Here is a 57,671-nt window from a genome sequence, read left to right as displayed (position 1 = left end):
CGGCGGGGAGCGAAGAGCAGCGCGGCCAGGGCGAGCAGTCCGGCGACGGCGGCGCCGTAGTAGACGTGCTCGACGGTGACGTCGACGGCGCGGCGCAGGTGGTCGGCGACGCGCTCGGTGAGCGTGCCGGCGTGTTCCAGCGCCCTGGAGACGGCGTCCAGGCCGTCCGGCAGCCCGGCGCGGATGCCGGCGGGCGCGTCGGCCAGCTGCCCGGCCAAGGTGGCGTTGGCGACGGCTCCGAAGAGCGCGGCCCCGACGGACTGGCCGACCTGGCGGCAGAAGAGGATCGAGGCGGTGGCGGTCCCGCGTTCGGCGTATCCGACGGAGGACTGCACACCGATGATCAGCGGCAGCTGGAACAGTCCGAGCGCCGCTCCCAGCGCGAGCATCAGCAGGGCCGGCTGCCAGGCCGCACCGGGGTACGGCAGCTGCGGGAAGGCCAGCAGCACCAGCGTGGCCGCGCTCATGCCGAGCAGCGCGCAGGTGCGGATGCCGAAGCGGTTGTAGACGTGGCTGCTGAGCGCGGCCGCTATCGGCCAGCTCAGCGTCATGGTGGACAGCACGAAGCCGGCCGCGATCGGGCCGAGGCCCAGCACGGCCTGGGCGTACGTGGGCAGGAAGACCGTCGGGGCGACCATCAGCAGGCCGAGGGCGCCGAGCGCCAGGTTGACGGCGGAGATGGTGCGGCGGCGCCAGACCCAGCCCGGGATGATCGGTTCGGCGGCGCGGCGTTCGATCAGTACGGTGACGGCCGCGCACAGGGCGCTGCCGCCCAGCAGGAGCAGCGAGGGCGTGGAGAACCAGGGCCAGGCCACGCCGCCCTGGACGAGTGCGGTGAGCAGCAGCCCGCCGCAGACGAAGACGGCGAGCGCGCCCGGCCAGTCGATGACCGGCCGGCCCGTACGGGAGCGGTGCACGGCGTCCTCGACGTCTCTCTTGCCCTCGACGTCTCTCTTGCCCTCGACTCCCCTCCTGTCTTCGAAGCCCCTCTTGTCTTCGAAGAAGTGGCGCAGCACGAGCCAGAGGGCGAGCGCGCCGACCGGCAGGTTGACGAGGAAGATCCAGCGCCAGTCCGCGTACGCGGCGAGGAGGCCGCCGAGCGCGGGCCCGGCCACGGAGGAGGTGGCCCAGACGGTGGAGAGCCTGGCCTGGATGCGCGGCCGCTCCTTCATCGGGTACAGGTCGGCGGCGATGGTCTGCACGGTGCCCTGGAGCGCGCCGCCGCCGAGGCCCTGGAGGATGCGGAAGGCGATCAGCGAGGCCATGTTCCAGGCGCCCGCGCACAGCAGCGAGCCGACGACGAAGATCACGATGCCGGTGACGAGGACGGGCTTGCGGCCGAAGGTGTCGGAGAGCTTGCCGTACACGGGCAGGGTGACGGTGACGGCCAGCAGGTAGCCGGAGAAGAGCCAGGAGAAGACCGAGAAGCCGCCGAGGTCGCCGACGATCTGCGGGACGGCGGTGGCGATGATCGTGGAGTCCAGCGCGGCCAGCGCCATGCAGAGCATGAGGGCGGCGACCACGGGGCCGCGGCGGGTGGCCGCGGCAGCGGGCCCGCCCGGGGCGTCCGGGGCCGCCAGTGCCTCCGGCGCCTCCGGAACCGGCCCTTCCGGTGCCTCCGGCGCTGCTCCCGCCGCCCGCTCCGGGCCCGTACGCCCGCCGGTCCCGCTCACCGCGCCGCCTCCGCCGGTCCCGCCCACCGTGCCCCCTCCGCCGTATTCGTGTACCGGACACCATTCCATGCGGGCCCAGGTTGCGGAACGGGTCGTCTCGTGGAACGGGACAGCCGCGCACCGGAGCGGGCGAGGGCGGACCGGCGCGGGCCAGGGCGGACGGGTGCCGGAGGCCGGTACGGCCGGTGGCTGTCGGCGGTCGGGCGTACCCTGGGAAACCCCGGCCCGCTCACCGCGCACCGGCTGCCGGCGTCACGTACGCCCCGTGCGTCGCGCCCAGCCCGCGGTGAAGAAGCGGCCGGTGGTTCGCGTTGTCCGACTCCCTGGGACGGAAGCCTTTTCATGAGCCTGACAGGACTGCTCGACGCCGTCGTACGGGACCCGGCGCTGGCCGAAGCGGTGCAGGCCGCGACCGACGGGCACCGCCCCCACGTGGACCTGGTCGGCCCGCCGGCCGCCCGCCCCTTCGCCGTCGCGAGTCTGGCCCGGGACGCCCAGCGCCCGGTGCTGGCGGTCACCGCGACCGGCCGGGAGGCCGAGGACCTGGCGGCCGCGCTGCGCTCGCTGCTGCCCGCCGACAGCGTCGTGGAGTACCCGTCCTGGGAGACCCTGCCGCACGAACGCCTCTCGCCCCGCTCCGACACCGTCGGCCGCCGCCTCGCCGTGCTGCGCCGGCTCACCCATCCCAGCAAGGACGACCCCGCCGCCGGTCCCGTCTCCGTCGTCGTCGCGCCGGTGCGTTCCGTGCTCCAGCCGCAGGTCAAGGGCCTCGGCGAGCTGGAGCCCGTCGCCCTGCGCACGGGACAGACCGCGGACCTCGGTGACATCGTGGACGGCCTGGCGGCCGCCGCGTACGCCCGCGTCGAACTGGTCGAGAAGCGCGGCGAGTTCGCCGTGCGCGGCGGCATCCTGGACGTCTTCCCGCCCACCGAGGAGCACCCGCTGCGGGTCGAGTTCTGGGGCGACGACGTCGAGGAGATCCGGTACTTCAAGGTCGCCGACCAGCGCTCCCTGGAGATCGCCGAGCACGGCCTGTGGGCACCGCCCTGCCGCGAGCTGCTGCTCACCGATTCCGTCCGGGAGCGGGCGGCGGCGCTCGCCGAGAACCACCCCGAGCTGGGCGAACTCCTCGGAAAGATCGCCGAGGGCATCGCCGTCGAGGGCATGGAGTCCCTCGCCCCCGTCCTCGTGGACGACATGGAGCTGCTGCTCGACGTCCTCCCGGCCGGCTCCATGACCGTGGTCTGCGACCCCGAGCGGGTCCGCACCCGCGCCGCCGACCTGGTCGCCACCAGCCAGGAATTCCTCCAGGCCTCCTGGGCCGCCACCGCCGGCGGCGGCGAAGCCCCCATCGACGTGGGCGCGGCCTCCCTGTGGGGCATCGCCGACGTCCGGGACCACGCCCGCGAGCTGGGCATGATGTGGTGGTCGGTCTCCCAGTTCGCCGCCGACGAAGCGGGCGAGGACGACGGGGACACCCTCAAGCTCGGCATGCACGCGCCGGAGACGTACAGAGGCGACACCCAGCGCGCGCTCGCCGACACCAAGCAGTGGCTGGCCGACGGCTGGCGCACGGTGTACCTCACCGAGGGCCACGGCCCCGCGGCCCGTACGGTCGAGGTGCTCGGCGGCGAGGGCATCGCAGCCCGCCTGGACCCGGAGCTGACGGAGATCTCCCCGTCCGTCGTGCACGTCTCCTGCGGCTCGATCGACAACGGCTTCGTCGACCCGCAGCTCAAGCTGGCGGTGCTCACCGAGACCGACCTCTCGGGCCAGAAGGCCGCCGGCAAGGACGCCACGCGGATGCCGGCCCGCCGCCGCAAGACCATCGACCCGCTCACCCTCGAAGCGGGCGACTACATCGTCCACGAGCAGCACGGCGTGGGCCGGTACATCGAAATGGTGCAGCGCACGGTCCAGGGCGCCACCCGCGAGTACCTCCTCGTGGAGTACGCGCCCGCCAAGCGCGGCCAGCCCGGCGACCGTCTCTACATCCCCACCGACCAGCTGGAGCAGGTCACCAAGTACGTCGGCGGCGAGGCCCCGACGCTGCACCGCCTCGGCGGCGCCGACTGGACCAAGACCAAGGCGCGCGCGAAGAAGGCCGTCAAGGAGATCGCCGCCGACCTGATCAAGCTCTACTCGGCGCGGATGGCGGCGCCCGGCCACGCCTTCGGCCCGGACACCCCCTGGCAGCGCGAGCTGGAGGACGCGTTCCCGTACGCGGAGACGCCCGACCAGCTCACCACCATCGCCGAGGTCAAGGAGGACATGGAGAAGACGGTCCCGATGGACCGCCTGATCTGCGGTGACGTCGGCTACGGCAAGACCGAGATCGCGGTGCGCGCCGCCTTCAAGGCCGTCCAGGACGGCAAGCAGGTCGCCGTCCTCGTGCCGACCACGCTGCTCGTGCAGCAGCACTTCGGTACCTTCACCGAGCGCTACGGCCAGTTCCCCGTCAAGGTCCGCGCCCTCTCCCGCTTCCAGACGGAGACCGAGTCCAGGGCCACCCTCGAAGGCCTCCAGGACGGCTCGGTCGACATCGTCATCGGCACCCACCGCCTGTTCTCCTCCGAGACCAAGTTCAAGGACCTGGGCCTGGTCATCGTCGACGAGGAGCAGCGCTTCGGTGTCGAGCACAAGGAGCAGCTGAAGAAGCTGCGCGCCAACGTCGACGTGCTGACCATGTCCGCGACGCCGATTCCCCGGACGCTGGAGATGGCGGTGACGGGCATCCGCGAGATGTCCACCATCACCACCCCGCCCGAGGAGCGGCACCCGGTCCTCACCTTCGTCGGGCCGTACGAGGAGAAGCAGATCGGCGCCGCCATCCGCCGCGAACTGCTCCGCGAGGGCCAGGTCTTCTACATCCACAACCGTGTGGAGTCCATCGACCGCGCGGCCGCCCGGCTCCGCGAGATCGTCCCCGAGGCGCGCATCACCACCGCGCACGGCCAGATGTCGGAATCGGCCCTCGAACAGGTCGTGGTCGACTTCTGGGAGAAGAAGTCCGACGTGCTGGTCGCCACGACCATCGTGGAGTCCGGCATCGACATCTCCAACGCCAACACCCTGATCGTCGAGCGTGGCGACAACTTCGGCCTCTCCCAGCTCCATCAGCTGCGCGGCCGGGTCGGCCGGGGCCGCGAGCGCGGCTACGCCTACTTCCTCTACCCGCCCGAGAAGCCCCTGACGGAGACCGCGCACGAACGCCTGGCCACCATCGCCCAGCACACGGAGATGGGCGCCGGCATGTACGTCGCGATGAAGGACCTGGAGATCCGCGGCGCGGGCAACCTCCTCGGCGGCGAACAGTCGGGCCACATCGCGGGCGTCGGCTTCGACCTGTACGTCCGCATGGTCGGCGAGGCCGTGGCGGACTACCGCGCCTCCCTGGAGGGCGGCGCGGAGGAGGAGCCGCCGGCGGAGGTCAAGATCGAGCTGCCGGTCGACGCGCACGTCCCGCACGACTACGCGCCCGGCGAGCGCCTCCGTCTCCAGGCCTACCGCGCGATCGCCTCCGCCAGTACCGAGGAGGACATCGCCTCCGTACGCGAGGAGCTGACCGACCGTTACGGCAAGCTGCCGGAGCCGGTGGAGAACCTCCTGCTCGTCGCGGGCCTGCGCATGCTCGCCCGCTCCTGCGGCGTCACCGACATCACCCTGCAGGGCTCCAACATCCGCTTCGGCCCGGTAGAGCTGCGCGAGTCCCAGGAGCTGCGCCTGAAGCGGCTGTACCCGCGTACGGTCATCAAGCCGGCCACCCACCAGGTCCTGGTGCCCCGCCCGGCCACCGGCAAGATCGGCGGCAAGCCCCTGGTCGGCCGCGAACTGCTGGCGTGGGTCGGGGAGTTCCTGACGTCGATCCTGGGGTCGTAACGGGACGCGGCGGCGGGGCCCCGGGACCCCGCCGCGCCTCAGTCCTTCGTGGTGCGCTTGAGGAGCGTCAGGCCGCCCGCCTCGCCGTCCGGTACGTACACCTCGCCCGGGTGGCGCTCCTCGGCCTCCGTGACGGCCTGCGGCGTGGTCCGTCCGTCGCGCAGCTGGACGGCGATGTAGTCCGGGTCGATGCCGCGGGTGTCGCCTATCCAGTACACCGTCGTCCGGCCGGTGAGCCGGCTGATGGGCCGGACGTCGGCCTCGACCGTCGCGCCGTCGGGCACGCGGTCGAGCAGCGCCTCGGCCTGCGGGACGGAGGCCGGCGTGCGGTAGGTGGCCGCTTCGGTGAGCCGCGCCAGCGGGAGCGTCGTCGTCAGCGCGAGGGCAACGGCCAGCGCGGCGGCCGGCACGTGCGCGGCGTAGCTGCGCAGCCAGGGGCGGGCGCTCGTACGGAACCGGGGCAGCGCGTCGATCAGGGCGAGGAAGGCCACCGGCATCAGGACGGCGCTGTAGTGCCAGTCGGTGCCCCAGTAGTGGTCGTCGTGCGAGACGAAACGCCAGCCGACGGTCGGTACGGCGGCGAGCAGCAGCGGTGAGCGCAACGCGAGCAGACCGGTCGTGGGCAGCAGGATCCACAGCAGTGTGCGGACGGCCGTGTCCAGGGGGATGACCGGGGCCGGGCCGCCGTCACCGCTGAGCTTGGTCCAGTAGTCGTACGAGCCGGCGCCGTTGAAGGCCGGAATGATCACGGCGAGGGTGAGGGCGGTGGCGGCGAGCCCGAAGACGGTGAGCGCGACGGCCGCGGGCACCGCCCGGCGCGCCCGGATCACGATGACCACGCCGATGGCCGCAGCGGTCACCCCCAGGTCCTCCTTGACCAGGACCAGCGGGGCGGCCCAGCACACCGCGGCGGTCCAGCGCCGGCGCACCACCGCCTCCAGTGAGAAGGCGATCATCGGCAGCGCGAACGCGATCTCGTGGAAGTCGAAGTCGACGGCGCGCTGGAGCCCCCAGGACAGGCCGTACGCCGCGCCGAGCGCGAGCCCGGCGCGGCGGCCGAACAGCCTGCCGGCGCACCGGGTGACGGGCACGGCGGACAGCGCGAAGAGCGCGGCCTGTGCCGTGAGCAGCGTGACGGGGGACGGGATCAGCCGGTAGAGCGGCGCGAGCAGGGCGAGGACCGGGCTGAAGTGGTCGCCGAGGATGTTCGCGCCCGGCCCCTTGAGGTCGGCGACGGGCGCCTGGAGATGCGCGTAGGAGCGGACGACCTGCTCGAATATCCCGAGGTCCCAGGAGACCGTGCCCATGGTGCGGTAACGCTGCACGGACAGCGTGGTGAAGAGGACGAAGAAGACGGCGGCCGTCCAGTACGGGTCCAGGCGCGGGGCGCGGAGCGCGGCGGCGGCGCCGCGGAGGCCGCCGGGGCCGCGCCGGGGGCGGCCGTCGGCCGCGGCCGGAGTCCGGGCGCCGGCGTCGCCCGCCGCGGTGGCTGCGGCCGATTCCATGTGGATCCTTACTCTGTCGACTTCCGAAAAGGTACTCGAAACCTGTGCCTCGGACGGCCCGTCATTCAAGGTGGGCGACGAGACGTACGGTCACCCGGGCCGGCCGGCTCGCGCCGCCGCGCCCGGCCGCCCGCCCTGCCGCAACCGACGATTGGATGTCCCCCTTGATACGGTCCGCTTCCCCCCTGCGCCGCGCCGCGCTCCCCGCTGCCGCCCTGGCCGCGTCGCTCGCCCTGGCCGGCTGCATCCCGTCGGGCGGCGGCACTCAGGGAGACGGCCGGGGAAGCCCGGACGTTCCCACGGCGACGGGGGAGCCGGGCAGCGCGCTGGCGGCGCTCGGCTCGCTGACGGTCAAGGGCCGCGCCCCGAAGACCGGCTACGAGCGGGAGCGGTTCGGGACCGCCTGGGCCGACACGGACAGCAACGGCTGCCCGACCCGGGAGGACATCCTGAAGCGCGATCTGACCCGGGTGCGCTTCCAGGACGGGCACTGCAAGGTGGCTTCGGGAGAGCTGACGAAGGATCCGTACACGGGGCAGCGGGTGTTCTTCCGGCGCGGTGACAGCCTGGTCGACATCGACCATGTGGTGGCGCTGTCGGACGCCTGGCAGAAGGGCGCCGGCCAGTGGCCGGCCGCCAAGCGGATCGCGCTGGCCAACGACCCGCTGAACCTCATCGCCGTCGGCGCCTCCGCCAACCGGCAGAAGAGCGACGGCGACGCGGCCACCTGGCTGCCGGCCGAGAAGAGCTACCGCTGCGACTACGTCGCCCATCAGGTCGCGGTGAAGAAGAAGTACGGCCTGTGGGTGACGCGGGCGGAGAAGGCCGCGATGGCGAAGGTCCTGGACACCTGCCCGGCCGAGAAGCTCCCCACCGGCGGCAACCCGACAGCGGCCCCGCCCCGCTTCCACGCGAAGTGACTGCCAGGCGGAGAAGACGTAGGGGGAAGAGGCGACGGGGCCCGGCCGTGGTGGCCGGGCCCCGAGCGGAACAGCTGCGGTCCTACAGCTTCAGCTCCCACTGGGACGCCTCGTGCTCCAGGCCCGGCGACACGTCGATGTCGAGGTTCTTCGCGTCGGCGGGGGCGTCGAAGGCGAAGTCCACGGTCGCCGTCTTGCCCGGCAGGATCTTGCCCGTGAAGCCCTCGCCGACCGTGCCGTCGAATATCTGCTCGGCGCTCTTGCCGTCCTCGCCGGCGCGCGCCTCGACCAGGGTCAGCGTGCTGTCGAAGCTCTTCTTGCCCTTGTTCTCCACCTTCACGGTGATCTTGTAGGCCTTGTTGCTCTTCTTGTGGCCGACGGCGAACTCGTCGACGGTGTACGGCGAGGCCTCGGACACCGTGACGCTCAGACCCGTGTCGTACTCAGCGGTGTCGCCGGCGTGCAGCGCCTCGCCCGCACCGCCCTCGGAGCCGGCCGCGTCCTCGCCCTTCGCCCCGTCCTTGGGCTGCACCTTGGACGTCTCCAGCGACTTGTTGATCTCGTCCACCGCGCCCTTGACCGCGGTGAAGGTGATGACCGCGCCGATCACCGACGCCACCAGCGCCGCGATGCCGAGCAGCACACCGGCCAGCGCGACGCCCTTGTTGGTGGCCTGACCGCGCTTGGCGCGGCCGCGGCCGATCAGACCGAATATCAGGGCCAGCAGGCCGAGCAGACCGGCGAGCCAGAAGAAGAACGGGATCAGGCCGGACAGCACGCCGATCACACCGAGCACGAGGGCCGTGACGCCCAGGCCGTTGCGCGCGGCCTGCGGAGCCGGGGCGCCCATCGGAACCGGGGGACCGGGCGGGAACTGCATCTGCTGGGACATGGCTGTGGGTCCCTTCCGGGAGTCTCGATCGGTTCTGACGAAGCGACCTGGAGAACTGAGAGGTGAAAAAAGAGGAGAGATGAGGAGAAAGCCGAGATAGCCGAGAAGTGCGTGAAAGATGGAGCAGGTGGCGCGATGGCTCAATAACAGCAGAGGCTGTGAACCGAGTCAACACGATTCACGGGAAAGTGTGTATTCACGGCCGTGAAGGGGTTGGTGGCGAAGTCGTGGGTATGCTCGCTGACACAGGCGACACTGCACGCGACGGAGCGATCGGACGGGAGCCAGTCAGGTGCCGGAGAACGCAACACCGGAGATCCCGGCGGAGACCCCGCTGGAGGCCGCGGTCGCGGCGGAGGTGACCGCTGCGGGCATCGCGCGCCTGGCCGGCGTGGGCCGGGCCGCGGTCAGCAACTGGCGCCGTCGGCACGCCGACTTCCCCAAGCCCGTGGGCGGCACGGAAGCCAGCCCCGCCTTCGACCTGACCGCCGTCGAGCGGTGGCTGCGCGACCAGGGCAAGCTCGCCGAGGTCCCGCTGCGCGAGCGCGTGTGGCAGCAGGTCATGGGCCACCCGGCCGGTGCCGCCGTCGCCCTGCGGCACGTCGGCGCCGTCCTCCTCCTCGTCCGCGACCGCCCCGCCGTCTGGCGCGGACTCGCCCGGGCCGGCGACGACGCCGAGCTGACCGGCCTGCTGCCGCCCGCCCTGGACACGGTCCTCACCGCCCGGCTCGGCCCCGCCCACCCCGTCACCGGCCTCACCCGCGAGGCGCTCGCCCCGTCCAGCGCACTCGTGCGGGCGGCCGCCGAGCTCGCCGAGGACGCCGAAGGCGCTCCGCAGGCCTATGAATTCCTGCTCGGCCGCCACCTGGACGCCAACCCCCGGCAGTACACCCTCACCCCGCCCGGCCTCGCCGCCCTCATGGCCGAACTGGCCGGCCCCGCCACGACCGTCCTCGACCCGGCCGCCGGCACGGGCACCCTGCTGCAGCCCCCGCGCGACCCGGCCGCCGGCGACGGCACGTACGAAGCCGCCGGCGACGGCACGTGCGAAGGGGCCGGGGACGGGGCGTACGAAGAGGCCGGGGGCGGCGCGTACGAAAGGGCCGCTCCGGGTGTCTCGGACAGGGGTGCGGCGGGCTCCGCGGGCGAGTCCCGGGGCGGGCCCGGGGGTTCGGGCGGCGGCGGGGCGCCGTTGGGGCCCGCCGCGCTGTACGGGCAGGAGGCCGACGCCGACCTCGCCGCGCTCACCGCCCTGCGCCTGGCGCTGCGGTCGCCGCAGACGCAGGTCCGGGTCCAGGCCGCCGACACGCTGCGCGCCGACGCCTTCCCCGACCTGGCGGTCGACGCCGTCCTCACGCACCCGCCGTTCAACGAGCGCAACTGGGGCCACGACACCCTGGCCTACGACCCCCGCTGGGAGTACGGCTTCCCCGCCCGCACGGAATCGGAGCTCGCCTGGGTCCAGCACGCCCTCGCCCGTCTCAAGGTCGGCGGTACGGCCGTCCTGCTCATGCCGCCCGCCGCCGCCTCCCGCCGCTCCGGCCGCCGTATCCGCGCCGACCTGCTGCGCCGCGGCGCGCTGCGGGCCGTCATCGCCCTGCCCGCCGGTGCGGCCCCGCCGTACGGCATTCCGCTGCACCTCTGGGTGCTGCACCGGCCGGACAGCGCCCCGCCGCCCGCCCCCCACCTCCTCGTCGTCGACACCGCCGAACTGGCCCCGGGCGGCCGGGACAAGCTCGACTGGCAGACCGTGCGCGCCACGGTCCTGGACGCCTGGCGGGCCTTCGACCACGAAGGCGGCATCGAGGAACGGCCGGGGGTGCGGCGTGCGCTGGCCGCCATCGACCTGCTGGACGACGATGTCGACCTCGCCCCCGCCCGGCATCTCCCGCCACCCGCAGCGGCCGGTGGCCCCGCCGAACTGGCCCGCGCGCACGAGGAACTGACCGCCGCCCTCGACCGTACGGCCGAGCTCGCCCCGCCCCCCGTTCCCGCCGGGAAGGCCGCGCCCGCCCGCTGGCCGCTGACCACGGTCGGCGAACTGGCCCGGGCCGGAGCGCTGCTGCTGCGGGCCGGCGGCCCCGGCACCGCCGCCGTCGGAGAGGGGCCCGTCCAGCTGACCGAGCACGACGTCATCGGCGGCATGCCGCCTTCCGGCACCCTTCCCGAGCCGGCCGCCGGTGACGCCCCGGAGGACCCCGTCCTGCTGCGGGCGGGCGACGTCGTCGTGCCCGTGCTGGGCGGCGGGGCCATCGCCCGGGTCGTCGACCCCGACACCGAAGGCGCGGCCCTCGGCCGGAACCTCTTCCTGCTGCGGCCCGAGCCCGCCGCGCTGGACCCGTGGTTCCTGGCCGGTTTCCTGCGCGGTACGGCCAACAACCGCCAGGCCAGCAGCTACGCCTCCACCGCCACCCGGCTCGACGTCCGCCGCCTCCAACTGCCCCGGCTGCCCCCCGCCGAGCAGCGCGCGTACGGCGAGCGCTTCCGGGCTCTCGCCGCCTTCGAGGCAGCCCTGCGGGACTCGGCCCGGCTCGGCGAGCGGCTGACCCAGGGCCTGTACGACGGCCTGACGGACGGCTCCATACCCCCGGACTGAGCCCGCACCCGGTTGGTTACGGGCCCGGGACCGCGGACCCGGGCCGGGACGCGATCGCAGTCCGGGGAAGGCGGGCAGGGGAGTGCGTGAACGGCGCTCGGCCTCTTCCCGTTCCCTGGGGCGGAGTTGTGACCGGACCGCGATGCGGTTCCGTACAACCCCGGCGGCATTGTCGGTGTCGGTATATACGCTCGAAAAAACCCGCCACGACGGCCATACCGACCAGGAGCAGCGATGCACGGCCCTGCCATGGCTCCGCCACCGACCCGTCCCCTCAAGCCGGGGACGGTCGTGCTGCTGCGAGTGGTCTTCGTGGCGATCGCGGTGCTCAGCATCGGCATGCTCGCCTGGGTGACGTTGCTGCGCGCCGCGCTGGTGCACCGGCGGCCGATCGCCTGGTGGATCTTCGGCGTGGCCGCGGTACTGACCATCCCGTTGATGGCCGTGGTCGGTTCGGTGCCCGAGAGCGACTGGCGCAGTGATGCTGCGCTGGTCCTGATCCTCCTTCAGATGGCCGGTGCCGTCGCGTACTACCTCGTCGTCGACATCCGCGCCCGCGCCCGCTCGCTCGCGGCCTACCCGGCCGACCACAACCGGACCACCGTCCCGGCGCACGGAGTCGGCGGATACGGAGTGCCTGCCTACGGGGCCACCGCCTACGGGATCCCGGCCTACGGGGACCCTTCGTACAGGGCGCCTACGGACAGGGCACCTTCGTACGGAGCTCCGGGGGCGGCGTACCCGGCGGCCGGGTACGCCGCCCCCGTACGGCCCCAGCCGCAACCCCAGTTCCAGCCCCGAGCCGAACCGCAGCCCCAGCCCCAGCCCCAGCCCCAGCCTCAGCCCCCGCCACGTCCGCAGTCGCAGCCGCAGCGGATCGAGCAGGTGCGGGCCGAGCTGGACGAGCTCAGCGACTACCTCCGCCGGAGCGACGGGGAACGGCGCCGTGAGGAGGACGGGCGGTGAACGGCAGAGTCATCGCCGAGCGGTACGAACTCTCCGCGCTGCTCGGACAGGGCGGCATGGGGCAGGTGTGGATCGCGTACGACCGCCGTCTGGACCGCCGTGTCGGCGTCAAGCTCCTCCGGCCCGACCGGATGGCCGGCGCCCCGGACGCGGAGGAGCTGCGCCACCGCTTCGCGCGCGAGTGCCGGGTGACCGCACAGGTCGACCACCCCGGCCTGGTCACCGTGCACGACGCGGGCAGCGACGGGGACGATCTCTTCCTGGTCATGCAGTACGTCGAGGGGGCCGACCTGGCCGACCACCTCGCCGAGCACGACCCGTACCCCTGGACCTGGGCGGTGTGCGTGGCGGCCCAGCTGTGCGCGGTGCTGGCGTCCGTGCACGCGGTACCGATCGTGCACCGCGACCTCAAGCCACGGAATGTCATGGTCAAGGCGGACGGCACGGTCACCGTCCTGGACCTCGGCATCGCCTCGGCGCTGGACACCGACACCACCCGTCTCACCCACACCGGTTCGCCCATCGGCAGCCCTGCCTACATGGCGCCCGAGCAGGCCATGGGCGGCACGGTCGGCCCGTACACCGACCTGTACGCGCTCGGAGTGCTGCTGCACGAACTGCTCAGCGGGTCCGTGCCGTTCGCCGGATCCACCGCGCTGGGCGTACTGCACCGGCATCTGTACGAGCAGCCGGTGCCGGTGCGGCAGTTGCGGGCCGATGTGCCGGAGGAGCTGGAGGCGCTGGTGCTGCGGCTGCTGGCCAAGGACCCCGAACACCGGCCGGCCGACGCGCAGGAGGTGTACCAGGCACTGGCGCCCCTCCTTCCCACAGCGGGAGCGGGGCGGCAGGGCACGAGGACGGAAGCGGGAGCGGAAGCGGGTGCCCGGGCGTGGGGGGAGGGGCCGGTCGCGCCGATGGACCCGACCCGGCCCTTCCTGCTGCCGCACGCGCCGTGGCCGGGACGGGCAGCCCGGCCGGCCGCCGCCGGGCCCGCGGCCGCCGCGAACGGCGTGGGCGCCGGAGGCGGCGCGGGTGCCGCCTCGGTCCCGGCGTATCCGCTCGCCCCGCCTGTCCCCGCTACGTCCGTCCCCGCTACGTCCGCCTCCGCCGTGGCCGCATCCGTTGCGCCCGCCTCCGCCGTGGCCGCGCCTGCTGCCTCCGTCGCGTCCGTACCCGCCGTCTCCGCGCCCGTCCCCGCCGCCGCGCTCGCTTCCACCGCGTCCGCCCCCGCCCCGCACGTCTCCCGGTCCCCGGCCCCGGTACCTGCCCCGCCCGTCGCCGTGTCGTTCGCCCCGGCTGCCGCTGTCCCCCGTACACCGGCGTCGGCCGGGACCGGCGGCACGGACCCCCGGATGCCGCCGTCGGCCGGCGGTGCGGCTCCCCGCACCCCGGCCCCCGGCCCCTCCGGCAGCGGCGCGGCCCCCGGCCCCGCCGGCAGCGTGGACGTCGCCGCTGCCGTCGACGAGGTCAAGCGGCTGCTGGACCATGGGCGGATCACCCAGGCCGTCGACATACTCGGCGGCATCCTGCCGGCGGCGGCCGCACGGCACGGGGAGCATTCACCGGTCGTCCGGACGCTGCGCAAGCAGTACGCCGCCACGCTCATGGACGACGGGCAGTACCGCAGGGCGCTGCCGGAACTGCGTCTGCTGGCCGAGGAGTTCGTGCGGGACGCCGGTCCGCGCGCGGCACGCCAGGCGCTGCAGTTCCGCTTCGAGGCGGCCCAGTGCCTGGAGCAGCTGGGCGAGGCCGCGGCCGCACTGGAGGAGTACCGCACGCTGCTGCCGCACTTCGAAGCGGTGCCCGACGACCCCGTACGCCCGCTGGAGATACGCCGTTCCATAGGTCACCTGCTGCTCGCGCTCGGCGAGCGCGGCGCGGCGCAGGAGACGCTCGCCCGGCTGCTGTACGACGCGGAGCGGGTGCACGGTGCGCACCATGTCTTCCCGGCGGAGGTGCGCCGGACCCTGGAGTGGCTGGCCCGCGTCCGCTGAACCGCTGAACCGCTGAACCGCAGGATCCGGTCGGACCTGCGGGTGGCCGTACCACCAGGTGGAGCGGACGTGCGGACGGCCGCACCACCCGGGCTGGTAGGGCCGTACCGCCGCGGAGCAGCGGCCGTACCGTCCGGCGGCGGGACCGTACCGCCGCGGAGCAACGGCCCGCCGCAAGGGTACGAAACACAAAAGTGCCGCAATCGTTGGTCGAATTGCTGGTCCGCGCCGCGCGGACTTCATACCATCGATCAACGCCAGGACTGAGACGCCCGCGAGGTGCTGAAGGCCCCCGCTGTCGTTCATGATCTTCGCCGGGAGGCCGAATGCTCCGCCGTAGGACTGCGCTCTCCGTTTCCGCCGCCGCTGTCGTGGCGGCCCCGCTCCTGTCCGCCTGCGGCAGCGACGCGCACCCCGGTGCCGCGGCCGTCGTGGGCGGGGAGCGGATCACCGTGGCGCAGCTCCAGGCGCGGGTGAAGAACGTCCGTACGGCCCAGGAGGGCGCCCCGCAGGGCGCACAGATGATCCAGAACACCGGCCGGCTCAGCGTGACCATGCTCAACAGCATGATCTTCGACAGGGTGCTGGCGCGTAACGCGCAGGACGCCGGCGTCGAGGCCAGCCGGTCCGACGTGCAGAAGTGGCGGAACACCGCCGAGCGGCGGGCCGGCGGCGCCGAGCGGCTGAAGGCGATGTCGCTCCAGCAGGCCATCGCGCCGAGCGAGATCGACGGCATGGCCCGTAACCAGATCCTGATGGACGGCATCGCGAAGAAGCTGGGCGTGAACCGGCAGACGCCGCAGGGCCAGCAGAAGCTGGCCCAGGCGCTGGCCAAGACCTCGCGTGACCTCGGTATCGATGTGAACCCGCGCTTCGGCGAGTGGAACGACAGCCAGGTCATGCTCGGCGAGGCGAAGACTCCGTGGGTGCGTACGGAGCAGAAGCAGCAGGTGTGACACCGGGGCGGCCGGACGGCAGATCCGACGGACGGCAGATCCGACGGACGGCCGGGCACCAGGCACGGCGTGCGCCCGGCCTGCCGCCCGGCCGTCCGCTCCCGTGCGTTACGTTCGACGGGTGAACGCTTCCGCCACCGGCCGCCTGGTCCTGCTCACCACCAGCCACCGGGTCGCGCCCGGCCTGCTGTCCTGGCCCGCGTGGCAGACGCTGCGCGCCGCCGACCGCGTGCTGTGCGCCGACCCCGACCACCCGCAGCTGCCGTACCTCGCCGAGGCGGGCATCACGGCCGAGACCGCCGAGCCCACCGCCCGTGAGCTGGTCGACTACTGCGTGGCGGGCGGCCGTACGGCCGTGGTGCTGACGTCGGCCGCCGGGGAGAGCGCGCTGACCGACGGGCTCGCCCGGCTCGCCGGGTCGGGCCGCGAGGCGATGCCCGACCTGGAGCTGCTGCCCGGTTCGTACGACCTGCCCGGTGCCCGGCTGCTGGACCTCGTACAGGTCATGGACCAGATCCGGGCCGCCTGCCCGTGGAGCGGCGTGCGGACCCACGAGGATCTGGCGAAGTACGGCCTGGAGGAGATGTACGAGCTGGTCGAGGCGATCGAGGAGGGCGACCGGGAGGCGCTGGCCGAGGAGCTGGGCGACGTACTGCTCCAGGTCGTCTTCCACTCGCGGATCGCGCAGGACGACCCGGACGAGCCGTTCTCCGTCGACGACGTCGCGGGCATCATCGTCGACAAGCTGATCCACCGGCACCCGCACGTCTTCGGTGACGAGGAGGCCGCGACGCCGGAGGACGTCAGGGCGCACTGGCTGCGCACCAAGGCCGCCGAGAAGCAGCGCGAGTCCGTGACGGAGGGCGTGCCGCTGGGGCAGCCGGCCCTGGCGCTGGCCGCGAAGCTGGCCTCCCGGGCCCGCACCGCCGGCCTCGACGTGCCGGTGGCCGGCGAGGGCATCGGGTACGAGCTGCTGGCGCTGGCCGCGCGGGCCCAGGAGGAGGGCACCGACCCGGAGACCGCGCTGCGGGCGGCGGCCCGTACGTACCGGGACGCGATCGTGGCGGCGGAACGGGCGGGCTAGGGGCTTCTCAGGAGGGCCCCGCGGCCGACCGGTTACGGTCGGAGGGTGCACGACACCACCGCTTCCGCCTGCCCTGAACTCTTCACCTGGGAGTTCGCCGCCGATCCGTATCCCGCGTACGCCTGGCTCCGGGAGCACGCGCCGGTGCGCAGGACGGAGCTGCCCAGCGGGGTCGAGGCGTGGCTGGTCACCCGGTACGCGGACGCGCGCGAGGCGCTGGCCGACCCCCGGCTGTCGAAGAACCCGCAGCACCACAGTGAGGCCGCGCACGGTAAGGGCAAGGTCGGCATCCCCGGCGAGCGCAGCGCCAACCTGATGACGCACCTGCTCAACATCGACCCGCCGGACCACACCCGGCTGCGCCGCCTCGTCTCCAAGGCGTTCACGCCGCGTACGGTGGCGCGCTTCGCGCCGCGCGTACAGGAGCTGACCGACCAGCTGATCGACGGCTTCGCGGCGCGCGGCGAGGCCGACCTCATCCATGAGTTCGCGTTCCCGCTCCCCATCTACGCCATCTGCGACCTGCTGGGCGTGCCGCGCGAGGACCAGGACGACTTCCGGGACTGGGCCGGGATGATGATCCGGCACGGCGGGGGACCGCGTGGCGGGGTCGCCCGGTCCGTGAAGAAGATGCGTGCGTATCTGGCCGACTTGATCCACCGCAAGCGGGAGTCGCTGGCGGCGGAGGAGACCGGGGACGAGGACCTGATCTCGGCCCTCATCCGGGCCTCGGACCACGGCGAGCACCTCACCGAGAACGAAGCGGCGGCGATGGCGTTCATCCTGCTGTTCGCCGGGTTCGAGACGACCGTCAACCTGATCGGGAACGGTACGTACGCGCTGCTGCGCAACCCGGAACAGCGGGCGCGGCTGCAGGCGGCGCTGGCCGCGGGCGACGAGGAACTGCTCGCGACCGGGATCGAGGAACTGCTGCGTTACGACGGGCCGGTGGAGCTGGCGACCTGGCGGTTCGCGACGGAGGAGCTGGCCATCGGCGGGCAGGTGATCGCCGCCGGCGAGCCCGTACTGGTGGTGCTGGCGGCCGCCGACCGGGACCCGGCGCGGTTCGCGTCACCGGACACCCTGGACCTCGGGCGCCGTGACAACCAGCACCTCGGATACGGGCACGGCATCCACTACTGCCTGGGCGCGCCGCTCGCCCGCCTCGAAGGCCGTACGGCGCTGGCGACCCTGCTGACCCGGCTGCCCGATCTCGAACTGGCCGCCGATCCGGACGAGCTGCGCTGGCGCGGCGGTCTCATCATGCGCGGACTGCGGGCGCTGCCGGTGCGTTTCACGCCGGAAGGCGCGCCGGACGAGGAGCGGGACGCGCCAGGTGGCGAGTAGTCCGGAGGGGCTTCGGACGCCCCGTCAGAACGGGCATTTCCGCAGGTAACGGGGTGCGGCAAGGGGGTCGGCGCCGGGCAGAACTGACCCGGCGTCAGCGGCGTGATCTACACGTGATCTCCGCTACACCGGCTTGAGACCGGACCAGGCCCCCGCTACTTTGCCTGCGACAACTCAAGCCGCCGCTCGAAAGGCACCCGCATGCGCTCCGGCAACGGTAGACACCGCCGCCCCCGCCAGGCCCCCGCCCTCCTGGTGGCGGCCTCCGTCACGGGCGCAGGGCTGGCCCTGCCGCTGCTGGCGGCGGGTGGCGCGCAGGCCGCCGACACCGCCACGTGGGACCGCGTCGCGATGTGCGAGAGCGGCGGCATGTGGAGCGCCAACTCCGGCAACGGCTTCTACGGCGGGCTGCAGCTGACCCTGGAGATGTGGAAGGACTACGGCGGCGAGTCCTACGCCGAGCGTCCGGACCTCGCCAGCCGCTCCCAGCAGATCGCGGTCGCCGAGGCGATCCTGAACGACCGCGGCCCGGACGCCTGGCCCAGCTGCGCCGTCAACGCCGGCCTCGACGTGGACGGCCTGATACCCGACGTGGACCCGGGCGGTTCGGAGACGCCGGTGCCGCAGCCCTCGGAGCCGGGCGACGACGCCTCCGGCAGCCCGTCCGGCAGCCCGTCCACCGGCACGGGCGACGACGGCGGTGACAACGCGGGACAGCCGTCCGACAGCGCCACATCTCAGCCCTCCGGGGATGCCACGTCCGAGCCTTCCGGCGGCGCCACCAACTCGCCGTCCGGCGACGCCACCGCCACGCCGTCCGGCGGCGGCGCGGACCAGGGCGGCGGGGATGCCGAGGGCTCCGGCGAGGACACCGCCGGGCCGCGCGCGGGCGACCCCGCCGACCGGCCCTCCGGCGACGCCTCGGCCCCCGGTACCGGCCGCCACCGCGGTGACGCGGACGACGGCAAGGGCGGCGAGGGAGAGGACGGGCGTCCGGCCGGGCGGCACGCGTCGCGCGGCGGTGAGGCGCACCGCGGTACCCCGGCAGATGACGGCATGTACACGGTGCGGCCGGGCGACAGCCTGTCCGCGATCGCCGACGCGCAGGGGCTGACCGAGGGGTGGACGGGTCTGTACGACGCCAACGAGGGCGTCATAGGGGCCGACCCGGACCTCATCCACCCTGGTCAGCGACTCGACCTGAAGCAGTGACGGGCGGCCCGCAAGGGCCCCGCAAGGGCTAAGTGCGGGCCGGTTGTGCCCAATTGGGGAAAGTGAGACATGGGTCTCGTCCCGGGGTGTTTCCGGCCGCCGTGTCCGTTGTTTCCATACCGTGTTCGACCTGCGCAAACGGGCGGTTTCGAGGCTCGAAACCGGTCAACTGTCCTACGAATGGGTGGTTTGAACCGCTGAGGGGTGTGTGTTTACGTTCTTCACCGCTCGCACCAAGTGAGCCCGCCGATCATTCGCCGAATCCTGCCGGTGATCGGTCGGACAACCGTCGCGCAAGCGCCGTAGGCAGGAGCGGGGGACCCAAGGTAAGTGCCGTACCGCCGCGGAAACGCAGCGGCCGGCTTGGGGTGAAGCCGGGTGTGCGGACAGCGCATCCGGCCGGGCCACTCACAGCCCGAACCCGACAGCTCACCTCGCAGGCGTCGGTGAGGAAGAACAACATGCTCAAGGGCAAGCACCGCCGCCCCTCGAAGGCCGTCCGTGCCGTCACGCTCGCCGGTGTCGCCGGCGCGGCCGTGGCCGTCCCGCTGATGACCGCCGGTTCCGCCAACGCGGCCTCGGTCGCCACCTGGGACAAGGTCGCCCAGTGCGAGTCCGGCGGCAACTGGTCGATCAACACCGGTAACGGCTACTACGGTGGCCTGCAGTTCTCGAACTCCTCCTGGGCCGCCGCCGGCGGTACCAAGTACGCGCCGCGTGCCGACCTGGCCACCAAGGACCAGCAGATCGCCACCGCCGAGAAGCTGCTCGCCATGCAGGGCCCGGGTGCCTGGGGCTGCGCCGGTGCCGGCGGCCTGACCGCCGGTGGCCCGGCCGCGCAGGTGAACACCGGTGGCTCCGGCCAGGCCCAGCAGCAGGCTCCGCAGCAGGAGGCCCCCAAGCAGCAGGCCGCCCCGCAGCAGGAGGCGCCGAAGCAGCAGGCCGCCCCGAAGCCGCAGACGACGCAGCCCCAGGCCGCGCCGAAGCCGGCCGCCGGTCACGGCAACTACACCGTGAAGTCCGGCGACACCCTCGGCAAGATCGCCAAGGCGCACGGCGAGAACTGGAAGACCGTCTACGAGAACAACAAGTCGACCGTCGGCGGCAACCCCGACCTGATCTTCCCGGGCCAGAAGCTCGAGGTCTGATCCCGTCGGCCTGCCGGCCGCCCGTGAGACCGCCCCGCCGCGACGCGAACGCCCCCGAGCGCGTCACGGCGGGGCTTCACGTTTGCGTGAGCGGGGCCATCCGGGCGGCAGGCCGCTCAGATGCGTAGTGCCGGTTTTGCCGGATACGTCCGCGACAAAAAGTGGTTCTTACCTCCCGGATTGCGGGCCTTTGGGGCCTTTTTCGTCTCACGCACGGGGCTAGGGGCAGGCGGACGGCGCGAAGGCCGTTAGGCTCGTGCTGCAGAACTCCAGAAACCCACGAAGGAGACAACGTGCCGTCGATCGACGTCGTCGTAGCTCGCGAGATCCTCGACTCGCGAGGCAACCCCACGGTCGAGGTCGAGGTCGGCCTCGACGACGGCAGCACCGGCCGCGCGGCCGTGCCGTCGGGCGCCTCCACCGGCGCCTTCGAGGCCATCGAGCTGCGTGACGGCGACCCGAACCGTTACCTCGGCAAGGGCGTCGAGAAGGCCGTGCTGGCCGTCATCGAGCAGATCGGCCCCGAGCTGGTCGGCTACGACGCCACCGAGCAGCGCCTCATCGACCAGGCGATGTTCGACCTGGACGCCACCGACAACAAGGGCTCCCTGGGCGCCAACGCGATCCTGGGCGTCTCCCTGGCCGTCGCGCACGCCGCGTCCGAGGCCAGCGACCTGCCGCTGTTCCGCTACCTCGGCGGCCCGAACGCGCACGTGCTGCCCGTTCCGATGATGAACATCCTCAACGGTGGGTCGCACGCCGACTCCAACGTGGACATCCAGGAGTTCATGATCGCCCCGATCGGCGCGGAGTCCTTCTCCGAGGCGCTGCGCTGGGGTGCCGAGGTCTACCACACCCTCAAGAAGGTCCTGAAGAGCAAGGGCCTGGCCACCGGCCTGGGCGACGAGGGCGGCTTCGCCCCGAACCTCGGCTCCAACCGTGAGGCTCTCGACCTCATCCTGGAGGCCATCAAGGAGGCCGGTTACACCCCCGGCCAGGACATCGCGCTGGCGCTCGACGTCGCCGCCTCCGAGTTCTACAAGGACGGCGCGTACGAGTTCGAGGGCAAGTCCCGCTCGGCCGCCGAGATGACCGAGTACTACGAGGAGCTCGTCGCCTCGTACCCGCTGGTCTCCATCGAGGACCCGCTGTTCGAGGACGACTGGGACGGCTGGAAGACCATCACCGAGAAGATCGGCTCCAAGGTCCAGCTGGTCGGCGACGACCTGTTCGTGACCAACCCCGAGCGCCTGGCCCGCGGCATCGAGGAGGGCTCCGCCAACGCCCTGCTGGTCAAGGTCAACCAGATCGGTTCGCTGACCGAGACCCTGGACGCCGTCGAGCTGGCCCAGCGCAACGGCTTCAAGTGCATGATGTCGCACCGCTCCGGCGAGACCGAGGACGTCACCATCGCCGACCTGGCCGTCGCCACCAACTGCGGCCAGATCAAGACCGGCGCCCCGGCCCGCTCCGAGCGCGTCGCCAAGTACAACCAGCTGCTGCGCATCGAGGAGATCCTCGACGACGCGGCGGTCTACGCGGGCCGCAGCGCGTTCCCGCGGTTCCGCTCTGCTGACCAGTAAGCACAGCAAGGGCTGAGCCCCGCGCCTGAGGGCTGAGCGGCCCGAAGGTCCCGGCGGCCTGAAGGCCTCGGCTTCCGTACGTCCCCGGCAGCGGTCCCGTACCGTTGCCGGGGACGTATGTACGAGGCGAGGCAGGGGAGGTCACATTGTCCGGTGAACGGTTCTCGACCGCGACCCGGCTCAAGGCGCTCGGCGAGCAAGCCGCCGCCCGGGTCTACCGTGCCCGCTCCCCGCGGCGCAGCCGGCTCACCGGCCGCGCCGCGCTGCTCGCGCTCGTACTGTGCTCGCTGGTCGTGGCCCTCGCGTACCCGATAAGGGCCTACGTCTCCCAGCGCTCGGACATCGCCGAGCAGCGCCGCGAGGCCGAGACGGCCCGGGAGGCGGTGCAGCGGCTCCGCCAGGAGAAGGCGCGCTGGCAGGACCCGGCGTACGTACGCCAGCAGGCCCGCCGCCACCTGCACTACGTCCTGCCCGGCGAGACCGGCTACACCGTCGTGGACGGCACCGGCGCCGGCCGGCCGCGCGCCGCCACGGGCGCGGTGCAGCGCCCGTGGTACGAAGCCATCTGGTCCGGCCTGGACTCCGCCGACGCGCGAGGGCGTGCCGCCGGGGGATGATGGGGCGGCCGACCGTACAACCCTGACGACAAGAGAAGCCTGCATGGACACGCCGCCTCCCCAGACCGAGCCCACCGAGCCCACCGACGCGGACGTCGCGGCGTTCCGGGAGCAGCTGGGCCGCCCGCCGCGCGGCCTGCGCGCCATCGCGCACCGCTGCCCCTGCGGCAACCCGGACGTCGTCGAGACGGCCCCGCGCCTGGAGGACGGCACGCCCTTCCCCACGCTGTACTACCTCACCTGCCCGCGCGCGGCCTCCGCGATCGGCACGCTCGAGGCGAACGGCGTGATGAAGGAGATGACCGAGCGGCTGGCCACCGACCCCGAGCTGGCCGCCGCCTACCGCGCGGCGCACGAGGACTACATCCGCCGCCGGGACGCCATCGAGGAGCTGACGGGCTTCCCGAGCGCGGGCGGCATGCCGGACCGCGTGAAGTGCCTGCACGTGCTGGTCGGTCACTCGCTGGCGGCAGGGCCCGGCGTGAACCCGCTGGGCGACGAGGCCATCGCCATGCTGCCCGAGTGGTGGAAGAAGGGGCCGTGCGTGCGCCCCTGCCAGGACACCGGCACGACCACGGACACCACGGACACCACGGACAAGGGAGCCTCCGAGTGAAGCGCGTCGCCGCCATCGACTGCGGTACGAACTCCATCCGTCTGCTCGTCGCGGACCTCGACCCGGAGACCGGCGAACTGAAGGACCTGGACCGCCGGATGCAGATCGTCCGGCTCGGCCAGGGCGTGGACCGTACCGGCCGGCTGGCGCCGGAGGCGCTGGAGCGGACCTTCGCGGCCTGCCGGGAGTACGCCGCGGTGATCGAGGAGCTGGGCGCGGAGCGGGTGCGCTTCGTGGCGACCTCGGCCTCCCGTGACGCGGAGAACCGGGACGACTTCGTCCGCGGCGTGGCGGACATCCTGGGCGTCGAGCCCGAGGTGATCACCGGTGACCAGGAGGCGGAGTTCTCCTTCACGGGCGCGACGAAGGAGCTGACGGGCCGCGCCGACTTGGAGAAGCCGTACCTGGTCGTCGACATCGGCGGCGGCTCCACGGAGTTCGTGCTCGGGTCGGACTCCGTCCGCGCGGCGCGCTCCGTCGACATCGGCTGTGTCCGGATGACCGAGCGGCACCTCGTCCACGACGGCGAGGTCGTCGACCCGCCCGGGGAGGGGCAGATCGCCGCCATAAGGGCGGACGTCGCGGCGGCGCTGGACCAGGCCGCCGAGGCCGTGCCGCTGGCCGAGGCGCACACGCTGGTCGGACTCGCGGGGACGGTGACGACGATCGCCGGGATCGCGCTGCGCCTGGACGCGTACGACTCGGCCGCCATCCATCACTCGCGGATCCCGCTGGGGAAGGTCCGGGAGATCACCGAGCAGCTGCTCGGCTCCACGCACGACGAGCGTGCGGCGATTCCGGTCATGCATCCGGGCCGGGTGGACGTGATCGCCGCGGGTGCCCTCGTACTGCTTTCGATCATGGAGCGTACGGGCGCTCAGGAGGTCGTCGTCTCGGAGCACGACATCCTGGACGGGATCGCCTGGAGCATCGCCTGAGAGGCCCGCTGAGCGGGTTCTGAGGGGGCTTGAAACGGGCCTCGGAGCGTGCGGAGGACGCGTTCCGGGGCCCCTTCGCGTCGTGTCGGCGAAAAAGTTCGTGAAACTCTTCACATGAAAAAAGCGCCCGATGGGGCAACAAGTCGCCCGCCACTCGCCCCTTCGGGGCTCACATGTGGCCGCGCACCGGGGAATGTGCGGTTTCGGCGGGCTTAAAGACTCGCTTATGCGGTGCGTGGTCCAGCCTCACGAAGGGGCTCCAGCCCTGATGAGGAGGGGTGTGCAACGCTCGGCCGGGCACCGTGGTTCCCCCGCGGAGCTATGGCGTCGATCACGAAGGCGCGGAGTGTAGCAGACCCCTGTCCGGTGCTTGTGAAGGCCCTCACGAGCCACCCCCCAAGTGGGGGTGGATACTCGATGACATGAGCACCACGGAGCGTCCCAGGATCCTCGTAGTAGGCGGTGGGTACGTAGGCCTGTACGCGGCACGCCGCATCCTCAAGAAGATGCGGTACGGCGAGGCGACCGTCACGGTCGTCGACCCGCGCTCGTACATGACGTACCAGCCCTTCCTCCCCGAGACCGCCGCCGGCAGCATCTCGCCGCGCAACGTCGTCGTCCCGCTGCGACGCGCTGTGCCGGGCGCCGAGATTCTCACCGGCCGCGTCACCACCATCGACCAGGACCGCAAGGTCGCCACGGTCGCCCCGCTCGTGGGCGAGGCGTACGAGCTGCCCTTCGACTACCTGGTCATCGCCATGGGCGCGGTCTCCCGCACCTTCCCGACCCCCGGCCTGGCCGAGCAGGGCATCGGCATGAAGGGCGTCGAGGAGGCCATCGGCCTGCGCAACCACGTGCTCGAGCAGCTCGACAAGGCCGAGTCGACGACCGACGAGGAGATCCGCCGCAAGGCGCTCACCTTCGTCTTCGTCGGCGGTGGCTTCGCGGGCGCCGAGACCATCGGCGAGGTCGAGGACCTGGCGCGCGACGCGGCCAAGTTCTACAAGAACGTGAAGCGCGAGGACATGCGCTTCGTGCTCGTCGACGCCGCGGACAAGGTGCTGCCGGAGGTCGGTCCCGAGCTCGGCAAGTACGGCAAGGAGCACCTGGAGTCCCGCGGGGTCGAGGTCTACCTGAAGACCACCATGCCGTCCTGCGTCGACGGTCACGTGGTGCTCAGCAACGGCCTCGAGGTCGACGCCAACACGATCGTCTGGACGGCCGGCGTCAAGCCGAACCCGGCGCTCGCGCGCTTCGGGCTCCCGCTCGGCCCGCGCGGTCACGTCGACACGGCCGCCACCCTCCAGGTGCAGGGCACCGACTACATCTGGGCCGCGGGCGACAACGCCCAGGTCCCGGACCTGGTCGGCCGCGCCAACGGCAACGAGAACGCCTGGTGCCCGCCGAACGCCCAGCACGCGATGCGCCAGGCCAAGGTGCTCGGCGACAACGTGGTCTCCGGTATGCGGGGCTTCCCGCAGAAGGAGTACAAGCACGCCAACAAGGGTGCGGTGGCCGGTCTCGGCCTGCACAAGGGCGTCGCGATGATCGTCATGGGCAAGATGAAGATCAAGCTCAAGGGCCGTCTCGCCTGGTACATGCACCGCGGCTACCACGGTCTGGCGATGCCGACCTGGAACCGCAAGGTCCGGGTGATCGCCGAGTGGACGATCAACGTGTTCCAGAAGCGCGACATCACCTCGCTCGGCGCGATGGAGAACCCCCGCGAGGAGTTCTACGAGGCCGCCAAGCCGGCCCCGAAGCCGGCTGCCGCCGAGGACAAGAAGGACGACAAGACGGCCGCCAAGGCCGGCTGACCGCGTTCCTCCTGACGCCGGGTCGGGAACGCAGCAGCACACGCCGAAGGGCGCCTGCCATCCGTGGGGCAGGCGCCCTTCGGCGTGTCCGCATACCGGTGCGCACGCCGGTGCGTACAGCGTTCCCCGGGCGCCGCTCCTTCGGCGTATTCACAATGGCGCCGGTACCGGGCTTTGCTGTTCCCTTACGAACGAACGGGACTACCCGGGCCCCATCAGGCGTTTACGTGGTGGGTGAAACTATCTCGCCCCGACTCGTCGATACGGAGGTGTGCGACATGGCCGACGCCGCTGGACGGCTCACCAAGCTCGCTGAGGAGGTACTGGGCGCCCCGCTCCCGGTACGCATCCGGGCCTGGGACCGCAGCGAGTCCGGTCCCCCGGGAGCCCCGGTCCTCGTCTTCCGCAACCGACGCGCCCTGCGCCACCTGCTCTTCAAGCCCGGCGAACTGGGCCTGGCCCGCGCCTGGGTGGCCGGTGACCTCGATGTCGACGGCGACCTCTACACCGCGCTGGACGGCCTCGCCGAGATGATCTGGGAGCGCGGCCCCGAGGAGCAGGGCAAGCCGCAGCGCGCCGCCGTCCTGCGCGCCCTCGCCCGCCCCGAGATCCGCAGCGCGGCCCGTGAACTGCTCTCGCTCGCCGGTGCCCCGCTGCCGCCCCGGCCGCCCGCCGAAGAGGCCCCCAAAACCCACGGCCCGCTGCACACCCTGCGCCGTGACAAGCAGGCCATCAGCCACCACTACGACGTCGGCAACGACTTCTACGAGCTGGTCCTCGGCCCCTCCATGGTCTACTCCTGCGCCTACTGGGAGAAGCCGGACGCGACCCTGGAGGAGGCGCAGCGCGACAAGCTCGACCTCATCTGCCGCAAGCTGGACCTCAAGGAGGGCGAGCGGCTGCTGGACGTGGGCTGCGGCTGGGGCTCGATGGTGCTGCACGCTGCCCAGCACTACGGCGTGAGCGCGGTCGGCGTCACCCTCTCCGAGGAACAGGCCGCGTACGCCCGCAAGCGCGTCGCCGAGGCCGGGCTCACGGACCGCATCGAGATCCGGGTGCAGGACTACCGCCTGGTCAAGGACGGCCCGTACGACGCGATCTCCTCCATCGGCATGGCCGAGCACGTCGGCCGGGCCCGGTACGCCGAGTACGCCGCCGACCTGTACGGCCTCCTCGAGCCGGGCGGCCGGCTGCTCAACCACCAGATCGCCCGCCGCCCGCTCGCCGACGAGGACAGCTACCACGTCGACGAGTTCATCGACCGCTACGTCTTCCCCGACGGCGAGCTCGCCCCGGTCGGGCAGACTGTCGGGGCGCTGGAGGACGCCGGCTTCGAGGTGCGCGACGTGGAGGCCATCCGCGAGCACTACGCGCTGACGCTGCGCCAGTGGGTGGCCAACCTGGAGCGCCACTGGGACCGCGCCGTACGCCTGACGACGCCGGGCCGGGCCCGCGTCTGGCGGCTCTACATGGCCGCCTCGGCGCTGTCCTTCGAGCGCAACCGCATCGGCGTCAACCAGGTCCTCGCGGTCCGTACGCCGGAGAGCGGGGCCTCCGGCATGCCGCTGCGGGCCCGGGAGTGGCGCGGCTGAGACGCCCGGACAGCAGCACGACGGGAGCCCCGGTCCACCGGACCGGGGCTCCCGTCGTGCTCAGGCGCGCGGGCTCACTCCGCCTTGATCGCGGCCAGCATGTTCAGCCGGGCGGCGCGGCGGGCCGGCCAGAGCGCGGCCAGTACGCCGACCAGCGCGGCCATCGCCAGGAAGAGCCCCATCCGGCCCCAGGGCAGCACCATCTCGTACGTGCCCAGGCTGTCCGCGACGAGCTTGCCGCCGGCCCAGCCGAAGAAGACGCCGAGGCCGATGCCCAGCACCCCGCCGAAGAGCGAGATGACCAGGGACTCCAGGCGGACCATCCGCTTGATGCCGCGCCGGTCCAGGCCGATCGCGCGCAGCATGCCGATCTCCTGGGAGCGTTCGAACACCGACATCGCGAGGGTGTTGACCACGCCGAGCACCGCGACGATCACCGCCATGGCGAGCAGGCCGTACAGGACGTTCAGCATCAGGTTGATCTGCTGGGCGATGCCGTCGGAGACGTCCTGCTTGTCCTGCACCGCGACGGCCGGGTTGTTCCCGAGCGTCCTGGCCAGCGCGTCCTGGGTGGCCTCGGACGGGCCGCCCGCCGTCTTGACCAGGACCTGCCTGTCGGTCGCCGCGTTCTGGTGCGGGGCGAGCGTCGCCATGTCGAGCATGATCCCGCGGATCACGTCGGTGCCCTCGTAGACCCCGGCGACCGTGAGCCGGCCGCGCTCGCCGTCCTCGTACGTCGTGGTGAACGTCGAGCCGGTGTGCCAGCCGTGCTCCTTCGCCGTGTCGCTGTCGACGACGGCCTTGCCGCCGCCGAACCCGGCGAGGGAGCCTTCCTCGAAGTCCAGCTGGGTCAGCTCGCCGATGGCCTTGCCGTTGACGCCGGTGAGGGAAGCGAAGTCGCCGTCGATGCGGACGGGGGCGTCGCGCAGCGGGCTGGACGCCGTGACCTTCGGGTCGTCGGCGAGCTCGGCGGCCACGTCGGGGGAGAGCGGGCCGTGGTTGACCATGCTGACGACGTAGTCCGCCTTCAGCGAGTCGGTGGCCATCTTGTCGATGCCCTTCTGGACGCTGCCCGCGATCACGGTCAGGCCGGTGATCAGGGTGAGGCCGATCATCAGCGCGGAGGCCGTGGTGGCGGTGCGGCGCGGGTTGCGTACCGCGTTCTGCCGGGCCAGCTTGCCGGAGATGCCGAAGGCGCGCAGGACCGGGGCTGCCGCGGCGATCAGCGGGCGGGACAGCAGCGGCGTCAGGATGAAGACGCCGATCAGCAGCAGCGCGGCGCCGCCGCCCATGGGAGCCTTGCCGCTCTCGCCCATGCCGGTGGCCACGACGACGAGGGCCGCGCCGGCCGCGGCGACGAGCGTGCCGATGGTGTTCCGCAGCACCAGGGACTTGGTGGTGGCGGTGGCGTGCACGCTGTTCATGGCGGCCACCGGCGGGATCTTCGCGGCGCGGCGGCCGGGCAGCCAGGCGGCCAGCATGGTCACGAAGATGCCGACGACGAGGGACACCAGGACGGTGCCGGGGGAGACGACCAGCGGGCCGTCGGGCATGCTCTCGCCGGTGGCGCCCATCAGGGAGCGCAGCGCGGCACCGATGCCGACACCGGCGGCGAGGCCCGCGACCGCGGCGACCGTGCCGACCAGGAACGCCTCGATGAGGACCGAGCGGGTCACCTGGCGGCGGCTCGCGCCGACCGCGCGCAGCAGCGCCAGTTCCTTGGTGCGCTGGGCGACCAGCATGGTGAAGGTGTTGGCGATGAGGAAGATGCCGACGAAGAGCGCGATCCCGGCGAAGACCAGCATGCCGGTCTTCATGGAGCTCATGCTGTCGGCGATCATCTTCGCCTGGTCGTCGGCGAGTTCCTTGCCGGTCGTGGTCCTGGCGGTGTGCGCGGGGAGGATGGCGTCGATGCGGTCCTTCAGCTGCGCCTGGGACGTGCCGGGCGCGGCCTTCACGTAGATCTGGTCGAACTGGCCGGGCGCGGCGTACAGCTTCTGCGCGGTGGCGGTGTCGAAGAGGGTGAGGCTGCCACCGGCCGCGGCGTTGCCGTCGTCGGTGGTGAAGATGCCGGTGAGCTTCTCCTTGCGGACGGGGCCGTCGACGGAGAGCCGTACGGTGTCGCCGACATGGAAGCCGGCCCGGTCGGCGGTCTTCGCGTCCAGCGCGATCTCGCCCGCCTTCCGCGGCGCCAGGCCGTCGCGCATCGGGTAGCGGCTGTCCTGGCCGTCCTTGCCCGGGTAGTAGTTGCGGCCCTGGCTGCTGAAGCCGTTGCCGAGGAGCTTGCCGTCCTTGCCGGCGACGGCGGCGAAGCCGGTGACGTCACCGGTGGCGCGCGCGGCGCCGGGCACGGCGGCGGCCTTGTCCAGGAGGTCCTGGCTCAGCCGGTCGGCCGTGCCGGGCTTGTCGGCGGGGCCGGGGGCCCGGTCGGGCTCGACGGCGACGTCGACGTCGTCGAAGCCCTTCTGCGAGGAGTGCTGGAAGGCGTCGGAGACGGTCGAGGTGAAGACCAGGGTGCCGGAGACGAAGGCGACGCCGAGCAGCACGGCGAGCGCGGTCATCAGCAACCGGGCCTTGTGCGCGAGGACGTTGCGCAAGGCGGTACGGAACATGAGTGGGTCAGTCCTGAAGGTGAGGTCCGGAGGGCGGGGCGGCTGGGCGGGACACGTACGCGCTGATCAGCTCGTACGGCCCTTGGCGTCGAAGCCCTTCATGCGCTCCAGCACCTTCTCGGCGGTAGGGGCGGTCATGTCGTCGACTATCCGGCCGTCGGCCAGGAAGACCACGCGGTCCGCGTACGAGGCGGCCACCGGGTCGTGGGTGACCATCACCACGGTCTGGCCGAGCTCACGCACGGAGTTCCGCAGGAAGCCCAGGACCTCGGCGCCGGAGCGCGAGTCGAGATTGCCGGTGGGCTCGTCCGCGAAGATGATCTCGGGCTTGGAGGCCAGCGCGCGGGCCACCGCCACGCGCTGCTGCTGGCCGCCGGAGAGCTCGCTCGGGCGGTGCTTGAGCCGCCCGGAGAGGCCGACGGTCTCCACGACCCGGTCCAGCCACTGCTTGTCGGGCTTGCGGCCCGCGATGTCCATCGGCAGCGTGATGTTCTCCAGCGCGCTGAGCGTGGGCAGCAGGTTGAACGCCTGGAAGATGAAGCCGATCTTGTCCCGGCGGAGCTGGGTGAGCTTCTTGTCCTTCAGGCCGGTCAGCTCGGTGTCGCCGATCCGCGCCGAACCGCGGGAGACGGTGTCCAGGCCGGCCATGCAGTGCATCAGCGTGGACTTGCCGGAGCCCGAGGGGCCCATGATCGCGGTGAACTCGGCCTGCCGGAACTCGACGCTCACGCCGTCCAGGGCGACCACCTGGGTCTCGCCCTGTCCGTAGACCTTGGTGAGATCCGTGGCGCGAGCGGCCACCGCGGTGGCGCGGGTGGCGGTGGGAACGCCGGAGTGGGTGGTGGTCACGGGTTGGTGCTCCTGTCGGGACGTAGGGGCCGTGTGAACGGTCGGATTCCATCGTCCGGGAGCGGATCGTGCCGGGCGTCAGCCCGTGCTCCGGTCTCTCAGGGGGCCTGCGGTCGGACCCGGGAAGCCGTGGGTCCTCCTTGGGGATGAGGGCGACCCTGAGTCGCTGACGTGGCGGCGGGGGAACGGGAAGACTGCGGTACGCGGGGTGGAGGACAGCGAGTTTCCGTCAATCCGGGGGGAGCCGTGCCGGTGGTGCGTGAGCGGGGCGGTTCGGCCCTGGGCATGTGCCGAAGGCGAGTACCACGTGCTGATGCGCCCTCAGTTGCCAATAAAATAAGACAACCTCAGGCCATCCCGCCGCTGTTCGAGTGGTGTCGCGGGCTAGGCTCGTGGTGCCGTCTTCGTGGCGGCGTGGGGGGGTTTTCGGGCCCGGATGGTGGAATGCAGACACGGCGAGCTTAAACCTCGCTGGCCTTCGGGCCGTGCCGGTTCAAGTCCGGCTCCGGGCACTATCAACTTCTTAGTTGTCGCGCGTGGGGCGCAGGGAACGGTGCCCGTCCAGCGGTGCAATCAATGCGCCGTGAAAAAGGGCACATCACCGGCACGGAGGAACAGCCTGCCTCGTCCTGGTCGCGGACGGAGCGCCCGGTCTCCTCTCCCGAAGCGCGTCCGCGTCGGATTCGGGAAGATCACCCCTTGGTCCCTTTCTCCAGTTGCTTCGCGAGGTCCAGGTCGGCCTTGATCGCTTCGCGGTACACCGTGTCGGCCATGTCCGCCAGTCCGGACAGCTGCTTGTCGATGTCGCCGCGCCCGTCCTCCCAGTTCGACTCGAAGCTCTCCATCTTCTCCACGACGCCGTCGTCGCCGATGTCGTCCGCGTAGTTCTCGAACATCTTCTTGGTGCCGTTCATCCGGCCCTTGATGGACCGCAGCCGGCTCCCGAAGCCTTCGAGCTCGCTCAGCGGTATCGCCAGCCGCCCCTCGTCACCGCTCACCCGGAACCTCCCCTGTAGCAACGCCATCACCAGGTCACGTGAGCAGCCAGCGTATGCGCATGCACCCACCACCCCACCACCGCGGTCCAGCCCGGCCGTAAGGTGGGCGACCGCCCCGGCGACAAGATCGGGCCAGGGGAGGGGAGTGAACGGTGAGCCGTACAAGCGAAGCACAGACCGTCGAGCGCAGCGGATTTCATATCAAGGTGCCGAAGTCGTGGTGGGAGTTCGACATCCGACCCGCCTCGCGTGACGACAACATCCGCCAGCTGGTCAACGAACGCGTACGGCAGTACCCGGAGTTGGCCGGGCATCGAGACGCCTTCACCTCGTTCCTCCAGAAGGCCGCCCGCGACGCCTGGCAGTCCGGCGCGTTGTACTGCGGCTGCATGGCGCAGTCCTTCGGCGGCGAGGCGCCCGTCACCGCTTCGGTGACCGTGTCGGTCATCGGCGCTCAGACCGACGACGGCGAGATCCTGCCCACCGATCCCCAGCTCATCGCCCAGCAGATCAGCCCCCGGCAGGCGAAACGCGACGGCGATGCCTGGCGCGAGGTCACGACCGTCGAGATCCCGCAGGTGGGCACCGTGGCGCGGACCTACGGGATCGAGGACATCGCCGTCCCCGGTGACGAGCGCACCGTACGGGCGGTGCTGATGCAGACCTTCATCCCCGTCCCCGACCAGCACGGCACGGTGGCACTGGTGTCCGGCAGCAGCCAGGTGCTGGACCTGGCGGACTCGTTCTTCGACATGTTCGACGCCATCACCTCCACCTTCCGCTTCACGTGACCACTCCGCCGCGCCCCCAGCCGTCCCGCGCCGCGCTGACCAGCTTGTCTGCGCATGGATCGGCGTACCGCCCGTCACCCGTGTCAGTGCCGGGCGTTAGGGTTGCCCCTCAAGATCACGTTGACTGACGTTGAGTGTGTTACGGGGGCGTTGACGTGGGCCATCGGCCGACGGACTGGCATGTGCTGGACCTGGAGGGAGACCCGACGCCCGGTGATCCGGAGCGGGTGCGCAACCTCGCCCGCGAGCTGCACGAGTTCGCCGAGGACGTCGGTACCGCGCTGCGGCAGATCACCGACATGGCGTCGGAGGACGCGGTCCTGAAGTGGTCCGGCCGCTCCGCGAAGAAGTTCAAGGAGGAGTTCGACGGCGTCCCGGGGAACCTGAGGAAACTCAGGACCTCCTACGACATGGCGGGCGATGCCCTCGCCGCCTACTGGCCGAAGCTCGAACGTGCCCAGTCCCTGGCCGACCGCGCCCTGAAGAAGGGCCGCGAGGCCCGCTCCGACCTGACCGCCGCCCAGGGGCGGCTGGACTCCGCCACCGACTGGGTCAAGACCGCCACCGCCAAGACCGACGCCTACGACAAGGCCAAGGGCCCGGAGGCCCCGGACGAGTCCAAGGTGCGTGCCGCGACCCGCAACGCCCAGCAGGCCAACTCCGCCCGTGGTGACGCCCAGGGCGCGGTCGACACCGCACAGTCGGCCCTGGACGCTGCGAAGGCGATGGCTGCCGAGGCCAAGGAGCTGCGCGAGGAGGCCGCCCGGGTCTGCAAGGACGCATTGGACGAAGCCTCCGACGCCGGCATCCAGAACCGCCACTGGTGGGAGGAGGCCGTCAACTTTGTCACCGACAACTGGGACGCGATCGTCTCCGTCTGCAAGGTCGTCGTCACCGTCGTCGGCATCGTCGCCATGGTCATCGGTGGCCCGATCCTCGCCGCCATCGTGGTCGTCGCGGCACTGGTCGTGCTCGCCGACACCCTCATGAAATACAAGAGCGGCAAATGCAGTCTCTTCGACGTCGGCCTGGCCGCTCTGGACTGCATTCCCGGCGCCAAGGGAATCACCACTCTCGCCGGAGCGGCCAAAGGCCTCAAGGCCGCGGCGAAAGGCCTGCGCGCCGGCGGGCTGCGCAGCGCCCTGCGCTCGGGCAAGGACCTGCTGAAAAAGGCCAAGCCGACCAAGGCCCGCTGCAAGAACGGTGACCCGATCGACATGGTCTCCGGCGAAATGCTGATGGAGCAGACCGACGTCGTACTGCCGGGCGTGCTGACCCTCGTTCTGCGGCGCACTCACCTTTCCACATACCGCTGGGGACGCTGTTTCGGCGAATCCTGGGCCTCCACGCTCGACCAGCGCCTGGAATTCGACTCCGAAGGCGTCGTGTTCGCCACCGAGGACGGGATGCTCCTGGCCTACCCCGTCCCTGAGGCCGGCCGGCCCGTCATGCCCGTGGCAGGTCCGCGCTGGCCGCTGGAATGGGAGGGAACGGCCAACGGCTCGATCACGATCTCCGATCCGCGCTCCGGCCTCACCCGCCGCTTCGCGCCGCCCCCGGAGATACCCGGAAGGGCGGACCGCGCCGATGCTCCGGAGCAGGTGACGCTGTTCCTCCGGTCGATCGCCGACCGGAACGGTAATGAGATCACCTTCGAGTACGACGACGCCGGCATGCCGGCCGCGCTCCGGCACACCGGCGGCTACCACATCGCCGTCGACACCGCCGACGACCGGATCACCGGCCTGCGCCTGCTGAATCCGGACGACGGATCCGACGGCACTCGGTTGCTGCGTTACGCCTACGACAACGACGGCAACCTCGATGAGATCTACAACTCCTCCGGCCGGCCGCTCCAGCTCACCTACGACGAGCACGCGCGCATCACGTCCTGGACCGACCGAATCGGCGCCTGGTACCGGTTCACCTATGACGCCGACGATCGCGTCGTGCGAGGTGAGGGAGCCGGCTCCACCCTGAACTGCGCGGTGATGTACGACACCGAGAACAACACCACGCGATACGTGGATTCTCTGGGCCAGGTGACCACCTACGAGTACAACGACCGGCTGCAGCTCGTGGCGGAGACCGATCCACTCGGGCACGTCGTGCGGCGGGAATGGGACGAGTACGACCGGCTGCTGTCGCAGACCGATCCCCTCGGCAACACGACCAGCCACGCCTACGATGCGGCCGGCAACATCACGCGCGTCACCCGCGCCGACGGCAGCATCACCGAGGCCACCTACAACGGCCTCCATCAGCTCACGCGCGCCGTCGCCCCCGGCGGTGCGGTCTGGGAGCACGCCTACGACGACCGCGGCAACCGCACCTCGGTGACCGCCCCGGACGGTGCGATCACCCGCTTCACCCACCACCCCACCGGAGCGGTGGCCACCGCCACGGACTCCCTTGGGCACACCACCGAGGTGTGCTGCAACGCGGCCGGCCTGCCGCTGGAAGTCACGGACCCGCTGGGCGCGGCGACCCGCAACGAGCGGGACGTCTTCGGCAGGCCTGTCACCATCACGGACCCGCTGGGTGCGACCACACACCTGGAGTGGACGGTCGAGGGCAAGCTGGCGCGGCGCACGGCGGCCGACGGCACGACGGAGTCCTGGTCGTACGACGGCGAGGGAAACTGCACCTCGTACACGAACCAATTGGGTGCGACCTCGACATACGAATACACGCACTTCGACCTGCTCGCGGCCCGCACGGGGCCGGACGGCGTCCGCTACGCATTCGAACACGACACCGAACTACAGCTCCGCAGAGTCACCGACCCACAGGGACTGACCTGGAGTTACGACTACGACCCGGCGGGCCGCCTGACGGCGGAGACGGACTTCGACGACCGCACGCTGACATACGCCCACGACGCGGCCGGCCGGCTGGTGAGGCATACGACGGCGGCGGGCGACGAGATCCGCTTCGAGCGAGACGTCCTCGGCCGCACGGTGACGAAGGACGCGGCGGGTGCGCTCACGCGGTACATGTATGACGCGTCGGGCGGCCTGGCGGAGGCGGTGGGCCCGGACGCGACGCTGACCCTGGAGCGGGACGCGGCGGGCCGGGTGACGGCGGAAACGGTCAACGGCCGCAGACTGACCTACACCTACGACGAACTGGGACGCCGTACAGGCCGTACGACACCGTCGGGCGCGACGAGCACTTGGACGTACGATGCGGCAGGCAACCGCACAAAGCTGGTGGCCTCGGGGCGGACACTGGCATTCACCCACGACGAGGCGGGCCGGGAACTGACCCGCGCGGTCGGTGAGGTCCTGGCACTGACCCAGGCGTACGACGCCGTGGGCCGCCTGTCGGAACAGGAACTGACAGGCCCGGACAACACCCGCATCCGGCATCGCGCATACACCTACCGCGCGGACGGCAACCTCACCGCCATCGAGGACCACCTCGACCACACCCGCCGCTTCGACCTCGACGTGACAGGCCGCGTCACAGCTGTCCACGCAGCAGGCTGGGCGGAAACCTACGCCTACGACGAGGCAGGCAACCAGACAGACGCCTCCTGGCCGGCCCGCATGCCGGGCCAAGAGGCAACAGGCACCCGCACCTACACCGGCACCCGCATCACCACCGCAGGCAACGTCCGCTACGAACACGACGCAGCAGGCCGTATCACCCAGCGCCAGAAGACCCGTCTGTCCCGCAAGCCGGACACATGGCGCTACGAATGGGACGCGGAAAGCCGGCTCGTCTCGGTGGTGACACCCGACGGCACCCACTGGCGATACCTCTATGACCCCTTGGGACGGCGCATCGCGAAAAAGCGGTTGGCTGCGGACGCCCCCGAGGAAGTCGCGGAGCAGATCGACTTCGCCTGGGACGGCGCCACCCTCTGCGAGCAGACAACGAGCATGGCGGCAGCCCCGCATACGGTGACGCTCACGTGGGACCACGACGGGCTTCGGCCGCTCACCCAGACCGAGCGCAAAACCTCCTGGGACACCCCTGCGGCCGATGCTTCGCAGCAAGAAGTCGACGAGCGCTTCTACACCATCGTCAGCGATCTGGTCGGTACGCCGACGGAACTGTTCGACGAACACGGCCGCAGCGCGTGGCGCGCACGTACCACCCTTTGGGGCACCACCGTCTGGAAGCGTGGTGCCACCGCCTACACCCCACTCCGCTTCCCTGGGCAGTACTTCGATCCGGAGACGGGACTCCATGACAACTGCTTCCGTACCTACGACCCGGAAACCGCCCGGTACCTCACTCCGGACCCACTGGGGCTCGCCCCTTCACCCAACCCGGTCACCTATGTCACGAACCCGCATATCTGGAGCGATCCGCTCGGGCTTTCGCCCTGCACGGATGAACTCCTGGACCGGATGGATGAGAACACCTACTTCCACTACACTGACCGCGGCGGTTTCGACGCAATCACGAGTGGCGAAGGTGCTCGGTTCGTGGCGAACCGGCAGGGTAAGTTGTTCGCCACGCAGGACATGCTCAGCCCTGCCGAGGTGGAGCAGAACATCTTCATCGGGAACCCCGCTTATCAAGGAAAAGGCGACTACTTGATCGCCTTCCGGAAGCCCGAGGGAGCGGAATTTGTCCCGGGCGAGCAGCCCAACGAGTTCATCCATCGAGGCGGATTGAAAGTCCCAGAAGACGCCATCCTCTACCGCGGAAGAAATCCCTTTTAGTGTTTAATGTCGATCTGAGAGACAGCGGCTCGGCCGAAGCCCTCCTTCGGGCATCGGTGCTCTTCAAATTCGAGGCCCCCGAGGAAGCTGATCCGTTCGTCGGCAGCCCCCGGTTCGCCGAGGCTCTCACGTCATTGCTCGAGTCGATCGTCCAGGGTTACGTCGAGGCGGGACAGCAGGGGAAAGCAGACGCCTGGCGTGCCACGTACCGGCTCTCGGCCCGGAGTGACCGCTGGCGGTATGTGGCGGAGTACGCCACACGGCACCCCGGTTGGTCGTCACTCCGCGACGAGGAGCGCGCGAACTGGGTCGCTACGGTAGCGGCGCCCTATTGGCTGGACGACGGCGAGAACGCTCGGATGTCGGAGCAGATCGATGCCCTGATCAGAGCTCGCGGCGCCGAGTGAGAGCACCGCATGGACAGCGCAGCGTCGAACGGAAGGGCCAGGGAGACATCTCCTGGTCACTCGGGGAAGATCGCCGCGCTGCTGCAGAGGCAGCAGCGCGGCGAACGGGTCAAGTACCTGTTCTTCTGGGGGCATCGTCCCACCAGGGGTGGTGAGATCGACGCCAGTTGCCTCAGTCAATGGTGGCCGAGTCGCTTTGTTGTCGACGGAATCTCCTACCCCACCGCCGAGCATTACATGATGGCCGAGAAGGCACGCCTTTTCGGCGACGAGGCCGGCGTTGCCAAGATCCTGAGTTCGCGACATCCCGGTGAGGCCAAAGCGCTCGGCCGACAGGTTGCCGGCTTCGACGAGGATGTGTGGTGTGCTGCCCGCTACGGCATCGTGGTTCGTGCCGGGGTCGCCAAGTTCGAACAGAATCCGCGGCTACGCGAATTCCTGCTCGGCACCTTGAATCGCGTACTGGTGGAAGCGAGCCCCTTGGACCGCGTCTGGGGTATCGGACTCACCGCCGACGACGAGCGCGCCCAGGATCCGGCGCAGTGGCGGGGACTCAATCTCCTGGGCTTCGCTCTCATGGATGCCCGAGCCGCACTGGAGTCGACGCGCCCTCCGCAATAGCGCTGTCGGCCGCCGCCGGTGACTCCGGGTGTGCCACCTGCTGAGGCGGCGAGCTTCCCGCCGAGGCGGCTCCCGACCGCTGACGGCCACAGCGTGACGTACGTCACGCCATTGGTCGCCCGGTCGCGCATATATGCCGCCGTTTTGTCCTCCGTTTGCCTGCCCGTGACTCTCGGCGGGGGCTTTCCCGGGGATTCCTTTGGAGGTTCTGGAGAAAAGGAAAACCCCGTCCCGGTTTCCTGGTGAGCGGGCCCGGTTGAGCGGTCGGCGGCGCGCTCCGGTCGACTTGCTGAATACAAGCAACATCGGTGAGACTCCATTGGTAGCTACAAGCAACTGACAGGGGGAGGGGCGATGGGCGACGCCGTCCATGCCCGGGAGGAAGCCGACGCCACGGAGGCCGCCGCAGCGCGGCTGGACGCGGCGGCGGCCGGACTCGGCTCGGAGATCGTGCGTTTCGGACGGCTCGTCACCGCGTGGCGGCGGAGTGCCAAGACGGACGCCGGCGCCGCGGACCGCGTACTGCTCGCCAAGCTGGTGAACCACGGGGACCGGCGGGCCACCGACCTGGCCGCCGACGCGCTGCTCGACCTCTCGACCGTGAGCCGGCAGGTGCGCTCGCTGGTGGAACGGGGACTCGTCGAGCGCTACCCGGACCCGGAGGACCGCAGGGGCACGCTGCTGCGCGCCACCGGCGCCGGGCACGTGGCCTTCGAGGAGTACCGGCGGCAGCGCGACAGCAAGCTGGCCGCGGTACTGGAGCCGTGGCCCGAGGAGGACCGCGCGCACCTGGTCCGGCTGATGGGCCGCCTCAACGACGACCTGGAAGAGGCGCGGCACGCCCCTTCCCCGCATTCTTCCCCGGAAAGCCGGGACACCGCCGTGAAGGAGAAAGACGCAGCAGCGTGAGCACCACGACATCCCCCGACATAGCCGGGGCGGCGCCGAAAGCCGGGGCAGGAGTCCTCAGTCACCGGCAGATCCTGACCATTCTCAGCGGCCTGATGCTGGGCATGTTCCTGGCCGCGCTCGACCAGACCATCGTCAGCACCTCCATCCGGACCATCGCCGACGATCTGCACGGCCTCAGCCAGCAGGCCTGGGCGACCACCGCCTACCTGATCACCTCGACGATCGCCACACCGCTGTACGGCAAGCTCTCCGACCTGCACGGGCGGAAGCCGTACTACCTGGCGGCGATCAGCATCTTCGTCGTGGGCTCGGTGCTGTGCACCTTCTCCACCTCGATGACCGAACTGGCCGTCTTCCGTGCGGTACAGGGTCTCGGCGCCGGTGGCCTGATGTCGCTGGCCCTGGCGATCATCGGTGACATCGTTCCGCCGCGCGAGCGCGCCCGGTACCAGGGCTACATGCTCGGTACGTTCGCCACCTCCAGCGTGGCCGGACCGCTCATCGGCGGCGCGCTGGCCGGCCAGGCCACCCTGCTGGGCATCACCGGCTGGCGCTGGGTCTTCCTGGTCAACGTGCCGGTCGGCATCATTGCGCTCTTCGTGGTCGCCAAGGTGCTGAACATCCCGCACACCCGCCGCGACCGGCGCATCGACTGGTGGGGCGCGCTCACCATCGCCATCGGCGTGGTCCCGCTGCTGCTCGTCGCCGAACAGGGCCGCGAGTGGGGCTGGGGCTCGGCCACCTCCGTCACCTGCTACGTCATCGGCGCGCTGGGCATCATCGCCTGGATCTTCGTCGAGCGGCGGATCGGCGACGACGCGCTGATCCCGATGCGGCTCTTCCGCAACGGCACCTTCAGCAAGACCAGCCTGCTGTCCGTGTTCATCGGCATGGGCATGTTCGGCGGGATGATGATGATCCCGCAGTACCTCCAGATCGTGAAGGGCTCCAGCCCCACGAAGTCCGGCCTGGAGATGCTGCCGCTGATGGCGGGCATGATGATCGCCTCCATCGTCACCGGCCAGATCACCTCCAAGACCGGCAAGTACAAGATCTTCCCGATCATCGGCACGGCCCTGATGGTGGCGGCGCTGCTGCTCTTCCACTTCCGGGTCCAGTGGGACACCCCGCTGTGGCAGACCATGGTCTACATGGTCGTCTTCGGCCTGGGCCTCGGCTCCTGCATGCAGACCCTCGTCCTCGCGGTGCAGAACGCGGTGCCGCCGGGCGACATGGGCGTGGCGACCGCCTCGTCCACCTTCTTCCGGCAGATGGGCGCCACCGCCGGTACCGCGATCTTCCTCTCGCTGCTGTTCAGCACGGTCGGGGACAAGATCGGCTCGGCGTTCCGGGACGCGGCCGCCACGGACCGGTTCCAGGCGGCCCTGCACGACCCGTCGGTACTGCACGACCCCGCCAGCAAGCCGGTGCTGGACATGCTCCAGAACAAGGGCGGCGGCTCGTCCTCGGTCCTGAACGACTCCTCCTTCATCCAGCAGCTGGACCCGCGGCTGGCCGAGCCCTTCCAGCGCGGCTTCACCGACTCGATGCACGGCGTGTTCCTGCTGGGCGCGATCATCATCGCGGTGGCGTTCGTGCTGGTCCTCTTCGTCAAGGAGGTGCCGCTGCGCCAGGTCTCCGGCCTCCAGGCACGCGCCTCGGAGGAGGCGGGCGGTACGGACGGCGCCGACGCGGCCGCCGGTACCGGAACGACCGCCGTCGCGGAAGCCGGTACCGATGCGGCTGCCGCCGCGGACCCCGCGGCCCCCGCAGCCGCTACGGCGACCGTGCCCGAAGCGGCGCCGCCGGCGGCCGGTACCGCGCTCCCGGCCTCCGCCGAAGCCCTCACGGGCCCCGGCATCGGCGGACAGGTGCGGGACGGCCAGGGCGACCCGCTGGCCGGCGCCGCGGTGACCCTGATCGACATCGGCGGCCGCCAGCTCGGCCACGCCCGTACCGCGCGGGACGGCAGCTACGCCCTCGCCGCGCCGGGAGCCGGGACATACGTGCTCATCGCGTCCTCCGGCACGCGCCAGCCGCAGGCGGCGACCGTGGTGGTCGGGGACGAGCCGGTCCAGTACGACCTGGCCCTGAAGGGCGCGGCCGGGCTGACCGGCCAGGTACGCGACAGCCAGGGCGTGGCTCCGGTACCGGGCGCGCTGGTCGTGGCCACGGACCTGCGCGGCGACGTGGTGGCCTCGGCCGTGGCCGGTGAGGACGGCGGCTTCGTCTTCGGCGACCTGGTCCCGGGCAGCTACACGCTGGCCGTCAGTGCGGCGGGGCACCGCCCGGCGGCGCTCCAGGCCGAGGTCGGTTCCGGCGAGGCCAACCGGTACGAGGCGCGGCTCGCGCCGTGCGCCCGGATCTGCGGCACCGTACGGACGCGGAAGGGCGACCCGCTCGCCGACGCCCGGGTGACCCTGCTGGACCCGGCGGGCAACACGGTGGGCTCCGTCATCACCGGTGACGACGGCGCGTACGCCTTCACCGACCTCGACGGCGGCCAGTACACCGTGATCGCCAGCGGATACGCACCGGCCGTCGCGTCGCTGCGGCTGGAGGACGGCGGCCGTACCGGCTTCGACATCGACCTGGCGCACGACACGGTGGCCTGACGCACGACCGGCACGACGACCGGCCCGGCACGCCTCACACGGGGCGTGCCGGGCCGTGTTCGTCGGTACCCGCGCACGGTGGCAGGTCGAACTCCGCCCACACCGTCTTGCAGGGCGCCGGCCCGTACACGGTCCCCCACCGGTCCGCGAGCGCGTCGACGAGCACCAGCCCGCGCCCTGACTCCCCTCGTCCCGGCGGCTGCCGGACCGGGGCCCGCTCCCCGCGCGCATCGGTCACCTCGATACGGAGCGTGCCCGGCCCCGCGGCGACGCGGAGCCGGAAGTCCCGCCCCGGCACGCGCCCGTGCGAGGCCGCGTTCGCGGCGAGTTCGGCGATGACGTGCTCGGCGGCGTCGAGCAGCGTAGGGAGGCCCCAGGCCCGGATGTGCTCGGCCGCCAGCAGCCGCGCGAGCCGCGCACCGCGCCGGGTGGCCGACAGCTGCACGCGGAAGAGGCGGAAGAAGCGGGCGTCGATTTCCTCATTCACGTCACTCAGCGTGACGGCGTGTGCGTACTCTGAACAGAGGCACCGCGTGTACGCACGGTTACTGTCCCGGCCTGCCCAGGAAGTGTCCGGTCCGTACAGCGTGACGGTCGGCATGTGCGCGCCGTTGATGAGGGGCGCGCGCTGTGGAGGGGGCGGGAATGGACTGGGAACCGGACCTGGAGGACGACTCCGGGGCGGCACTGGAAGTCGTCGGACATCAGCTGAAGGCCTGGCGCGAGGCGGCCGGTCTGCGCACGGCCGAGTTCGGGGAGGCGATCGGGTACAGCGAGAACCTCGTCTACAAGGTCGAGGCGGGCAAGCGCATCCCCAGAGCGGAGTACCTGGACCGCGCGGACGAGGTGCTGGGTGCGCACGGCAAGATCGCCTCGATGAAGCGGGACGTGGAACAGGCCCGCTACCCGAAGAAGGTCCGCGATCTGGCGAAGCTGGAGGCGCAGGCGGTCGAGCTGTGCGCGTACAACAACTCGGTGATCCACGGACTCCTGCAGACGGAGGGGTACGCGCGGGCAGTGTTCGGTGGTCGAAGGCCCCCCTTCGCCGACGAGGAACTGGAGCGGCGGTTGACGGCCCGCATGGCCCGCCAGGGGATCTTCGACGGCGCCACCGCCCGCCCCGTCTTCAGTTTCGTGCAGTGCGAGTCGACGCTGCGCCGCCCTATCGGGGGCAGAATGGTGATGCGTGAGCAGCTCGAACGTCTGTTGGAGCTTGGACGGTTGCGGAATGTGGATCTCCAGGTGCTGCCTCTGAAATGTGAGGAGAACTCCGGACTAGGCGGTTCCTTCCTGTTGCTCAGGCTCAACGACGGCACCTCGGTCGGGCACACGGAGGTGCAGCTCACCAGCCGTGTGATTGCCGACCCCAAAGAGGCTCAGATCCTCGGCGTCCGGTACGGGGCCATCCGGGCGCAGGCGCTCACGCCCCAAGAATCGCTGGCCTTCATCGAGAAAGCGCGGGGAGAGACGTGACGCTCAAGTCGGAGTGGATAAAGAGCAGCTACAGCACGGATGACGGGCCCGACTGCGTCGAGGTCGCGACGGACCCCGACGCGGTCCGTGTGCGGGATTCCAAGGATGTGCGGGGCCCGCAGCTGACCTTCGCGTGCGGGGCGTGGAGCGCATTTGTCACGTACGTATCGGAGACCTGATGTGATCGACGAGCTGACCTGGATGAAGAGCAGCTACAGCAGTAGCAGCAACGGCGAGGACTGCGTCGAAGTCGCGTGGACAAAGAGCAGCTACAGCGACAGCAGTAACGGCAACGACTGTGTAGAGGTCGCGGCCGCCCCCGGCGGGGTGCACGTGCGTGATTCCAAGGCGCCGGAGGCGTCCCTCGCGTTCACGGAACGTGCATGGGTGGACTTCCTGGGGTACGCGTCCAAAGATCCTGCCTGAGGAGTAGGGACGTGGCTTTGCCAAGCCATTACCCTTGAGGCCAAGGCCGCGCAGGGCGGCCATGGAGGAGTGAGATGAGGAGCAGCAACCCGGTCTTCTCGCGACGGGGGTTCAGCCGAAACGGCTACGCCGGCTTCAATGCGCCGCCGCAGGCCGGGGGCGCCGCCAACCCTTACGCGGGGAACAACCCGTACGCCGGACAGGCCCCCTACGCGGACGCGAATCCGTACGCGGGCGGTAACCCGTACGCCCAGGGCCAGCAGGATGTGACGCAGGCCCCGCCGTACGTCCCGCAGACCCGCCCGATGACCATGGACGACGTCGTCGTCCGTACGGCCCTCACGCTCGGCACCGTCGTCGCCGGCGCCACCGTGGCGTGGGTCCTGGACCTGTCCATGGGCCTGGCCATCGGCGCCGCGCTGATCGCGATGGTGCTCGGCCTGGTCCAGTCGTTCAAGCGCAAGGCGTCGCCGCCCCTGATCCTGGCGTACGCCGCCTTCGAGGGCCTCTTCCTCGGCGCGATCAGCAACGCGATCAACCAGTGGGTGGCCCCCGGCGCGCCCATGCAGGCGGTGCTGGGCACCATGGCGGTCTTCGTCGTGATGCTCGTCGCCTACAAGACCCGCCTCGTGCGGGTCAACGCGCGGTTCACCCGCTTCGTGATCATCGCCGCCATGGGCTTCCTGCTGCTGCAGGTCGTCAACCTGCTGTTCATGGCGTTCGGCGGCGGTGACGGCCTCGGCTTCCGCAGCGGCGGCCTGGGCGTCGTCTTCGGCATCGTCGGCGTGCTGCTCGGCGCGCTCTTCCTCGCCCTGGACTTCAAGCAGGTCGAGGACGGCATCGCCTACGGCGCGCCGCGTGAGGAGTCCTGGCTCGCGGCCTTCGGCCTCACCATGACCCTGGTGTGGATCTACCTGGAGATGCTGCGCCTGGTCGCCATCCTCAACGGCGACGATTAGCGCCTGCCGGGTCCGGGCGCCGTGCGGTGCCCGGACGCGGCGAAGGGCCCGTGGGAGGTACGCCTCCCGCGGGCCCTTCGGGTTTCCGGCGCGGTCCGGTCACGGGACCGGGCCGGGCACGGGAACGTCCGCTAGAACAACTTCCGGGCCGCGCGCCGCAGGTCGTACTCGTGCACGATCGCCTTGGCGTGTCCGTAGGCGAGGTTGTGCGCGCCCCGGAGCCAGCTGACCTTCTCCTCGAAGCGGAAGAGTGCGGGGCCTTCCTCGACCGTGCGAAGCCATTCGGAGACTTCGCGGCCGGTGCAGTGGGGAATACGGGAGAGCAGGTTCCGGTGGGTCTCTTCGGAGAAGACTTGGGACATCGGCGCCTCCGCACGCGTTCGATGCTGGTCCTTCAGCACACCGTGCCTGAGCGTTCCGGCGTTGGCAACCACCCGGGAGTGCCGCATAGGCTCATGCCGTGCTTGACGTGATGCCTTTGCAGACCGCGGCGGACGCCCTCGCCGACCGCCTCCGGGCCCTCCCGCAGAGCGCCCTGGCGCGGGGCGCCGCGGCCGAAGGACTCGCCCTCGCCAGGGAATTCGTGCTGCGCGCGCAGCGTCTGGAGGAACCGGACACGGAGCCGCGCGAGCTGCCGGACGCCGGGCTGTTCGCGGTCGGTGACCAAGTGGCGGTGGCCGGCCATGATTTGGCGTACGCGTTGCGGGACGCGGAAACGGCCCGCGCCGAGGACGTGGCACAGGCCGTGGAAGAGGTACGGAGGACCGCCGCGCGCTGCTGAGCGGTCCGGGACCGGGCGGGTGCCGGGCCCGGTCCAAAGGGAAGGGCCGCCGTGGAGGCGGCGGGTCCGGTCGGCGTGGACCGGCCGGCGGGGCGCCTCAGAGGGAGGCGATGACCCGGTCGGCGAGGATGTAGACGCTGTCGTCGCGGCCCTCGCCCCAGGCGAAGGTCAGCGCGTACGCGCCGGAGACGCCCGAGCCGCCCAGCAGTACGGCCGTACGGCCCTCACGGAGCGCCTCGGCGACCCGCTCGGCCGTCTCGCGGTGGCCGGGCGTCATGCAGACGGTCGTGCCGTCGGCGAAGACGTAGACGTCCAGGGTGCCCAGCGGGCCGGGGCGGACGTCGGCCAGCGGCGTACGGTCCTCGGCCAGCTCCTCCAGGCGCGCCACGGTGCGCTCGTGGTCGCCGACGGCGGGGGAGGGCGAGAAGTCCGGGTGCGAGGGGTGGCGCCGGCGCGCGGCGGCCAGCTCGGCGGACTCGGTCTCCTCGGCGGCCCCGTCGGTCGCGGCGTCCACCGGCTCCAGGTCCACCTCGTCCATGCCGAAGAGCGGCTCGGAGCCCAGCACGTCGGGGTCCAGGCCCGCGAAGTCGGCCTGCCGCGGCAGGTAGAAGCGGTCGAAGCCGTCGCCGTGCGCGGTCTCCTCGCCGGGCGTCGCGGGGCCCGTCATGAGTGAGGGCGAGTCGGCGGCGTCCCGGGCCTCCTGGGCGGCCCAGAAGGCCCGCGCCTCGGCGAGCTCGCGCTCCCGCTCCTCGGCGAGCGCGTCGGCCACCGCGGCCCGTATGTCCTCCAGCGGGGTCTCGGAGGCGGGTGCCGGGCGGGCGGCGGGAATGGCGGCGAGGGCCGCGGCGCCGTCCTCACGGGCGGCGCGGAGTTCGGCCCGCAGCCCGGCGACCTCGCGGCGCAGGGTGCGAGCGGTGTGCAGGGAGGCCGCTCCCAGTGCCACGGCGATGGCCGCGGCCGGCAGCAGGAGGGTGGTGATGGCGGTCACTGGCGTACTCCCGGTAGCAGAATGTCCCCCCGACTTCCTACCTCAGCCTGCCGTGGGTCGGCGACCGTTTGCAGTGCACTATGTCCCCAAATGCTGGTGACCCAGGGCCTCGTACGTTCGAGTGACCCCCGTTCGACCTGGGAAAACGCGACTCCCCCAGGGCGTACATCACAATCCTGGGGGAGTTAGCACAACGATCTCGTCACCAGGTGACGGGTGTCACCAAACGTTGCTGTGGGTGCCGGAGTTGACACGTACGGTCCGCAACGGCACGGGTGGGACGGCGGTGACCGTCAGCTCAGCCGTTCGATGACCATCGCCATGCCCTGGCCGCCGCCGACGCACATGGTCTCCAGGCCGAACTGCTTGTCGTGCCACTGGAGGGAATTGATCAGCGTGCCGGTGATGCGGGCGCCGGTCATGCCGAAGGGGTGCCCGACCGCGATCGCGCCGCCGTTGACGTTCAGCTTGTCGAGGTCGATGCCCAGGTCCCGGTAGGACGGGATGACCTGCGCGGCGAACGCCTCGTTGATCTCGACCAGGTCGATGTCGCCGATGGACAGGCCCGCGCGCCGCAGCGCCTGCTTCGAGGCCTCGACCGGGCCCAGGCCCATGATCTCGGGGGAGAGGCCCGAGACGCCGGTGGACACGATGCGGGCCAGCGGGGTCAGGCCCAGCTCGCGCGCCTTGGTGTCGGACATGATCACCAGCGCCGCCGCGCCGTCGTTGAGCGGGCAGCAGTTGCCGGCGGTGACCAGGCCGTCGGGGCGGAAGACGGGCTTGAGGCCCTGCACGCCCTCCATCGTGACGCCCGCGCGCGGGCCGTCGTCCTTCGAGACGACCGTGCCGTCGGGCAGGGTGACCGGGGTGATCTCCCGCTCCCAGAAGCCGTTCTTGATGGCCTGCTCGGCGAGGTTCTGGGACCGTACGCCGAACTCGTCCATGTCCTGGCGGGTGATGCCCTTGGCCCGGGCGAGGTTCTCCGCGGTCTGGCCCATCGCGATGTACGGGTCGGGGACCAGGCCGTCCTCGCGCGGGTCGTGCCAGGTGGTGCCCTCCTGCTCGGCGACCGCGGCGGTGCGCGCCTCGGCCTCGGCGAAGAGCGGGTTGTGGGTGTCCGGCAGGCTGTCGGAGTTGCCCTTGGCGAAGCGGGAGACGGTCTCCACGCCGGCCGAGATGAAGACGTCGCCCTCGCCCGCCTTGATGGCGTGCAGCGCCATCCGGGAGGTCTGCAGGGACGAGGAGCAGTACCGGGTGACCGTGCAGCCGGGCAGGTGGTCCATGCCCATCTGCACGGCCACGATGCGGCCCAGGTTGTTGCCCTGCTCGCCGCCGGGCAGGCCGCAGCCGAGCATCAGGTCGTCGATGTCCTTCGGGTCCAGCTCGGGGACCTTGGCCAGCGCGGCCTTGATGATCTCGGCGGTCAGGTCGTCCGGGCGCAGGTCCTTCAGGGAGCCCTTGAAGGCGCGGCCGATCGGGGAGCGGGCAGCAGAGACGATCACGGCTTCGGGCATCACGCGGCTCCAGACGGGACGGGAGAAGAATCAGGACACAGAGGGAAGCTACCTGCGCGTACAGCGAAGGTCACGGTTCTTGCGCTGTGATGCGGACCTCTTTTCTAAGCGGCTGCTTACCTCCGTACTGAGCGGATGCTTACCCATCCGCCGTGCCGCGCGCAAGGGGTGCGGCGCAGCCCGGTGGGCCCGGTCTGCGCCCGGAGCCGTGCTAAGCGGTCGCCTCCCCCTCCGCCCCGGCCGCCGCGGCCTCCGCGTCCTGTGCCGCGATCCGGTGCCGCCTGCGGTGCTTGAGCAGCGCCCACGGGGCCCGGCTGCCGGTGACCTCCGTACCGCCCTCGTTCGCCGCCTGCGCGGCCGCCTCGGCGACCGGCAGGAAGCCCTCGCGCCGCTCCGGCTCCGGGCTCTCCTCCTCCGGCCACAGGCCGAGCGCCGCACAGAGCGTGGGCAGCACGGCCATCGAAGCGGTGGCGTACCCCTCGGCCGAGGGGTGGTAGTTGTCCGCGCTGAACAGCTCCCGCGGGTTCGCCTCGAACTCCGGACCGAGCAGGTCGCCCAGCGACACCGTCCGCCCGCCGTTCTCCACCACGCCGATGGTCTGGGCGGCGGCCAGCTGCCTGCTCAGCCGCCGGGCCACCCAGCGCAGCGGCTGGTACACCGGCTCGATCGTGCCGAGATCGGGGCAGGTGCCCACCACCACCTCGCTGCCCGCGGCGCGCAGCCGCTGCACCGCCTCCGAGAGCATGCGGACGGAGCGGGCCGGCGGCATGCGGTGCGTGACGTCGTTCGCGCCGATCATGATCACGCAGACGTCCGGCGCCGGGCCGTCCGCCAGCAGCAGCGTCACCTGCCGCTCCAGGTCGTCGGACTGGGCACCGGGCAGCGCGACGTTGCGCAGGTCGACCGGGCGCTCGGCGACCGCGGCCAGCCCGGAGGCCAGCAGCGCCCCGGGCGTCTGGCGGGGCCGGGTGACGCCCTGCCCGGCCGCCGTGGAGTCACCGAGGAAGCCGAGCCGCAGCGCGGGCCGGTCGGTGCGGTACCAGAGGGCGGCGCCGTAGCGGCCGTCGGCGGGCGGCGGCAGCTCGCTGGAGCCGCCGACCGTACGGCGGGCGAGCCGCACCTCGGTCAGGAGGAGGCCCACGGCGGCGACGCCGAGCAGCCCGACCCCTCCGCTGCCGACCGCGGCGGCCGTCGCGATCCGGCGTGCCACTCTCGCCCTGGACATGGTCATCGGCATCGGCCGGGCACCTCCCCGCAGTGCGTGCACGGGGGCGTGCCGGGGGAGTGCGTTCCGGCGCGCGTCCCGTGGACTCGCGAAACTCGTGTCAAGAACGTCTTGCCCCGCCGGGCCTTCGCCGCAACGCACCTGCCCTGCAGGGGTGAGCGCAATAGGCTGGCCGGACGGGCGCAGGACAGCGCGCCCCCTACCGCGGAGACCACCGTGCAGGTTTATGAATCGATGATTGACCTCGTGGGCAACACCCCGCTTGTGAGGCTCAAGAACGTCACCGACGGCGTACGGGCCACCGTCCTGGCCAAGGTCGAGTACTTCAACCCGGGCGGCTCGGTGAAGGACCGGATCGCCGTGCGGATGATCGAGGCCGCCGAGCGCTCGGGTGCCTTGCGGCCGGGCGGCACGATTGTGGAGCCGACCTCGGGGAACACCGGCGTCGGGCTGGCGATCGTGGCCCAGCAGAAGGGTTACAAGTGCATCTTCGTCTGCCCGGACAAGGTGTCGACGGACAAGATCAATGTGCTGCGGGCCTACGGTGCCGAGGTCGTGGTCTGCCCCACGGCCGTCGACCCCGAGCACCCCGATTCGTACTACAACGTCTCCGACAGGCTGGTACGCGAGACGCCCGGCGCCTGGAAGCCGGACCAGTACAGCAATCCGGACAACCCGCGCTCGCACTACGAGTCCACGGGGCCCGAAGTGTGGGAGCAGACCGACGGCCGAATCACGCATTTCGTGGCGGGCGTGGGCACCGGCGGCACCATCAGCGGGACCGGGCGCTACTTGAAGGACGTCAGTGACGGCAAGGTCAAGGTCATCGGGGCCGATCCGGAGGGCTCGGTCTACAGCGGCGGCTCCGGGCGCCCGTACCTGATCGAGGGCGTCGGCGAGGACTTCTGGCCCAGCGCCTACGACGCCACCGTCGCCGACGAGATCGTCGCGGTGTCGGACAAGGACGCCTTCCAGATGACCCGGCGCCTCGCCAAGGAGGAGGGGCTGCTGGTCGGCGGCTCCTGCGGGATGGCCGTGGTGGGCGCGCTGAAGGTCGCCGAGAACCTGGGCCCGGACGACGTGGTGGTGGTCCTGCTGCCGGACAGCGGCCGCGGCTACCTCTCGAAGATCTTCAACGACGACTGGATGAACGACTACGGCTTCCTGGAGACCGGGGACACCGAGCGGGTCGCCGACGTCATGCACAACAAGCACGGCGGCATCCCCGAACTGGTACACATGCACCCCGAGGAGACCGTCGGTCAGGCCATCGAGGTGCTGCGCGAGTACGGCGTCTCGCAGATGCCGATCGTGAAGCCGGGCGCCGGGCACCCGGACGTGATGGCGGCCGAGGTCATCGGCTCGGTGGTGGAACGCGAGCTGCTGGACGCGCTGTTCGCGCAGCGGGCCTCGCTCGGCGACCCGCTGGAGAAGCACATGTCCGCGCCGCTTCCGCAGGTCGGCGCCGGCGAGCCGGTCGCCGACCTGATGGCCGTGCTGGAAGGCGCCGACGCCGCGATCGTGCTCGTGGAGGGCAAGCCGACCGGGGTCGTCAGCCGGCAGGACCTGCTGGCCTTCCTGGCCCGCGGGGCGCGCTGAGCCAGCCGCCCGTACGGGGGAGGGAGCCGCAGGTCAGCGGGGCCGTGGGGGCCGACGGGGCGTCAGGTGTCCGGAAGGAAAAGCCCGGAAGACGCAAGGTGTACGCATGTGTCACGCGGACGCAGCACGGACTTAACACGGGTCCGGCAGATTAATCCTCACGGCGACCAGGACCTCCGGAGCGGCTCCCGGACCTCCCGATCGCCAGGACGCGTCCGACCGGCCCTGACCCGGTCCGCGTCCCCCGCGGGGACCGCCGTCGTCCCGCCCCCGGCGCGAGCCGGGGTGCGGCGGTCCCCGCAAGACCTCCCCCTCGCGCGACCGAACCTCGGTCAGTCGTCGCGGGCCGCTCGCTCGCGTCGGGAGCGGCCGAAGGCGTGGCTCGCCTGGGCCACGTTCACGCCGACGATGCCGACCCAGGTCACCAGCAGGCCGGCCAGCCCGGCGTTGACCGCGCCGATCGCGGACAGCGGCACGGCCAGCACCAGCGAGGTCGCGGCGAACCCGAAGCGCTCGCTGAAGCCGCTCGGCAGGCCCTGTGCGTGCTGCGGGCGCGCGCCCCGCGCCACCTGCATCTGCCGTTCCGCCACCTGGCGCCGGACCCGCGTGTCCACCGCCCGGTCGAGCTTCTCCATGAAGGAGTCCAGCAGCTCGGCCTCGTAGTCCGGGCCGAGCTCCCTGCGCGTGTGCAGCGTCGCGTCGAGCTCTTTCCGCAGCTCGGGGTCACCAGTTGCCATGTTCGAAGGCTACGGGCGGGGGGCCGGCCGGGCAGTAGGGCTAACCCCCGTATCCGCGGCCGGGACGCGGGCGGTGTCATGGCGGGCGACCGCCCAGTACAGCGCGGCGGGCACGGCGAGGCCGACCAGCCAGGAGACGTCGGCGCCGCCGAGCGGGGCGACCAGCGGCCCGGTGTAGAAGTGCGTGACCAGGAACGGCAGCTGGGCCACCAGGCCGATCCCGTAGACCAGCAGCGCCTTGACGTTCCAGGCGCCGTAGCGGCCGGCCGGGTCGCTCAGGGCCGGGATGTCGTACCGCTCCTTGGAGATCAGGTAGTAGTCGACCAGGTTGATCGCCGACCAGGGCGTGAAGAAGGTCAGCAGGAAGAGCAGGAAGTCCTTGAAGGAGGCCAGGAAGGAGTCCTTGCCGAGCAGGGCCACCGCGGTGCCCACCACCATGATCCCGGCGAAGTACAGGCTGCGGCCGCGCGGCGAGAGCGTGCGCTGCCCGCGGAAGCCGCTGATGCTGGTCACCATCGACATGAAGCTGCCGTAGGTGTTCAGGACGTTGATGGTCAGCTTGCCCAGGGCGATGACGAAGTACAGCACCGAGGCCATCAGGCCCGCGCCGCCCAGCCCGACGATGTAGCTCACCTCGTGGCCGACGAAGGCCGCCGGGGCCGCGGCCGCCGCCAGCGCGCCGAACGTCATCGACCACTGCGAGCCGAGCACCGAGCCGGACAGCGTCCACCAGAAGGTCGCACGGGCCGAGGTGTGCCGCGGGAGGTAGCGCGAGTAGTCCGCGACGTACGGGCCGAAGGCCAGCTGCCAGGACGCGGAGAGTGAGACGGCCAGCAGGAAGACCGGGAAGTCGAAGGCGCGGTCGTGCAGCAGCGCTGCCAGGTCGGCCCGCTCCAGCAGGCGTACGCCGAGGTGGACGAAGGCCACCGCGCACACCAGGCCGGCGATCCGGCCGAGGGCGTGGATGAGGCGGTAGCCGACCGCGGCGGCGAAGGCGGTGACCGCGCCGAACGCGATGATGCCGGCGGTGTCGCCGAGGTGGGTGAGGTGGCCGACCGCCTGCCCGGCGAGCACGGTGCCGCTGGCGAAGAAGCCGATGTACATGACGATGACCAGGGCCAGCGGGACGACCGCGCCGCGCACTCCGAACTGGGCCCGCGAGGAGATCATCTGCGGCAGGCCGAGCCGCGGCCCCTGCGCCGAGTGCAGGGCCATCACCGCGCCGCCCAGCAGGTTGCCGAGCAGCAGGCCGAGCAGCGACCAGAAGGCGTTCGCGCCGAAGACGACGGCGAGCGCGCCGGTGACCACCGCGGTGATCTGCAGGTTGGCGCCCAGCCAGAGGGTGAACTGGCTGAAGGCGGTGCCGTGCCGTTCGGAGTCCGGTACGACGTCGATCGAGCGTTGTTCCACCACGCCTGCCATGGGCCGTCCCTCTCTCGCTGAATGGATTCATGCAGCATCGGGTGTGGATGAATGAAAATGCAATAGGCTGGCGTGAAACGCTGGTGACGGCTCCGGCCCGGCCGGCCGGGCCGGCGATTACGTAGAGTCGGGCGGCACACGCCGGGGAGCGGACCGAGAGGACACGATGAGCGGGGACAACGGGGGCGAGGGCGTCACCGAGGCGGCCACCGGTGCGGCGGCGCGGCTGCAGAAGCTCTTCGAAGGGCACCGGCTCACGCCGACCCAGCGCCGGATCGCGCACTGCATGGTGCGCCGGGCGGCCGACGCGCCCTTCCTCTCCAGCGTGGAGCTGGCCGAGCTGGCCGGCGTCAGCCAGCCCTCGGTGACCCGCTTCGCGGTCGCCCTCGGCTTCGACGGCTACCCGGCGCTCCGCCGCCACCTGCGGGACGTCACCCCGGACCGCGGCGCGGCGGCGGCCGACTCCCGCAACGAGTACCAGCAGGCCGTCCAGGAAGAGATCGACAACCTCCAGGAGCTGGCGGCGGCGCTCGCCGACCCCGCGCCGGTGGAGGAGGCCGCCCGGCTGTTCGCCGCTTCCCCGGTGCTGCCGGTGCTCGGCCTGCGCGCCGCGGTCGGCCAGGCCGCCGGGTTCGCCTACTTCGCGCGCAAGGTCCACCCCGACGTGCGGCTGCTGGACGAGGGCGGCTCGATGCTCGCCGACCGGATCGACGGGGCGGTGCGCGCCGGCGCCACCGTCCTGCTCTGCTTCGCGCTGCCCCGCCACCCCCGCGAGGTGGTCGACGCGCTGGAGTACGCCCGTACCGCGGGACTGACCGTGGTCACCGTCGCGGACAGCGCCTTCGCGCCGGTCGCCCGCCACACCGACCTCATGCTGCCCGCCGCGGTCGGTACGGGACTGGCCTTCGACACGGTCTGCGCCCCCATGCTCCTCGGCCGGGTCCTGCTGGAAGCCATGTGCGACGCGCTGCCCGACGCCCAGGCCAGCCTGGAGGCGTTCGACGCGAAGGCGGCGGCCCGGGGGCTCTTCGTGGAGTAGGCCGCCCCGGGCCGCCGCCCCGCGCGGTCACACCTCCAGCTGTGCCTCCACCCGCTTCAGCTGGTGCCGGGCCATCGCCAGGTTCGAGCGGTCCTTGTCCAGCGCGAGGTAGAGGAACAGGCCGTTGTTGGACCGGCCCTTGAGCAGCCGGATGAGGTGGTACTGCGTGCCGAGCGTGATGAGGATGTCCTCGATCTCGTCCTTGAGGCCGAGCTGCTCCATGGTGCGTACCTTGGCGCGGACCACGTCGGTGTTGCCGGCGGAGGCGATCGACAGGTCGAGGTCCTTGCTGCCTCCGATGGTGCCCAGGGCCATGCCGCTGGAGTAGTCGACGAGGGCGACGCCGAGCACGCCCTCGATCGAGGTCATCGCTTCTTTGAGTGCGGCTTCGGTGTTGGCCATGAGAGGCACACTTCCTTTCCGTCGGGTGGGTTTTCGTGCTGGGGTGGCGGTCATGGGTCAGGTGTTCTCCAGACGTTCCAGAGCGCTGTCGACCACTTCGCCGATGCGCGCGCTGGACCGGCGGGCCTCCAGGTGGAGCCGGCCGACGTTGATGCGCGGTTCGGCGAGCAGCGTCAGGACGGCCGACGAGCCCGCCGCGTAGGTCGCGACGTAGCCCTCCTCGCCGCGTATCAGCAGCTCGCGGAAGTCGCCCTGGCCGGTCGCCTCGGCCAGCCGGAGGGCGACGCCGAGCGCCGCTGCGGTCAGCGCGGCGACGCTCTCCGCTTCGGCGCCGGCGGTGTCGTGGGCCAGGACGAGTCCGTCGGTGCTGGCCGCGAGGGCACCGGTCAGCTGCGGCACGCGGGCGCGCAGTCTGATCAGTTCGCCGAGCGCGTCGGCTTCCGTCGTCATCAGCTGTCTCCTCTCGGCGCGCTGCCTCAGAGCGCGCCTCATGAGGGCGAACGGGCGGCCCAAGGATTCGTGTCGTGCGTCACAGGCTTTCCTCCAGAGCGTCACGGAGCCGGCGGAGCAGGGCGGTGTCCGGGTCGGCGTAGTGCCCGGCGAGCGGGACGGGGGACGGGGGAGCGGGGGGCGGGGTGGGCGCTGCGGGCGTCTCCACCAGGCCGCTCGCCGCCAGCCGCCGCACCTCGATCAGGGTGTGGAAGGCCGGCCGGCCCAGCGCCCGTGCGATGGCTTCGGGGGTGCGGACCCCGTCGGCGAGGCTCAGGACGCCGCGCTGCCGGTCCGGGATCCGCCGGTCGGCGGTCGGTGCGCGGGGCACCACGGGGGCGCTGTCGATGTCCGGGTACGGCCAGATGGCGGCCAGCAGCGCCCGGCGGCGCGACGACTCCCGTGCCACGACCGCGGCGGGCACCGGCCGGACCGGGCCGATCCAGTGCGAGACGCCGTAGCGGAAACGGGTCGGGCCGCTGCTCGGGGACAGGGCGAAGAAGGCGGCGTCGAACAGCGCGCCCAGGTGGCAGATCTCCAGTTCGCCGTCGGCGAGCCGGCCGCTGTCGACCAGGAAGCGCCCCACCGTGCGGCGGGCGCCGGCCCGGGCGACCGCCTCCTCCCAGCCCGCCCGCGGCAGCCGCCCGGCGGCGACGAGCAGGTCGTCGATGCCGGGCGCCGCCGGGCTCTCGGCGTGCACGACCTGGCCGTCGGCGAGGTAGAGCGTGCCGCGCTCGCGGATCAGCACGCCGGTGGCCCGTTCCTCCGCCAGCCGTACGAGCATCGGGGAGATCGCCGTCCGCATCAGAACACCAGCCGTTCGGCGATGCTCTGCAGCCGGATCCGGGCCAGCGCCAGGTTGCCCGTGTCGCGGTCCAGCCAGAGGTGGAGGAAGACGCTGCTGTCGAAGGTGGTCTCGACGAACCGCATGACGTGGAAGCCCGTACGGGTGCTGACGATCAGGTCCTGTACGGGCGGTTCCTTGTCCGCGGGGTCCGCGGGGTCCGGTGCGAACGCCGAGTGCTCGGCGGCCATGCGGGCCAGCTCGGCCGTTTCGGCGGCGGTGGTCTCGAAGTCGCTCCCGGACGGCTCGCCGACCGTGCCGAGCGCGAGCCCGCTCGTCCAGTCCACCACGGCGGCCCCGCGGGCCCCCGGCAGTTCCATGGCATGGAGCAGGCACTTGTCGATCCCGGGCACGCGGACTCCTCTCCCCGCTACGGTGTGCGGCGCCCAAATGTGCTGCTGAGGCCGTGAGGTTACGCAGCGCGCCGGACGAAGCGGGGAGTATGGGCACTATCCGTCGGTAACTGCCCTCAGGGGACAGAGTGCGCCGTGGTACGACCAGTGCCTGCTGTCATATGACCGGATGGGCGGACTGATGCGAACGCTTGGCCGGGGGCGGAGCGGCGGTGTCAGTCCTCGCCCCGCGCCTTCATGACGATCTTGTTCACCGCCCACAGGGCCACGCCGATCAGCAGCAGCACGCCGGCCCGTACGTAGACGTCGAGGGGCCGGTCGGCCAGCGGACTGGCGAGGACCAGAGCGGTGATCGCGCCGAGCACCGGCAGCACCGTCGGCGTACGGAAGTGCTGGTGCGCCACCCGGTCCTTGCGCAGCACCAGTACCGCGATGTTGACCACCGCGAAGACGCACAGCAGCAGGAACGCCGTGGTGTCGCCCAGCCCCTCGATCTCGCCGGTGGTCACCAGGCCGACGGCCAGCAGCGAGACGAAGACGATGCCGGCGACGGGGGTGCGGCGCCGGGCCAGGACGCGGCCCATGGCCTTGGGCAGGATGCGCTCGTTGGCCATGCCGTAGCAGAGCCGCGAGGCCATCATGATGTTGATCAGCGCCGAGTTGGTGACGGCGAACAGCGCGATCAGCGCGAAGAGCTGCGGCGGGAAGTCCAGCCCGCCGGCCTTGACCACCTCCAGCAGCGGTCCGCTGGACTTCTCCAGCGTGCGGTGGTCCACCAGGAGCGACGAGACGAGTGCGACCAGGACGTAGACCGTGCCGGTCACGCCCACGCCGATGAAGATGGCGCGCGGGAAGGTGCGGACCGGGTCCCGGGTCTCCTCGGCCATGTTCACCGAGTCCTCGAAGCCGACGAACGCGAAGAACCCGAGCGCGGTCGCGCCCAGCACGCCGGTCAGCAGCGCGTACCCGCCGCTCCCCGACGCCTCGAAGTCGGTCAGCCGCGCCGGCTCCCCGTCACCGGTGAGGACGGCGTACGCGCCGATCGCCAGGATGATGAGCAGCCCGGTCACCTCGACCAGCGTCAGCACGACGTTCGCCTTCACGGACTCCGAGACGCCGCGCAGGTTGAGCGCCGCGAGCGCCAGGACGAAGAGGATCGCGACGACCGTCGGCGGCACCGCGTCGGTGAACTCGGCGAGGTAGTCGCCGCCGAACGCGCGGGCCGCCGCGCTCGCCGAGGACAGCCCCGAGCACATCACCATGAACGCCACGATGAAGGTCAGGAAGGGGACCTTGAACGCCTTCTGGGTGTAGAGCGCGGCGCCGGCCGCCTTGGGATACTTGCCGACCAGCTCGACGTACGAGGCCGCCGTCAGGATCGCCACGACGAAGCCGATCACGAACGGCAGCCACAGCGCGCCGCCGACCTTGCCCGCGACCTTGCCGGTGGTGGCGTAGATCCCGGTGCCGAGGATGTCGCCGATCACGAAGAGGATCAGCAGTTTCGGGCCGATGGCGCGCTTGAGACCGGTCTCTTCGGGTGGTGCGGTGGAGCCCGGCATGGTGGTGTCCGTCATCAGGACCTCCCCCGAGAGTCGATG

The 57,671-nt window shown here is 71.4% G+C and carries 47 protein-coding genes, 1 tRNA gene and 1 riboswitch (1 of these 49 running past the window's edge); of the genes, 30 read left to right on the top strand and 18 right to left on the bottom strand.

Annotated elements, in window-relative coordinates:
• On the bottom strand, positions 1–1,673 hold the 5' portion of the coding sequence (locus AAC944_RS15725; protein ID WP_368397202.1) for an MFS transporter. The gene continues 61 nt to the left of window position 1, outside the view; only the first 1,673 of its 1,734 coding nucleotides appear in the window; its start codon is at positions 1,671–1,673; the stop codon falls past the left edge of the window.
• A gap of 342 nt (positions 1,674–2,015) precedes the next feature.
• On the opposite strand from AAC944_RS15725, the gene mfd reads away from it, so the two are divergent.
• Positions 2,016–5,552, top strand: coding sequence for a transcription-repair coupling factor (gene mfd / locus AAC944_RS15720; RefSeq protein ID WP_030617413.1), 3,537 nt, complete (start codon positions 2,016–2,018; stop codon positions 5,550–5,552).
• Positions 5,553–5,590: 38 nt separating this feature from the next.
• Here mfd and AAC944_RS15715 read toward each other — a convergent pair whose 3' ends face one another.
• A complete protein-coding gene (locus AAC944_RS15715; protein ID WP_030617415.1) occupies positions 5,591–7,057 on the bottom strand; it encodes a DUF2079 domain-containing protein in 1,467 nt (488 codons plus the stop codon).
• Between the two features lie 155 nt (positions 7,058–7,212).
• Here AAC944_RS15715 and AAC944_RS15710 point away from each other — a divergent pair, with 155 nt between their 5' ends.
• The gene (locus AAC944_RS15710) at positions 7,213–7,977 is read left to right on the top strand and encodes an HNH endonuclease family protein (protein ID WP_051871917.1); all 765 of its coding nucleotides are present in this window, start codon (positions 7,213–7,215) and stop codon (positions 7,975–7,977) included.
• A gap of 82 nt (positions 7,978–8,059) precedes the next feature.
• Here AAC944_RS15710 and AAC944_RS15705 read toward each other — a convergent pair whose 3' ends face one another.
• On the bottom strand, positions 8,060–8,869 hold the full coding sequence (locus tag AAC944_RS15705) for a DUF4190 domain-containing protein (RefSeq protein WP_030617419.1): 810 nt from the start codon (positions 8,867–8,869) through the stop codon (positions 8,060–8,062).
• A gap of 292 nt (positions 8,870–9,161) precedes the next feature.
• Here AAC944_RS15705 and AAC944_RS15700 point away from each other — a divergent pair, with 292 nt between their 5' ends.
• The 14 genes from AAC944_RS15700 to AAC944_RS15635 all read left to right on the top strand — a co-directional run bounded on the left by AAC944_RS15700 (position 9,162) and on the right by AAC944_RS15635 (position 27,335).
• Positions 9,162–11,465: an HsdM family class I SAM-dependent methyltransferase gene (locus AAC944_RS15700; protein WP_030617421.1), complete on the top strand. Its 2,304-nt coding sequence runs from the start codon at positions 9,162–9,164 to the stop codon at positions 11,463–11,465.
• Positions 11,466–11,714: 249 nt separating this feature from the next.
• Complete coding sequence (locus tag AAC944_RS15695) at positions 11,715–12,431, top strand: hypothetical protein (protein ID WP_368397201.1); 717 nt, start codon at positions 11,715–11,717, stop codon at positions 12,429–12,431.
• The gene (locus AAC944_RS15690; RefSeq protein ID WP_030617427.1) at positions 12,428–14,425 is read left to right on the top strand and encodes a serine/threonine-protein kinase; all 1,998 of its coding nucleotides are present in this window, start codon (positions 12,428–12,430) and stop codon (positions 14,423–14,425) included. The genes AAC944_RS15695 and AAC944_RS15690 overlap by 4 nt, the downstream gene beginning before the upstream one ends.
• Before the next feature lie 326 nt (positions 14,426–14,751).
• Entirely contained in the window at positions 14,752–15,381 is a 630-nt protein-coding gene (locus tag AAC944_RS15685) for a SurA N-terminal domain-containing protein (RefSeq protein WP_030617431.1), read from the top strand.
• A 121-nt stretch (positions 15,382–15,502) separates the two neighbouring features.
• Positions 15,503–16,465 carry a nucleoside triphosphate pyrophosphohydrolase gene (locus tag AAC944_RS15680; protein WP_030617434.1) on the top strand — a complete coding sequence of 321 codons (963 nt, stop codon included), beginning with the start codon at positions 15,503–15,505 and terminating at the stop codon, positions 16,463–16,465.
• 45 nt (positions 16,466–16,510) lie between these two features.
• The gene (locus tag AAC944_RS15675) at positions 16,511–17,812 is read left to right on the top strand and encodes a cytochrome P450 family protein (RefSeq protein WP_037772506.1); all 1,302 of its coding nucleotides are present in this window, start codon (positions 16,511–16,513) and stop codon (positions 17,810–17,812) included.
• A gap of 201 nt (positions 17,813–18,013) precedes the next feature.
• Positions 18,014–19,024 carry a transglycosylase family protein gene (locus AAC944_RS15670; protein ID WP_030617441.1) on the top strand — a complete coding sequence of 337 codons (1,011 nt, stop codon included), beginning with the start codon at positions 18,014–18,016 and terminating at the stop codon, positions 19,022–19,024.
• A gap of 288 nt (positions 19,025–19,312) precedes the next feature.
• A riboswitch (cyclic di-AMP (ydaO/yuaA leader) is annotated at positions 19,313–19,482 on the top strand.
• Between the two features lie 3 nt (positions 19,483–19,485).
• Positions 19,486–20,172 (top strand): transglycosylase family protein, encoded by a 687-nt coding sequence (locus AAC944_RS15665; RefSeq protein WP_030617443.1) that lies wholly within the window; start codon positions 19,486–19,488, stop codon positions 20,170–20,172.
• A 293-nt stretch (positions 20,173–20,465) separates the two neighbouring features.
• Positions 20,466–21,755, top strand: a complete 1,290-nt coding sequence (gene eno, locus AAC944_RS15660) for a phosphopyruvate hydratase (protein WP_030617445.1) — start codon at positions 20,466–20,468, stop codon at positions 21,753–21,755.
• A gap of 146 nt (positions 21,756–21,901) precedes the next feature.
• Positions 21,902–22,372, top strand: a complete 471-nt coding sequence (locus tag AAC944_RS15655) for an FtsB family cell division protein (protein WP_030617447.1) — start codon at positions 21,902–21,904, stop codon at positions 22,370–22,372.
• A 43-nt stretch (positions 22,373–22,415) separates the two neighbouring features.
• A complete protein-coding gene (locus AAC944_RS15650) occupies positions 22,416–22,988 on the top strand; it encodes a DUF501 domain-containing protein (RefSeq protein ID WP_030617450.1) in 573 nt (190 codons plus the stop codon).
• Positions 22,985–23,926, top strand: coding sequence for a Ppx/GppA phosphatase family protein (locus AAC944_RS15645; protein ID WP_030617453.1), 942 nt, complete (start codon positions 22,985–22,987; stop codon positions 23,924–23,926). Before AAC944_RS15650 ends, AAC944_RS15645 begins: the two co-directional genes overlap by 4 nt.
• A gap of 422 nt (positions 23,927–24,348) precedes the next feature.
• Entirely contained in the window at positions 24,349–25,743 is a 1,395-nt protein-coding gene (locus tag AAC944_RS15640) for an NAD(P)/FAD-dependent oxidoreductase (protein ID WP_030617456.1), read from the top strand.
• A 278-nt stretch (positions 25,744–26,021) separates the two neighbouring features.
• Positions 26,022–27,335: a class I SAM-dependent methyltransferase gene (locus AAC944_RS15635; protein ID WP_030617458.1), complete on the top strand. Its 1,314-nt coding sequence runs from the start codon at positions 26,022–26,024 to the stop codon at positions 27,333–27,335.
• Positions 27,336–27,409: 74 nt separating this feature from the next.
• Here the strand turns inward: AAC944_RS15635 and AAC944_RS15630 are convergent, their stop codons facing one another.
• Positions 27,410–29,947 (bottom strand): ABC transporter permease, encoded by a 2,538-nt coding sequence (locus tag AAC944_RS15630; RefSeq protein ID WP_030617461.1) that lies wholly within the window; start codon positions 29,945–29,947, stop codon positions 27,410–27,412.
• A gap of 66 nt (positions 29,948–30,013) precedes the next feature.
• Positions 30,014–30,796, bottom strand: coding sequence for an ABC transporter ATP-binding protein (locus AAC944_RS15625; RefSeq protein ID WP_030617464.1), 783 nt, complete (start codon positions 30,794–30,796; stop codon positions 30,014–30,016).
• Positions 30,797–31,226: 430 nt separating this feature from the next.
• On the opposite strand from AAC944_RS15625, the gene AAC944_RS15620 reads away from it, so the two are divergent.
• A tRNA-Leu gene (locus tag AAC944_RS15620) sits at positions 31,227–31,308 on the top strand.
• Between the two features lie 180 nt (positions 31,309–31,488).
• On the opposite strand, the gene AAC944_RS15615 is transcribed toward AAC944_RS15620, so the two are convergent.
• On the bottom strand, positions 31,489–31,794 hold the full coding sequence (locus tag AAC944_RS15615) for a hypothetical protein (protein WP_030617466.1): 306 nt from the start codon (positions 31,792–31,794) through the stop codon (positions 31,489–31,491).
• A gap of 152 nt (positions 31,795–31,946) precedes the next feature.
• Between AAC944_RS15615 and AAC944_RS15610 the strand changes: the two genes are divergently transcribed.
• From AAC944_RS15610 to AAC944_RS15585, 6 genes are all read left to right on the top strand, one after another.
• Entirely contained in the window at positions 31,947–32,585 is a 639-nt protein-coding gene (locus AAC944_RS15610; RefSeq protein WP_030617469.1) for a hypothetical protein, read from the top strand.
• Between the two features lie 155 nt (positions 32,586–32,740).
• Positions 32,741–37,264, top strand: a complete 4,524-nt coding sequence (locus tag AAC944_RS15605) for a DUF6531 domain-containing protein (RefSeq protein WP_078888666.1) — start codon at positions 32,741–32,743, stop codon at positions 37,262–37,264.
• Entirely contained in the window at positions 37,264–37,671 is a 408-nt protein-coding gene (locus AAC944_RS15600; RefSeq protein WP_030617474.1) for a hypothetical protein, read from the top strand. Before AAC944_RS15605 ends, AAC944_RS15600 begins: the two co-directional genes overlap by 1 nt.
• Before the next feature lie 9 nt (positions 37,672–37,680).
• Positions 37,681–38,292, top strand: coding sequence for a riboflavin biosynthesis intermediates N-glycosidase (gene ybiA / locus AAC944_RS15595; protein ID WP_078888667.1), 612 nt, complete (start codon positions 37,681–37,683; stop codon positions 38,290–38,292).
• Positions 38,293–38,646: 354 nt separating this feature from the next.
• Positions 38,647–39,201: a MarR family winged helix-turn-helix transcriptional regulator gene (locus AAC944_RS15590; protein WP_063759966.1), complete on the top strand. Its 555-nt coding sequence runs from the start codon at positions 38,647–38,649 to the stop codon at positions 39,199–39,201.
• Positions 39,198–41,819 carry an MFS transporter gene (locus AAC944_RS15585; RefSeq protein WP_030617484.1) on the top strand — a complete coding sequence of 874 codons (2,622 nt, stop codon included), beginning with the start codon at positions 39,198–39,200 and terminating at the stop codon, positions 41,817–41,819. Before AAC944_RS15590 ends, AAC944_RS15585 begins: the two co-directional genes overlap by 4 nt.
• Before the next feature lie 34 nt (positions 41,820–41,853).
• Here AAC944_RS15585 and AAC944_RS15580 read toward each other — a convergent pair whose 3' ends face one another.
• Positions 41,854–42,306, bottom strand: a complete 453-nt coding sequence (locus tag AAC944_RS15580; protein WP_051871945.1) for an ATP-binding protein — start codon at positions 42,304–42,306, stop codon at positions 41,854–41,856.
• A gap of 158 nt (positions 42,307–42,464) precedes the next feature.
• On the opposite strand from AAC944_RS15580, the gene AAC944_RS15575 reads away from it, so the two are divergent.
• From AAC944_RS15575 to AAC944_RS15560, 4 genes are all read left to right on the top strand, one after another.
• On the top strand, positions 42,465–43,292 hold the full coding sequence (locus tag AAC944_RS15575; RefSeq protein ID WP_030617491.1) for a helix-turn-helix domain-containing protein: 828 nt from the start codon (positions 42,465–42,467) through the stop codon (positions 43,290–43,292).
• On the top strand, positions 43,289–43,471 hold the full coding sequence (locus AAC944_RS15570; RefSeq protein ID WP_030617492.1) for a DUF397 domain-containing protein: 183 nt from the start codon (positions 43,289–43,291) through the stop codon (positions 43,469–43,471). Before AAC944_RS15575 ends, AAC944_RS15570 begins: the two co-directional genes overlap by 4 nt.
• A gap of 1 nt (position 43,472) precedes the next feature.
• Complete coding sequence (locus AAC944_RS15565) at positions 43,473–43,718, top strand: DUF397 domain-containing protein (protein WP_030617497.1); 246 nt, start codon at positions 43,473–43,475, stop codon at positions 43,716–43,718.
• Positions 43,719–43,792: 74 nt separating this feature from the next.
• Positions 43,793–44,677: a Bax inhibitor-1/YccA family protein gene (locus AAC944_RS15560; RefSeq protein ID WP_030617498.1), complete on the top strand. Its 885-nt coding sequence runs from the start codon at positions 43,793–43,795 to the stop codon at positions 44,675–44,677.
• Between the two features lie 131 nt (positions 44,678–44,808).
• On the opposite strand, the gene AAC944_RS15555 is transcribed toward AAC944_RS15560, so the two are convergent.
• The gene (locus AAC944_RS15555; RefSeq protein ID WP_030617501.1) at positions 44,809–45,039 is read right to left on the bottom strand and encodes a DUF4287 domain-containing protein; all 231 of its coding nucleotides are present in this window, start codon (positions 45,037–45,039) and stop codon (positions 44,809–44,811) included.
• A 98-nt stretch (positions 45,040–45,137) separates the two neighbouring features.
• Here AAC944_RS15555 and AAC944_RS15550 point away from each other — a divergent pair, with 98 nt between their 5' ends.
• Positions 45,138–45,458 carry a hypothetical protein gene (locus AAC944_RS15550; RefSeq protein WP_030617503.1) on the top strand — a complete coding sequence of 107 codons (321 nt, stop codon included), beginning with the start codon at positions 45,138–45,140 and terminating at the stop codon, positions 45,456–45,458.
• Between the two features lie 97 nt (positions 45,459–45,555).
• On the opposite strand, the gene AAC944_RS15545 is transcribed toward AAC944_RS15550, so the two are convergent.
• The 3 genes from AAC944_RS15545 to AAC944_RS15535 all read right to left on the bottom strand — a co-directional run bounded on the left by AAC944_RS15545 (position 45,556) and on the right by AAC944_RS15535 (position 49,197).
• Positions 45,556–46,446: a hypothetical protein gene (locus AAC944_RS15545; protein WP_030617506.1), complete on the bottom strand. Its 891-nt coding sequence runs from the start codon at positions 46,444–46,446 to the stop codon at positions 45,556–45,558.
• A gap of 293 nt (positions 46,447–46,739) precedes the next feature.
• Positions 46,740–47,960, bottom strand: coding sequence for an acetyl-CoA C-acetyltransferase (locus AAC944_RS15540; RefSeq protein WP_030617510.1), 1,221 nt, complete (start codon positions 47,958–47,960; stop codon positions 46,740–46,742).
• Positions 47,961–48,171: 211 nt separating this feature from the next.
• Positions 48,172–49,197 (bottom strand): SGNH/GDSL hydrolase family protein, encoded by a 1,026-nt coding sequence (locus tag AAC944_RS15535; protein WP_196943073.1) that lies wholly within the window; start codon positions 49,195–49,197, stop codon positions 48,172–48,174.
• Between the two features lie 204 nt (positions 49,198–49,401).
• Between AAC944_RS15535 and AAC944_RS15530 the strand changes: the two genes are divergently transcribed.
• Complete coding sequence (locus tag AAC944_RS15530; protein WP_030617515.1) at positions 49,402–50,784, top strand: cystathionine beta-synthase; 1,383 nt, start codon at positions 49,402–49,404, stop codon at positions 50,782–50,784.
• 332 nt (positions 50,785–51,116) lie between these two features.
• Here the strand turns inward: AAC944_RS15530 and AAC944_RS15525 are convergent, their stop codons facing one another.
• Both AAC944_RS15525 and AAC944_RS15520 read right to left on the bottom strand, forming a co-directional pair.
• Positions 51,117–51,521, bottom strand: a complete 405-nt coding sequence (locus AAC944_RS15525; RefSeq protein WP_030617518.1) for a hypothetical protein — start codon at positions 51,519–51,521, stop codon at positions 51,117–51,119.
• A gap of 9 nt (positions 51,522–51,530) precedes the next feature.
• The gene (locus AAC944_RS15520) at positions 51,531–52,943 is read right to left on the bottom strand and encodes a purine-cytosine permease family protein (RefSeq protein ID WP_030617522.1); all 1,413 of its coding nucleotides are present in this window, start codon (positions 52,941–52,943) and stop codon (positions 51,531–51,533) included.
• Positions 52,944–53,109: 166 nt separating this feature from the next.
• Here AAC944_RS15520 and AAC944_RS15515 point away from each other — a divergent pair, with 166 nt between their 5' ends.
• Positions 53,110–53,982 (top strand): MurR/RpiR family transcriptional regulator, encoded by an 873-nt coding sequence (locus AAC944_RS15515; protein WP_030617525.1) that lies wholly within the window; start codon positions 53,110–53,112, stop codon positions 53,980–53,982.
• A 27-nt stretch (positions 53,983–54,009) separates the two neighbouring features.
• Here AAC944_RS15515 and AAC944_RS15510 read toward each other — a convergent pair whose 3' ends face one another.
• The 5 genes from AAC944_RS15510 to AAC944_RS15490 all read right to left on the bottom strand — a co-directional run bounded on the left by AAC944_RS15510 (position 54,010) and on the right by AAC944_RS15490 (position 57,647).
• A complete protein-coding gene (locus tag AAC944_RS15510) occupies positions 54,010–54,384 on the bottom strand; it encodes a hypothetical protein (protein WP_030617527.1) in 375 nt (124 codons plus the stop codon).
• A gap of 57 nt (positions 54,385–54,441) precedes the next feature.
• Positions 54,442–54,834 (bottom strand): roadblock/LC7 domain-containing protein, encoded by a 393-nt coding sequence (locus AAC944_RS15505; RefSeq protein WP_030617529.1) that lies wholly within the window; start codon positions 54,832–54,834, stop codon positions 54,442–54,444.
• A 79-nt stretch (positions 54,835–54,913) separates the two neighbouring features.
• A complete protein-coding gene (locus AAC944_RS15500; RefSeq protein WP_030617531.1) occupies positions 54,914–55,678 on the bottom strand; it encodes a hypothetical protein in 765 nt (254 codons plus the stop codon).
• Positions 55,678–56,070, bottom strand: a complete 393-nt coding sequence (locus AAC944_RS15495; protein ID WP_030617533.1) for a roadblock/LC7 domain-containing protein — start codon at positions 56,068–56,070, stop codon at positions 55,678–55,680. Before AAC944_RS15495 ends, AAC944_RS15500 begins: the two co-directional genes overlap by 1 nt.
• 215 nt (positions 56,071–56,285) lie before the next feature.
• On the bottom strand, positions 56,286–57,647 hold the full coding sequence (locus AAC944_RS15490) for an APC family permease (protein WP_030617535.1): 1,362 nt from the start codon (positions 57,645–57,647) through the stop codon (positions 56,286–56,288).
• Positions 57,648–57,671: the final 24 nt, after the last annotated feature.

This window comes from Streptomyces sclerotialus (genome assembly GCF_040907265.1).
GTDB lineage: Bacteria > Actinomycetota > Actinomycetes > Streptomycetales > Streptomycetaceae > Streptomyces > Streptomyces sclerotialus.
The sequence above is the reverse complement of the archived record's forward strand: the minus strand, read 5'-3'. Positions and strand labels throughout refer to the sequence as shown.

What these genes read in the sequence shown, in the direction of transcription:
- AAC944_RS15715 (WP_030617415.1), bottom strand. Translation starts at nt 7,057, where the DNA reads ATGGAATCGGCCGCAGCCACCGCGGCGGGCGACGCCGGCGCCCGGACT.
- AAC944_RS15510 (WP_030617527.1), bottom strand. Translation starts at nt 54,384, where the DNA reads ATGGCCAACACCGAAGCCGCACTCAAAGAAGCGATGACCTCGATCGAG.
- AAC944_RS15695 (WP_368397201.1), top strand. Translation starts at nt 11,715, where the DNA reads ATGGCTCCGCCACCGACCCGTCCCCTCAAGCCGGGGACGGTCGTGCTG.
- AAC944_RS15670 (WP_030617441.1), top strand. Translation starts at nt 18,014, where the DNA reads ATGCGCTCCGGCAACGGTAGACACCGCCGCCCCCGCCAGGCCCCCGCC.
- AAC944_RS15665 (WP_030617443.1), top strand. Translation starts at nt 19,486, where the DNA reads ATGCTCAAGGGCAAGCACCGCCGCCCCTCGAAGGCCGTCCGTGCCGTC.
- AAC944_RS15535 (WP_196943073.1), bottom strand. Translation starts at nt 49,197, where the DNA reads ATGCCGATGACCATGTCCAGGGCGAGAGTGGCACGCCGGATCGCGACG.
- AAC944_RS15505 (WP_030617529.1), bottom strand. Translation starts at nt 54,834, where the DNA reads ATGACGACGGAAGCCGACGCGCTCGGCGAACTGATCAGACTGCGCGCC.
- AAC944_RS15525 (WP_030617518.1), bottom strand. Translation starts at nt 51,521, where the DNA reads ATGGCAACTGGTGACCCCGAGCTGCGGAAAGAGCTCGACGCGACGCTG.
- AAC944_RS15640 (WP_030617456.1), top strand. Translation starts at nt 24,349, where the DNA reads ATGAGCACCACGGAGCGTCCCAGGATCCTCGTAGTAGGCGGTGGGTAC.
- AAC944_RS15705 (WP_030617419.1), bottom strand. Translation starts at nt 8,869, where the DNA reads ATGTCCCAGCAGATGCAGTTCCCGCCCGGTCCCCCGGTTCCGATGGGC.
- AAC944_RS15635 (WP_030617458.1), top strand. Translation starts at nt 26,022, where the DNA reads ATGGCCGACGCCGCTGGACGGCTCACCAAGCTCGCTGAGGAGGTACTG.
- AAC944_RS15520 (WP_030617522.1), bottom strand. Translation starts at nt 52,943, where the DNA reads ATGGCAGGCGTGGTGGAACAACGCTCGATCGACGTCGTACCGGACTCC.
- AAC944_RS15500 (WP_030617531.1), bottom strand. Translation starts at nt 55,678, where the DNA reads ATGCGGACGGCGATCTCCCCGATGCTCGTACGGCTGGCGGAGGAACGG.
- AAC944_RS15540 (WP_030617510.1), bottom strand. Translation starts at nt 47,960, where the DNA reads ATGCCCGAAGCCGTGATCGTCTCTGCTGCCCGCTCCCCGATCGGCCGC.
- ybiA (WP_078888667.1), top strand. Translation starts at nt 37,681, where the DNA reads ATGGACAGCGCAGCGTCGAACGGAAGGGCCAGGGAGACATCTCCTGGT.
- AAC944_RS15490 (WP_030617535.1), bottom strand. Translation starts at nt 57,647, where the DNA reads ATGACGGACACCACCATGCCGGGCTCCACCGCACCACCCGAAGAGACC.
- AAC944_RS15710 (WP_051871917.1), top strand. Translation starts at nt 7,213, where the DNA reads ATGTCCCCCTTGATACGGTCCGCTTCCCCCCTGCGCCGCGCCGCGCTC.
- AAC944_RS15560 (WP_030617498.1), top strand. Translation starts at nt 43,793, where the DNA reads ATGAGGAGCAGCAACCCGGTCTTCTCGCGACGGGGGTTCAGCCGAAAC.
- AAC944_RS15650 (WP_030617450.1), top strand. Translation starts at nt 22,416, where the DNA reads ATGGACACGCCGCCTCCCCAGACCGAGCCCACCGAGCCCACCGACGCG.
- AAC944_RS15515 (WP_030617525.1), top strand. Translation starts at nt 53,110, where the DNA reads ATGAGCGGGGACAACGGGGGCGAGGGCGTCACCGAGGCGGCCACCGGT.
- AAC944_RS15590 (WP_063759966.1), top strand. Translation starts at nt 38,647, where the DNA reads ATGGGCGACGCCGTCCATGCCCGGGAGGAAGCCGACGCCACGGAGGCC.
- AAC944_RS15630 (WP_030617461.1), bottom strand. Translation starts at nt 29,947, where the DNA reads ATGTTCCGTACCGCCTTGCGCAACGTCCTCGCGCACAAGGCCCGGTTG.
- mfd (WP_030617413.1), top strand. Translation starts at nt 2,016, where the DNA reads ATGAGCCTGACAGGACTGCTCGACGCCGTCGTACGGGACCCGGCGCTG.
- AAC944_RS15555 (WP_030617501.1), bottom strand. Translation starts at nt 45,039, where the DNA reads ATGTCCCAAGTCTTCTCCGAAGAGACCCACCGGAACCTGCTCTCCCGT.
- AAC944_RS15575 (WP_030617491.1), top strand. Translation starts at nt 42,465, where the DNA reads ATGGACTGGGAACCGGACCTGGAGGACGACTCCGGGGCGGCACTGGAA.
- AAC944_RS15685 (WP_030617431.1), top strand. Translation starts at nt 14,752, where the DNA reads ATGCTCCGCCGTAGGACTGCGCTCTCCGTTTCCGCCGCCGCTGTCGTG.